At 74.4% G+C, this 47950-nt stretch carries 48 protein-coding genes and 3 pseudogenes; 31 read left to right on the forward strand and 20 right to left on the reverse strand.

All coding sequences use genetic code 11. The annotated features are described in order from the left end of the window. A pseudogene (locus tag AB7F12_RS28415) lies at positions 1-518 on the reverse strand (hypothetical protein); the annotation flags it as partial. A 1447-nt stretch (positions 519-1965) separates the two neighbouring features. On the opposite strand from AB7F12_RS28415, the gene AB7F12_RS28420 reads away from it, so the two are divergent. Further along, positions 1966-4227, forward strand: a complete 2262-nt coding sequence (locus tag AB7F12_RS28420; protein WP_428498340.1) for a transglycosylase domain-containing protein — start codon at positions 1966-1968, stop codon at positions 4225-4227. Between the two features lie 74 nt (positions 4228-4301). Next, positions 4302-4562 (forward strand): hypothetical protein, encoded by a 261-nt coding sequence (locus tag AB7F12_RS28425; RefSeq protein WP_428498339.1) that lies wholly within the window; start codon positions 4302-4304, stop codon positions 4560-4562. Here the strand turns inward: AB7F12_RS28425 and AB7F12_RS28430 are convergent. After that, the gene (locus AB7F12_RS28430) at positions 4550-5233 is read right to left on the reverse strand and encodes a nucleoside/nucleotide kinase family protein (RefSeq protein ID WP_428498338.1); all 684 of its coding nucleotides are present in this window, start codon (positions 5231-5233) and stop codon (positions 4550-4552) included. The genes AB7F12_RS28425 and AB7F12_RS28430 overlap by 13 nt on opposite strands. 43 nt (positions 5234-5276) lie before the next feature. Between AB7F12_RS28430 and AB7F12_RS28435 the strand changes: the two genes are divergently transcribed. Both AB7F12_RS28435 and AB7F12_RS28440 read left to right on the forward strand, forming a co-directional pair. Continuing rightward, positions 5277-6413 (forward strand): DUF3500 domain-containing protein, encoded by a 1137-nt coding sequence (locus AB7F12_RS28435; protein ID WP_428498337.1) that lies wholly within the window; start codon positions 5277-5279, stop codon positions 6411-6413. 68 nt (positions 6414-6481) lie between these two features. Then, positions 6482-7222, forward strand: a complete 741-nt coding sequence (locus tag AB7F12_RS28440; protein ID WP_428516239.1) for a MerR family transcriptional regulator — start codon at positions 6482-6484, stop codon at positions 7220-7222. On the opposite strand, the gene AB7F12_RS28445 is transcribed toward AB7F12_RS28440, so the two are convergent. Further along, positions 7198-9612, reverse strand: coding sequence for a SpoIIE family protein phosphatase (locus tag AB7F12_RS28445; protein WP_428498335.1), 2415 nt, complete (start codon positions 9610-9612; stop codon positions 7198-7200). The genes AB7F12_RS28440 and AB7F12_RS28445 overlap by 25 nt on opposite strands. Positions 9613-9762: 150 nt before the next feature. Between AB7F12_RS28445 and AB7F12_RS28450 the strand changes: the two genes are divergently transcribed. Together AB7F12_RS28450 and AB7F12_RS28455 are read left to right on the forward strand one after the other, a co-directional pair. Then, positions 9763-10119, forward strand: coding sequence for an MmcQ/YjbR family DNA-binding protein (locus AB7F12_RS28450; RefSeq protein ID WP_428498334.1), 357 nt, complete (start codon positions 9763-9765; stop codon positions 10117-10119). Between the two features lie 10 nt (positions 10120-10129). Beyond that, a complete protein-coding gene (locus AB7F12_RS28455; protein ID WP_428498333.1) occupies positions 10130-10915 on the forward strand; it encodes an alpha/beta fold hydrolase in 786 nt (261 codons plus the stop codon). On the opposite strand, the gene AB7F12_RS28460 is transcribed toward AB7F12_RS28455, so the two are convergent. Further along, positions 10878-11297, reverse strand: a complete 420-nt coding sequence (locus AB7F12_RS28460; protein ID WP_428498332.1) for a TIGR03668 family PPOX class F420-dependent oxidoreductase — start codon at positions 11295-11297, stop codon at positions 10878-10880. The two genes, AB7F12_RS28455 and AB7F12_RS28460, sit on opposite strands and share 38 nt — an antisense overlap. Positions 11298-11326: 29 nt before the next feature. Between AB7F12_RS28460 and AB7F12_RS28465 the strand changes: the two genes are divergently transcribed. The 6 genes from AB7F12_RS28465 to AB7F12_RS28490 all read left to right on the forward strand — a co-directional run bounded on the left by AB7F12_RS28465 (position 11327) and on the right by AB7F12_RS28490 (position 20908). Further along, positions 11327-12019: an MBL fold metallo-hydrolase gene (locus AB7F12_RS28465; RefSeq protein ID WP_428498331.1), complete on the forward strand. Its 693-nt coding sequence runs from the start codon at positions 11327-11329 to the stop codon at positions 12017-12019. 83 nt (positions 12020-12102) lie between these two features. Further along, positions 12103-13089: a pirin family protein gene (locus AB7F12_RS28470; protein WP_428498330.1), complete on the forward strand. Its 987-nt coding sequence runs from the start codon at positions 12103-12105 to the stop codon at positions 13087-13089. Further along, complete coding sequence (locus tag AB7F12_RS28475; protein ID WP_428498329.1) at positions 13086-13364, forward strand: GNAT family N-acetyltransferase; 279 nt, start codon at positions 13086-13088, stop codon at positions 13362-13364. The genes AB7F12_RS28470 and AB7F12_RS28475 overlap by 4 nt, the downstream gene beginning before the upstream one ends. A 59-nt stretch (positions 13365-13423) precedes the next feature. After that, on the forward strand, positions 13424-16573 hold the full coding sequence (locus AB7F12_RS28480) for an SNF2-related protein (RefSeq protein WP_428498328.1): 3150 nt from the start codon (positions 13424-13426) through the stop codon (positions 16571-16573). Beyond that, positions 16563-17444 (forward strand): SWIM zinc finger family protein, encoded by an 882-nt coding sequence (locus AB7F12_RS28485; RefSeq protein WP_428498327.1) that lies wholly within the window; start codon positions 16563-16565, stop codon positions 17442-17444. Before AB7F12_RS28480 ends, AB7F12_RS28485 begins: the two co-directional genes overlap by 11 nt. A gap of 224 nt (positions 17445-17668) precedes the next feature. Continuing rightward, on the forward strand, positions 17669-20908 hold the full coding sequence (locus tag AB7F12_RS28490; RefSeq protein ID WP_428498326.1) for a hypothetical protein: 3240 nt from the start codon (positions 17669-17671) through the stop codon (positions 20906-20908). Positions 20909-20921: 13 nt separating this feature from the next. Here AB7F12_RS28490 and AB7F12_RS28495 read toward each other — a convergent pair whose 3' ends face one another. The 4 genes and pseudogenes from AB7F12_RS28495 to folE all read right to left on the reverse strand — a co-directional run bounded on the left by AB7F12_RS28495 (position 20922) and on the right by folE (position 23632). Continuing rightward, positions 20922-21272: a DUF3817 domain-containing protein gene (locus AB7F12_RS28495; protein WP_428498356.1), complete on the reverse strand. Its 351-nt coding sequence runs from the start codon at positions 21270-21272 to the stop codon at positions 20922-20924. 252 nt (positions 21273-21524) lie between these two features. After that, positions 21525-21740: pseudogene (locus AB7F12_RS28500) on the reverse strand (DUF1992 domain-containing protein); the annotation flags it as partial. Positions 21741-21792: 52 nt separating this feature from the next. After that, positions 21793-23025 carry an NAD(P)/FAD-dependent oxidoreductase gene (locus AB7F12_RS28505; protein WP_428498325.1) on the reverse strand — a complete coding sequence of 411 codons (1233 nt, stop codon included), beginning with the start codon at positions 23023-23025 and terminating at the stop codon, positions 21793-21795. Next, a complete protein-coding gene (gene folE / locus AB7F12_RS28510; protein ID WP_428498355.1) occupies positions 23018-23632 on the reverse strand; it encodes a GTP cyclohydrolase I FolE in 615 nt (204 codons plus the stop codon). The genes AB7F12_RS28505 and folE overlap by 8 nt, the downstream gene beginning before the upstream one ends. Before the next feature lie 130 nt (positions 23633-23762). Between folE and AB7F12_RS28515 the strand changes: the two genes are divergently transcribed. Next, positions 23763-24494: a helix-turn-helix transcriptional regulator gene (locus AB7F12_RS28515; RefSeq protein ID WP_428498324.1), complete on the forward strand. Its 732-nt coding sequence runs from the start codon at positions 23763-23765 to the stop codon at positions 24492-24494. Here the strand turns inward: AB7F12_RS28515 and AB7F12_RS28520 are convergent. Beyond that, complete coding sequence (locus AB7F12_RS28520; RefSeq protein ID WP_428518040.1) at positions 24470-26536, reverse strand: transglycosylase domain-containing protein; 2067 nt, start codon at positions 26534-26536, stop codon at positions 24470-24472. The two genes, AB7F12_RS28515 and AB7F12_RS28520, sit on opposite strands and share 25 nt — an antisense overlap. A 233-nt stretch (positions 26537-26769) precedes the next feature. Between AB7F12_RS28520 and tatA the strand changes: the two genes are divergently transcribed. Then, complete coding sequence (gene tatA, locus AB7F12_RS28525; RefSeq protein ID WP_428498322.1) at positions 26770-27003, forward strand: Sec-independent protein translocase subunit TatA; 234 nt, start codon at positions 26770-26772, stop codon at positions 27001-27003. A 207-nt stretch (positions 27004-27210) separates the two neighbouring features. Here tatA and AB7F12_RS28530 read toward each other — a convergent pair whose 3' ends face one another. After that, positions 27211-27939, reverse strand: a complete 729-nt coding sequence (locus AB7F12_RS28530; RefSeq protein WP_428498354.1) for an SDR family NAD(P)-dependent oxidoreductase — start codon at positions 27937-27939, stop codon at positions 27211-27213. Between the two features lie 138 nt (positions 27940-28077). Between AB7F12_RS28530 and AB7F12_RS28535 the strand changes: the two genes are divergently transcribed. Genes AB7F12_RS28535 through AB7F12_RS28545 form a run of 3 tightly spaced genes read left to right on the forward strand, consistent with a single transcriptional unit; the run spans position 28078 to position 30123 of the window. Next, positions 28078-28410 carry an MSMEG_0570 family nitrogen starvation response protein gene (locus tag AB7F12_RS28535; protein ID WP_428498321.1) on the forward strand — a complete coding sequence of 111 codons (333 nt, stop codon included), beginning with the start codon at positions 28078-28080 and terminating at the stop codon, positions 28408-28410. Between the two features lie 35 nt (positions 28411-28445). Beyond that, positions 28446-29321, forward strand: a complete 876-nt coding sequence (locus tag AB7F12_RS28540; RefSeq protein ID WP_428498320.1) for a shikimate dehydrogenase — start codon at positions 28446-28448, stop codon at positions 29319-29321. Beyond that, positions 29314-30123, forward strand: a complete 810-nt coding sequence (locus tag AB7F12_RS28545; RefSeq protein WP_428498319.1) for a methyltransferase domain-containing protein — start codon at positions 29314-29316, stop codon at positions 30121-30123. Before AB7F12_RS28540 ends, AB7F12_RS28545 begins: the two co-directional genes overlap by 8 nt. A 19-nt stretch (positions 30124-30142) precedes the next feature. Here AB7F12_RS28545 and AB7F12_RS28550 read toward each other — a convergent pair whose 3' ends face one another. Beyond that, positions 30143-30439 (reverse strand): transcriptional regulator, encoded by a 297-nt coding sequence (locus tag AB7F12_RS28550; RefSeq protein ID WP_428498318.1) that lies wholly within the window; start codon positions 30437-30439, stop codon positions 30143-30145. Further along, complete coding sequence (locus tag AB7F12_RS28555; RefSeq protein ID WP_428498317.1) at positions 30436-30924, reverse strand: hypothetical protein; 489 nt, start codon at positions 30922-30924, stop codon at positions 30436-30438. The genes AB7F12_RS28550 and AB7F12_RS28555 overlap by 4 nt, the downstream gene beginning before the upstream one ends. A gap of 192 nt (positions 30925-31116) precedes the next feature. Here AB7F12_RS28555 and AB7F12_RS28560 point away from each other — a divergent pair, with 192 nt between their 5' ends. The 6 genes from AB7F12_RS28560 to ppgK all read left to right on the forward strand — a co-directional run bounded on the left by AB7F12_RS28560 (position 31117) and on the right by ppgK (position 35988). Continuing rightward, on the forward strand, positions 31117-31392 hold the full coding sequence (locus tag AB7F12_RS28560) for a hypothetical protein (RefSeq protein ID WP_428498316.1): 276 nt from the start codon (positions 31117-31119) through the stop codon (positions 31390-31392). Between the two features lie 68 nt (positions 31393-31460). Next, positions 31461-31940: a MarR family winged helix-turn-helix transcriptional regulator gene (locus tag AB7F12_RS28565; protein WP_428498315.1), complete on the forward strand. Its 480-nt coding sequence runs from the start codon at positions 31461-31463 to the stop codon at positions 31938-31940. Beyond that, positions 31937-32746 (forward strand): ABC transporter ATP-binding protein, encoded by an 810-nt coding sequence (locus AB7F12_RS28570; protein WP_428498314.1) that lies wholly within the window; start codon positions 31937-31939, stop codon positions 32744-32746. The genes AB7F12_RS28565 and AB7F12_RS28570 overlap by 4 nt, the downstream gene beginning before the upstream one ends. Then, on the forward strand, positions 32706-33533 hold the full coding sequence (locus AB7F12_RS28575) for an ABC transporter permease (protein WP_428498313.1): 828 nt from the start codon (positions 32706-32708) through the stop codon (positions 33531-33533). The genes AB7F12_RS28570 and AB7F12_RS28575 overlap by 41 nt, the downstream gene beginning before the upstream one ends. Before the next feature lie 39 nt (positions 33534-33572). Continuing rightward, positions 33573-35225 carry a phosphoglucomutase (alpha-D-glucose-1,6-bisphosphate-dependent) gene (pgm, locus tag AB7F12_RS28580; protein ID WP_428498353.1) on the forward strand — a complete coding sequence of 551 codons (1653 nt, stop codon included), beginning with the start codon at positions 33573-33575 and terminating at the stop codon, positions 35223-35225. 1 nt (position 35226) lies between these two features. Continuing rightward, on the forward strand, positions 35227-35988 hold the full coding sequence (ppgK, locus tag AB7F12_RS28585; RefSeq protein WP_428498312.1) for a polyphosphate--glucose phosphotransferase: 762 nt from the start codon (positions 35227-35229) through the stop codon (positions 35986-35988). A gap of 57 nt (positions 35989-36045) precedes the next feature. Here the strand turns inward: ppgK and AB7F12_RS28590 are convergent, their stop codons facing one another. Both AB7F12_RS28590 and AB7F12_RS28595 read right to left on the reverse strand, forming a co-directional pair. After that, on the reverse strand, positions 36046-36489 hold the full coding sequence (locus tag AB7F12_RS28590; protein WP_428498311.1) for a hypothetical protein: 444 nt from the start codon (positions 36487-36489) through the stop codon (positions 36046-36048). 268 nt (positions 36490-36757) lie between these two features. Further along, complete coding sequence (locus AB7F12_RS28595) at positions 36758-37147, reverse strand: STAS domain-containing protein (RefSeq protein ID WP_428498310.1); 390 nt, start codon at positions 37145-37147, stop codon at positions 36758-36760. A 320-nt stretch (positions 37148-37467) separates the two neighbouring features. On the opposite strand from AB7F12_RS28595, the gene AB7F12_RS28600 reads away from it, so the two are divergent. Beyond that, positions 37468-37737: a hypothetical protein gene (locus AB7F12_RS28600; protein WP_428498309.1), complete on the forward strand. Its 270-nt coding sequence runs from the start codon at positions 37468-37470 to the stop codon at positions 37735-37737. A 14-nt stretch (positions 37738-37751) separates the two neighbouring features. Here AB7F12_RS28600 and AB7F12_RS28605 read toward each other — a convergent pair whose 3' ends face one another. Further along, positions 37752-37919, reverse strand: coding sequence for a hypothetical protein (locus AB7F12_RS28605; protein ID WP_428498308.1), 168 nt, complete (start codon positions 37917-37919; stop codon positions 37752-37754). A gap of 281 nt (positions 37920-38200) precedes the next feature. Here AB7F12_RS28605 and AB7F12_RS28610 point away from each other — a divergent pair, with 281 nt between their 5' ends. From AB7F12_RS28610 to AB7F12_RS28625, 4 genes are all read left to right on the forward strand, one after another. After that, positions 38201-38740, forward strand: coding sequence for a mycothiol transferase (locus AB7F12_RS28610; protein ID WP_428498307.1), 540 nt, complete (start codon positions 38201-38203; stop codon positions 38738-38740). A 61-nt stretch (positions 38741-38801) separates the two neighbouring features. After that, positions 38802-39206: an ATP-binding protein gene (locus AB7F12_RS28615; protein ID WP_428498306.1), complete on the forward strand. Its 405-nt coding sequence runs from the start codon at positions 38802-38804 to the stop codon at positions 39204-39206. Between the two features lie 152 nt (positions 39207-39358). Further along, on the forward strand, positions 39359-40396 hold the full coding sequence (locus tag AB7F12_RS28620) for a sigma-70 family RNA polymerase sigma factor (protein WP_428498305.1): 1038 nt from the start codon (positions 39359-39361) through the stop codon (positions 40394-40396). 113 nt (positions 40397-40509) lie between these two features. Continuing rightward, positions 40510-41340: an SAM-dependent methyltransferase gene (locus tag AB7F12_RS28625; RefSeq protein ID WP_428498304.1), complete on the forward strand. Its 831-nt coding sequence runs from the start codon at positions 40510-40512 to the stop codon at positions 41338-41340. Between the two features lie 19 nt (positions 41341-41359). Here the strand turns inward: AB7F12_RS28625 and AB7F12_RS28630 are convergent, their stop codons facing one another. Together AB7F12_RS28630 and AB7F12_RS28635 are read right to left on the reverse strand one after the other, a co-directional pair. Next, entirely contained in the window at positions 41360-42250 is an 891-nt protein-coding gene (locus tag AB7F12_RS28630; RefSeq protein WP_428498303.1) for a helix-turn-helix domain-containing protein, read from the reverse strand. A 137-nt stretch (positions 42251-42387) separates the two neighbouring features. Next, a complete protein-coding gene (locus AB7F12_RS28635) occupies positions 42388-42654 on the reverse strand; it encodes a DUF397 domain-containing protein (protein WP_428498302.1) in 267 nt (88 codons plus the stop codon). Between the two features lie 232 nt (positions 42655-42886). On the opposite strand from AB7F12_RS28635, the gene AB7F12_RS28640 reads away from it, so the two are divergent. Together AB7F12_RS28640 and AB7F12_RS28645 are read left to right on the forward strand one after the other, a co-directional pair. Then, on the forward strand, positions 42887-43111 hold the full coding sequence (locus AB7F12_RS28640) for a hypothetical protein (protein WP_428498301.1): 225 nt from the start codon (positions 42887-42889) through the stop codon (positions 43109-43111). 120 nt (positions 43112-43231) lie between these two features. Further along, positions 43232-44410, forward strand: coding sequence for a glycosyltransferase family 4 protein (locus tag AB7F12_RS28645; RefSeq protein WP_428498300.1), 1179 nt, complete (start codon positions 43232-43234; stop codon positions 44408-44410). Here the strand turns inward: AB7F12_RS28645 and galK are convergent. Genes galK through AB7F12_RS28660 form a run of 3 tightly spaced genes read right to left on the reverse strand, consistent with a single transcriptional unit; the run spans position 44397 to position 47481 of the window. Then, complete coding sequence (gene galK, locus AB7F12_RS28650; RefSeq protein ID WP_428498299.1) at positions 44397-45611, reverse strand: galactokinase; 1215 nt, start codon at positions 45609-45611, stop codon at positions 44397-44399. The two genes, AB7F12_RS28645 and galK, sit on opposite strands and share 14 nt — an antisense overlap. Next, on the reverse strand, positions 45608-46684 hold the full coding sequence (gene galT / locus AB7F12_RS28655; RefSeq protein ID WP_428498298.1) for a galactose-1-phosphate uridylyltransferase: 1077 nt from the start codon (positions 46682-46684) through the stop codon (positions 45608-45610). Before galT ends, galK begins: the two co-directional genes overlap by 4 nt. Continuing rightward, on the reverse strand, positions 46681-47481 hold the full coding sequence (locus tag AB7F12_RS28660) for a DeoR/GlpR family DNA-binding transcription regulator (RefSeq protein WP_428498352.1): 801 nt from the start codon (positions 47479-47481) through the stop codon (positions 46681-46683). Before AB7F12_RS28660 ends, galT begins: the two co-directional genes overlap by 4 nt. Positions 47482-47764: 283 nt before the next feature. Here AB7F12_RS28660 and AB7F12_RS28665 point away from each other — a divergent pair. Then, positions 47765-47950 (forward strand): annotated as a pseudogene (locus AB7F12_RS28665) (Na+/galactose cotransporter); the annotation flags it as partial.

The raw sequence follows: 47950 nt of genomic DNA on the forward strand, positions 1-47950 counted from the left end.
GCCGTCGCGCCCGCCCTGGCGGCGGGCGGAGCGGGGCGCGCGGCCGGGCCTGACCGGGGGTCGTGCGCGTAGCCGTTGGACTGCAACGGGCCGTTGGACTGCACCGGGCCGTTGGACTGCAACGGGCCGTTGGACTGCAACGGGATCGCGGGCGCCCCTCGCGCGTTCTGGGGCGGCTGGGCGCGGTCGGCGACCCGCGTGTGGACCTGCTCGGCCCTGGACTGCGGCATGCCGATCTGCGCGCTGGCGCCCGGCCGCGCGCCAGGAGAGAGGAACTCGGTGACCGCAGCCGTCACCTCGGCCGCGGCGAGGTGACGGCGGGCGGCGGCGAGGTTGGAGCGGCCCCGCTGCAGGCGCAGGTACACGATCGCGGTGCGGCCGGCGACGGCGATCGGCCGCAGTACGTGGAAGTTGCGCCGAGAGGTGACGGTGACGTCGTCGACGGGGTCGTCGGCACCGTGTGCCGCGACGCCCGAGAGCTGCGTCCCGGCGGCCGCGAGCATGCCGACGGCACTCATGTCGCCATCCTCGTCGACGCCGTGAGAAATTGCGGTGAGTACCTCTCCGGAATCGCCGTCGAGCACGCACACGAAAGTTGCGCCCGGAATATCGATGAGGGCGCGGACGGCGCTCGCGAAAGCGATCACGGCGTATTTTCGCACAGCCATTTCACGGCCTGTCGATCAGCCCTTCCAGCGCAATTACGGTCTGCTTACGGACGATTACGCTGGACTATTCGGTTGTATTGTCGATGGACTGTTCGGTGGATCCGGTCGGCCCCGGGCTGCCGGGTCGGCGGCAGCGGGTCGGCGACGGGCTCTTCGGGACGGGCGCCGGGGCCCCGGTCGGCAGCGCCCGGGAACCGCTCGCGGTGCTCCGGCGCGTGCGGCCGGCCGGGTCCCGGCGGCCACGTCTACCCGCTCGGGCGAGTGCCTCGCGCGGGCCCGAACGGCGGTCTCGACCGCGTGCCGGGGTGGGGCCCCCGGCATCCGGGACCCTGGCAGCACGCGTCCGGTCGGGCGGCGGCGACTACACCCCGTCGTCGAATCCCGAGGTCATCGACGGTGTGCTGCCGAATCGGTGACTGCATTCGGGTGATCTATGCCTACTCGGCGCACCGTCACCTCGAAGGGTCACGTTGACGTCACGACCAGTTCGCGACCGGGCTCCGACCCGGCCCGTCGTGGACCACCGCGACGCCGAGAGGAGTACCCGCGGGTGCCGACCGCCTCGACCCCTCCTCCGTCACGAGGTTCCCGCACGGCAGGCCGCGGGCAGACCGACGACGACGGCCCCCGCCGGGCGCGCCCCGCCCGCGACGGTCGGCGCGACCCGCAGCACCCCCGGCCGCAGGGGGACCGGACCGATCGGCCCGACGCGGGCCGCCGCCGGTCCGCACGCCCCGCCGAGCACCCTCGCGGGGCCGAAAAAGCCCACGGAGCCGAGCAGCCGCACGGAGCCGAGCAGCCGCGCACCACCGGGCCCCGAAGCCGCGACGAGCAACCCCGCAACGCCGCGGACTCCGGCAACGGGGCAGCACCCCGCGACCGCGCCCGCCGCGTCCCCGACGACCGCCGCGCCCCCGACGAGGGCCGCGCCGACCCGCAGGCCGGACGCACAGGCGACCGCCGCGCCGACCCGCAGGCCAGACGCACGGGCGACCGGCACGACGACCGGCGGGCTGCCCGCACCGGCGACGGGCGCACCGATCCCCGCGACAACCCCGGCGGTGACCGGGCACGACGCCGGCCCCGCCGCGACGACGCCGGGGACGGCCCTCCCGGCACTGCCCGCACCCGGGGTGACCGACCTCGCCGACCGGCCGGGACCCGCCCCGCGGACCGTGACCGCCCGACCCGCGGGCCCCGGCCCGCCCGCACGCCCGGAGCCGACGAGGCGCCGACCCGCCGGAGCCCGGCGCCCGCGGGCCGCCGGTCGGGTCCCGGCTGGTGGCAGCCCCCGTCGATGCGGACCCGCGCCGGTGACACGGGGCCGCGCCGGATCGCACCGGAGTCGTCCGACGGTGCCGACACGCCCGCCGCGCGGGCCGGCAAGCGGCGGGCGTCGCGCCGGCGCGGGATCGTGGAGACGCTGCGCGGCGGGTTCCGCCGCTCGAGCTCGCAGCACCTGCGTCCGCTGAGCACCGACGAGCGACGGGCGCTGCGCCGCCGCCGGATCAAGTGGTCGATCATCGGCGGTGTCGCGACGCTGGCGCTCGCCCCTGTGCTGCTGTTCGTCGTCGGCTATCTGATCTTCTCCGTGCCGACCCCGGACGAGGCGGTGAACAACCAGGTCGCGCTGGTCTCCTACGACGACGGGAGCCAGCTGGCGCGGCTCGTCCCGGAGCAGGGGAACCGGGTGAAGGTGCCGGTCGACCGCATCCCGGTGCAGGTCCGGCAGGCGGTGCTCGCGGCGGAGGACCGCACGTTCTACTCGAACCCGGGCTTCGACCTGACGGGCATCCTGCGGGCGGCGTGGAACCAGATGCGCGGGGGCGTGGGCGGCGGGTCGACGATCAGCCAGCAGTACGTCAAGACGACCCTGGTCGGGGACGAGGCGACCCTGTTCCGGAAGTGGAAGGAGATGATCGTCTCGGTCAAGATCAACCAGGAGCGGTCGAAGGACGAGATTCTGGGCGACTACCTCAACGCCATCTACTTCGGGCGCGGCGCCTACGGCATCCAGGCGGCGAGCCAGGCGTACTTCGGCAGGAACGTCGAGCAGCTGACGGTGTCCGACGGTGCGCTGCTGGCGGGGCTCATCCAGTCGCCGTCGCGCTGGGACCCGGCGATCGACCCGGCGAAGTCGTTGCAGCGCTGGCAGTTCGTGATCGACGGGATGGCGTCGCAGGGCTGGATCACGGCGGCGGACAAGGCTCAGGTGCGGTTCCCGGAGACGGTGGCGCGCAAGGTGGTCGGTGGGGGCGCGCCCGGCGACAGCCGCGGGCACGTGGTCAACTCGGTGCGCGACGAGCTGGGGGCGCTGGGCATCACCGACCAGGAGTTCAGCCAGGAGGGCCTGCGCATCACCACGACGATCGACCCGCGGCGTCAGCAGCAGGCGGTCGACGCCGCGCATGCGGGGCTGGCGGGGCAGCCGGACAACCTGCGGTCGGCGGTGGTGGCGATCGACCCGTCGACGGGTGGGATCACCGCCTACTACGGCGGGGACAACGGTGTGGGGCTCGACTACGCGAGGGTCCGCAAGCAGGCGGGGTCGACGTTCAAGCCGTTCGTGGTGCTGGCGGCGTTGATGCAGGATCCGCCGATCGGGCTGGGCGAGGTGTTCGACGGCAAGCCGGTCCGGGGTCTGCGCAACTCAGACGGGGCCGACTGCGACCGCTGCGACCTCAAGCAGGCCATGACGATCTCGAACAACGTCGTGTTCAACTCGCTGTCGAAGAAGGTCGGGCCGCAGAAGGTGGCCGACGCCGCGCGGGCGGCGGGGATCACCTCGCCCCTGACCGACCCGGACGAGCGGATCGCGCTGGGCAACAAGGAGGTCACGCCGCTGGAGCTGGCGTCGGCGTACGCGACGATCGCCGACGGCGGGGTGTACCGGGTGCCGCACCTGATCTCCAAGGTGGTGACGTCGGACGGGCGGGTGCTCTACGAGGCGCAGCCCTCGGACGGTGAGCGGCGGTTCCCCGAGCGGGTGGCGCGCAACGTCACGGAGGCGATGCTCGACGTGGCGGGCAACGACGGGCTGAGCCTGCCGGGGGTGCGCCAGGTCGCGGCGAAGACGGGCACGGTGCAGTCGCATTTCGACGGGCAGAACAACGACGCCTGGATGAGCGGGTTCACCCCGGAGGTGGCGGCGACGGTGTGGATCGGCACCGACATGAACACGCCGATCCGGACGGCCGACGGCACCCCGATCTCGGGTGGCTCCGTGCCGGGCGCGGTGTGGCGCGACTTCATGACGGACGCGGCGAGGCAGGACCCGCCGCCGGCGTTCGCGCCGTACCACGCGATCGGTGAGCCGCCGTCGGACAAGCCGCCGGGTGTCGACCCGGAGACCCCGGTGACGTCGGCCCCTGCGACATCTGCGGCCCCCACGACCGCACCGACCGACGTGTCGGGGGTGCCGACGACGGGGCCACCGGACCCGCGGGCAGCGGACCCGCGGGCGGGCGACCCGGCGCCGCCCGGCACGGCGGGGCCGTCGACGCCGCCGGCCACGACGACGACGCGCAGCACCTGCACGCTCGCCGATCCGTGCGGCTGAGCCGGTCGTCCGGCGCACTCGCCGGGCGCCGGTCGGGTGTGCCCGGCGGGCCCGCGGACGGCTACCGTGGCGACGTGGGTCCGCAGGGTGGCGAGGAGCGCCGGTTCGAGGTGGTGGCCTGGATGGCCGACCGTCGGATGGTCCTCTACGTCCCCGCCATCGAGGCGGCGACGAGCGTGCGGGACATGACCGATGCCGACGAGGCGGCGCGGGGGCTGATCGCCGACCTCACGGGTCTGGAGCCGGTCGCGATCCGCTGCGACATCCGGGTAGGCCGCGCGGGGGGCATGGGCGGGGTCGGTGGCGGTGGCGGCCCGGCGGGCTACGCCGACTGACCGCGGCCGGGGTCTACCGGTCCGTCGCCGGTGACGACGAGGTCGGCCCGGCCCGCGGTGGCGGCGACGCGGGCGGCGTTGGGGCCGTCGACCTCACGCACCCAGGCGGCCGCGTGCTCCGGGGTCTTGCCGAACTCGACGTGGCGCGCGACGAGGCGGTCGAGGCGTCGCCGTTCGTCGGGCGCGCAGAACCACACCTCGTCGAGGGTGGCGGCGACGGGGCGCCACGCGGGGTCGTCGAGGAGCAGGTAGTTCCCCTCGGTGACGACGAGGCGTGCGGTGGGTGCCACCGCGATCGCGCCGGCGAGGGGTTGTTCGAGGTCGCGTTCGAACTGGGGTGCCCACACGGTCACCGCGGGGTCGTCGGCCCGTAGCCGGGCGAGGAGCGCGGCGTAGCCGGCGGCGTCGAAGGTGTCGGGGGCGCCTTTGCGGCCGGCGCGGCCGAGCCTGTGCAGGGCGGCGTCGGCGAGGTGGAAGCCGTCCATGGGGACGTGGGCGACCCACTCCCCCGGTGTCGCGCCGGGCGGCGGGACGTCGGCGAGCGCGGCGACGAGGGCGCGGGCCAGCGTCGTCTTGCCGGCGCCGGGTGCTCCGGCGATGCCGAGCAGGGTGCGCCGGCTGCCGTCGCCTGCGAGGGTCAGTGCCCGCGCGGCGAGCTCGGCGAGTCTCATCGGGACGCGACTCTACGGGGGCGCACGTCGTAGGCTCGCCGCCATGGTCGTCACCGCTGACCCCACCGCGCAGGACGTCGCCACCACGATGGCCGAGGCCGCCGAGGCCTGGCTGGCCTCGCTCGGGACGGGGCAGCGTGCCGTCGCCACCGGGGGCACCCCGGGCGCGGACGCCGAGGCCGACGCGGAGCGGCTGCGCTGGTACTACACCCCGACCGACCACGGGGGGCTCACGCTCGGCGAGATGCGCCCGGCGCAGCAGTCGCTGGCGATGCAGCTCGTCGCGTCGGGGCTGTCGACGGCGGGGTACGTGACGGTGTCGACGATCCTCGGCCTGGAGAACGTCCTCGACCACGTCGAGGGCTGGGGGGTCGACTGGGGCCGGGAACGCGGCCGCGACCCGCAGTGCTACTACCTGCGGGTCTTCGGCCGGCCGGGCCCGTCGGGGGCGTGGGCGTGGCGCTTCGGTGGGCACCACGTCTCGCTGAACAACCTGGTCGTCGACGGCCGGGTCGTGTCGACGACGCCGTGTTTCCTGGGTGCGGATCCGGCGACGGCGCCGCTGCTGGGTCCGGTGCCGCTGCGCCCGCTCGCGGGGGCGGAGGAGCTCGCCCGGGAGCTGGTCCGGTCGCTGCCCGCGGACCTGGCCGCGGAGGCGGTGCTGCTCGACCGGGCCCCGTCGGACATCATCGGCGGGAACCGGTCGCGGGTCGGGGCGGGTGACCGGATGATCCTGCTGACCGACATCTGGCGCGGCCGCTTCGACGAGCCGCGGCTGGCCGACCGGCTCGCCATGATGAGCGAGGGTGCCGAGCGGGCCAGCGGATTCGACGACACCGACCACGCCACCCTGGCGCTCGGTGGGCCCCGCGGGGTGCCGGGCGCGGCGCTGGACCCGGCGGGGCGCGAGCTGATGACGGCCCTGCTGTCGACGTACCTGGACCGGGTGCCGGCGGGGCTCGCGGTGTGGCCCGACGTCGACGACGTGCACATCGCGTGGGCGGGGCCGCTGCAGCGGGGGGCGCCGCACTACTACCGGCTGCAGGCTCCCCGGTTCCTCGTCGAGTACGACAACACCCAGCGCCACGCCAACCACGCGCACGCGGTGTGGCGCGACCCCGAGTCGGACTTCGGCCACGACGTGCTGGCCTCGCACCGGGCGGCGCACCACCCGGCCTGACCTCGTCCCGGCGTCCTCGTCCGGAAAGGCTTGCGGTTGACGCTGCGTCAACTCCTACGGTGGGTCGCATGCGATGGTCGACGGCCGAGGTGGCGCGGATGGCCCGGGTCAGCTCACGGACGCTGCGGCACTACGACCACACCGGTCTGCTGCGGCCCGCCGGCACCGGCCACGGTGGCGTCCGGCTCTACGGACGGCCCGAGCTGAGGCGGCTGCAGCACATCCTGCTGTTGCGGGAGCTGGGCCTGGGGCTGCCCGACATCGGCGCGGTCCTCGACGGCGGGACCGACGAGACCGCGGCGCTGCGGCGCCACCACGCGCGGCTGCTGTCGGAGTCGCGGCGGCTGCGCAGGCTGGCCGCCACCGTCGCACGGACCATCGAGGAGCGGGAGGGAGGTGAGGAGATGGCAGCCGAGGAGCTGTTCGAGGGTTTCGGCGACGGCCCGTACGCCGCCGAGGCGCGCGAGCGCTGGGGTGACACGGCCGCGCGCTCGCAGCGCACGGTCGCCGGCTGGGACGCCGACCACCGGCAGGCGGTCATGGCCGAGGGCGCGGACGTCAACGCGCAGGTCGCGGAGCTGATGCGGGCGGGTACGCCCGTCGGCGACGCGGCCGTGCAGGAGGCGGTGGCCCGCCACCACGCGTGGGTCCGGCGCTTCTGGGAGCCCGACCGGCAGGCCTACATCGGGCTGGGCGAGCTCTATGTCGACGATCCGCGGTTCACCGCGTCGATCGACAGGACCGCACCGGGGCTCGCGGTGTTCCTGCGTGACGCGATGCGCGTCTACGCGGAGCGCGAGCTCGACTGACCGGCCTGGTCGACGTCGTCGTGTACGCCGGTCCGGACGGCGAGCACGACGATGTCGTCACCGGTGTCGGCGGCGGTGCGGCGCACCAGCTCGTTGCAGAACCGGTCCAGCGGCAGGTCGGCGACGGACGCGACGAGCCCGGCCAGCTCGGTGGTCGCGGTGTCGTCCGGGTCGCGGCGGCGCTCGAAGAGGCCGTCGGTGTAGAGCAGCAGCGTCGATCCCGGCGGCAGCGCGACCTCGTGGTCGTGCCGGTCGAGCCCGGCGTCGATGCCGAGGACGACGTCGACCGGGTCGTCCAGCAGCCGGGGCACGCCGTCGGCCCCGACGAGGATCGGTGTCGGGTGGCCGGCGCTCGACCACCGGAACACCGGCCCAGCCGGCGTCCACAGGACGCGGCCGTAGACGAGCGTCGTGAACCCGGTGACCTCCAGGCGGGAGGCGACCCGGTCGAGCCGGCCGAGGACGTCGGACGGCTCGCGTTCGGTGTCGTAGGCCAGGGCGCGCAGCATGCTGCGCATCTGGCCCATGGTCGCGGCGGCGGAGAGGTCGTGGCCGGACACGTCGCCGACCGCGAGCGCGAGGTCGCCGCCGGGCAGCCGGAACGCGTCGTACCAGTCGCCGCCGACCTGCAGCTCGGCGGCGGCGGGCAGGTAGCGGGCCTGGACCTCCAGGCCGGCGATGCCGATGTCGGCCGAGCTGGGCGGTTCGGTGAGCATCGCCGTCTGCAGCGCGAGGGACACCTCGCGGGTGCGCTGCACGGTGCGGGTGTGCTCGACGGCGGCCGACACCCGGGCGGCGAGCTCGACGACGAGGGCGCGGTCGTCGTCGGTGTAGGCGGGCCGGTCCCCGCAGGCCAGGAACATGACGGCGGCGACGACCTCGCCCGCGGACACCACCGGCGCGGCGAGTGTCGAGTGCATGCCGGCACGGTTGTCCCAGTCCCACATCTCGGTGGTACCCGCCCACTCGTCGCGGGGTGGCCGCGGCCCGGCGTCGAGGACCGCGGTGCGGCTGCGGACGGCCCGCGACACCGGGTGGCCTGCGCCGAAGACGAACCGCTCCGCCGCCGGGGGCGGCGGTTCGAGGCCGGGCGCGGTGCGTGTCACCGACCGCGCGCCGGTGACGACCCCGCCCGTCCCGGCCGTGGTGTCGACGAGGTACACCCGGCACAGGTCGGCGAACTCGGGGACGACCGTCTCTGCGAGCGCGGTCAGCTCGCCCTCCGGGTCGTGGGCGGCGTTGACGGCGAGCGTGGCGCGGGCGAGCACCTCGAGGCGCTGGCGGGCGCGGAACCCGGCGTCGATGTCGCTCTCGGTGCCGACCCACTCGACGACCCGGCCGTTCTCGTCGCGCACCGCGACGGCGCGGGCCCGGTGCCACTTCCAGCCGCCGTGGGCGCTGCGCAGCCGCGCGGTGTGGGCGAACCCGTGGCCCGTGGCCACGGCGTCGAGCCAGGCCGCGCGCTTGGACGCGCGGTCATCGGGGTGGATGGCGTCGAGGAACCCCCACCCCAGGTACTCCTCGCGGGACTGGCCGGTGATCGCCCGCATGCTCGGGGAGTCCTCGGCGGCGCTGCCGTCGGCGGCCCGGATCCACACGGCGGCGCTGGTGGCCTCGACGAGGCTCTGGTAGCGGGTGAGCAGGCGCTGGCGTTCCGCTGCGACGGCGGCGAGCTGGTCGCGGGTCTGTTCGGCCTCGGTGACGTCGACGACGACGAGGCCGACCCCGACGACCGCGCCGGACTCGTCGCGCACCGGGTAGGCGTCCATCGTCCACGACTGGTCGTGGCTGCTGCCGTGCCACAGCCGCCCGCGGACCCGGTGGCGGGTGCGGGGCCTGCCGTCGGCGAGGACCTCGCGCAGGAAGGCGACGACGCGGGCGCCGGTCTCGCCGTGCGCCTCGTCGGGGGTCAGACCGAGCCGGTCCTCGACGGTGCCGCCGTCGATGGCGGCGATGTGGCCGTTGGCGCGGCGGAACCGCAGGTCGGTGTCGAAGTAGGCGAGGCCGACGGGTGCGGTCTCCCACAGCGCGTCGAGCAGCGCGAAGGCCTCGTCGCCGGGGCGGGTCTCCGACAGGTCGCGCAGCACCCCCACGACGGCGGGCCCGGGCCCGGGCCGCGGCACCGCGCGGAACCACAGCACCCGCCCCGACGGGACGGCGGCGGGAAACCGGCCCTCGACCCGGCGCCCGGCGCGCAGGTCGGCCAGTACGGCGGCGGCCGAGACGGCGTCGACGGTCGCGCCCCCCGGGGACGAGGGGGTACCGAAGCCGTTGCGCCCCAGGACCCGCTCGGCGGGCAGACCGGTCAGCTCGGCGGCGACGGGGTTCCAGAGGAGGACGCAGCCCTGCTCGTCGAGGGCGAACAGCCCGACGGGAGCGGCGTCGATCATCGCGGCGGTCAGCGCGTCTGTCGCCTGCAGCGTCGCCTCCCTCCGACGAGACGCGCCGAGGCGCGTCGGGCGCCCATCGTAAGGGGCGCGACCGTCGCCCACGAGTCGTCGGGGGTTGGCGCGGCACCCGGCACGCGCCAGGGTGGTGGGATGGAGCCGACCGCCGATCCCCTCCCCCGGCTGCGCGCGCTGTGCATGGCGTTGCCCGAGGTCACCGAGAAGGTCAGCCACGGCGAGCCGACGTGGTTCGTGCGCCGGGTGTTCGTCTCCTACGCCGACCGCCATCACGACGACCGGCTCGGCTTCTGGTGTGCCGCACCGCCCGGCGTGCAGGAGGAGCTGGTGGCGGCCGACCCGGACCGGTTCTTCCGGCCGCCCTACGTCGGTGGGCGGGGCTGGCTCGGGGTGCGCCTCGACGTCGAGGTGGACTGGGACGAGATCGCGGAGATCGTCACCGACGCCTACCGGCAGATCGCACCGAGGAAGCTCGTCGCGCAGCTCGACTAGTATCGGGGCCGTGCACGCGCGGTTCCTCGACGTCGCCGGCGGGCGGGTCGAGTTCGAGGAGATCCCCGGCGCGGGCCCCGCGATCGTGATGTTGCACGAGGGCCTCGGTTCGGTCGGGTTGTGGCGCGGGTTCCACCACGACCTCGCCGCCGCGACCGGGCGCCGCACCATCGCGTTCTCCCGGTTCGGCCACGGCCGCTCCTCGCCGCCCGGGCAGCGGCGCACGCCCGACTTCATGCACTCCGAGGCGCGCGATGTGCTGCCCGCCGTCCTGGACGCGCTCGGCATCGGCTCCCCGGTCCTGCTGGGGCACAGCGACGGCGCCTCGATCGCGCTGCTGGCCGCCGCGTCCGGGCTGCCGCTGACGGGTGCGGTCGTCCTCGCGCCGCACGTGTTCGTCGAGGACGACGGGCTGGCCACCATCGCCGCCACCCGCGCGGCGTTCGACGGCGGCGACCTGCGCACCCGGATGGCCCGCCACCACGACGACCCGGACGTCGTGTTCGGCAACTGGGTCGGGGTGTGGCTCGACCCGGCGTTCCGGTCGTGGGACGTCACCGCCGAGCTGCCGGCCATCACCTGCCCGGTCCTGGCCGTGCAGGGCACCGCCGACCCCTACGGCACCGTCGCGCACGTCGAGGCGGTGCGCGACCGCTCGTCGGGCCCCGTGGAGCTGGTGCTGCTCGACTGCGGCCACTCCCCGCACCTGGAACGCCGCGCGGAGACCCTCGCCGCGGTGGCCCGGTTCGTCGCCGGTGTCACCGCGCGGTCCAGCCCGCCCAGCTCACCGGGGTGACCACCAGCACCGGTCCCGGCGGCCGGGCGTCGCGGTAGCGCGGGTACTTCGTGACGAGCGCGTCGAGCGCCGCCGGGCAGTCCGCCGCGTCGCGCACCTCGGCGGTGCCGTCGATGCGCACCCACCACAGCCGGTCCCAGTCGTCGTCGTAGCGGTCGACGAGCACGCCCACCCGCGGGTCCCGGTCGACGTCGGCGAGCCGGGCGAGTGTGCGGCCGCTCTTGGGCTTGACGTCGTCGACCGCGCTCCAGAGGAGGCCGTCGAGCAGGACGAAGGTGAAGGGGACCAGGCGGGGGGTGCCGTCGGCGCGCAGGGTCGCGAGCCGGGCCACCGGGGACGCCTCGACGTGGGCGCGCTGCTCGTCCTCGCTCAGGGTGGGCACGGCGCCCAGTGTGGCTAGGCTCCGGCGACATGGCACAACAGGCCGCCGTCCCGCTGGCCGACGGGGCCTGGCGGATCCCCACGGTCCCCGGTCCCTGGCTCAACACCTTCGTGTTCGCCCACGCCGACGGCACGGGGGTGACGCTCGTCGACACCGGGCTGCCGGGCGCGCCGGCGCGGGTGCTCGCGGGGCTCGCGTCGATCGGCCGCCGGCCCGCGGACGTGCGGCGCATCGTCGTCACCCATGCCCATCCCGACCATGCGGGCGGGGCGGCCGCACTCGCCGCGGCGACCGGCGCCCCGGTCGCGCTGCACGGGGACGACGTGTCGTTCGCGCTGGCCGGGGCGGGTCCCCGGCCCGACCCGTCGACCCGGGGCGGGCGGATCATGGCGCGGCTGGGCAAGGCGAGGTTCCCGCCGGTCGCGGTCGACCAGGAGCTCTCCGACGGCGAGGTGCTCGACGGCGGGCTGCACGTGCTGGCGTCGGCCGGGCACACGCCGGGGCATGTCGCGCTGCTGCACGAGCCGAGCGGGGTGCTGGTGGTCGGGGACGCACTGATGAACGTCGGCCGGATGCGGGTCTCGCCGGCCGCGTTGTGCGTCGACGCGCGGCGCTGCCGGGAGTCGGTCCGGCGCCTCGCCGCCGTCGACCACTCGGTGCTGGCGTTCAGCCACGGCCCGCCGATCGTGGACGGCACCGCGCTGGCGGCGTTGCCGGGGTGAGCCGGGGTGAGGGTGCGGGAATGTCCGGGCCCCACGGCCCGTTCCACAAGATAGTTGCACGCTCAATCGTGTAGGAGGTCACCATGCCGGCCATCACCGTCGCCGACGTCACCACCCTGGCGCGCGTTCCCGAACCGGGCCCGACCGACCTGGACCGCGGCGTCCGCTCGGTCACCACCGCACCCGTCGGGTACGAGGGCGAGGGCTTCCCGGTCCGGCGCGCCTTCGCCGGGGTCGACCTGCGCGACCTCGACCCGTTCCTGCACATGGACCAGATGGGCGAGGTCGAGTACGCGCCCGGCGAGCCCAAGGGCACCCCCTGGCACCCGCACCGCGGCTTCGAGACCGTCACCTACATCATCGACGGCACCTTCGAGCACATGGACTCCCACGGCGGCGGCGGCACGATCGCCGACGGCGACACCCAGTGGATGACCGCCGGCAGCGGCCTGCTGCACATCGAACGGCCACCGGAGGCGCTCGTCGCGAGCGGCGGGCTGTTCCACGGCCTGCAGCTGTGGGTGAACCTGCCGAAGGCCGAGAAGTGGGTCGAGCCCAAGTACCAGGACCTGCGCGCTGCCGAGGCGGCCCTGCTGACCACCGGTGACGGCGGCGCCCTGATCCGCGTCATCGCCGGCGAGCTGGCCGGGCACGCCGGCCCCGGGTCCACCCGGACCCCGATGGCGATGATGCACGCGACGATCAGCCCCGGCGCGCAGCTGCGGCTGCCGTGGCGGCGTGACTTCAACGCGCTCGTCTACGTCCTCTCCGGCGCGGGCAGCATCGGACCCGACGGCCGGCCGATCGAGACCGGGCAGCTCGTCGTACTCGGACCGGGCGACGTCATCACCGTCAACGGGGCGAACCACCAGGAGTCGCGGCTCGCGGGCCTCGACGTCGTCGTCCTGGGCGGGCTGCCGATCCAGGAGCCCGTCGCCTGGGCCGGCCCGTTCGTGATGAACACGAAGGCGGAGGTCATGGCCGCCTACGAGGACTACCAGAAGGGCAAGCTCGGCGTGATCCCCGCGACCTACGTGCCCCACGGCGGGCTGGGCGGGGCGTCCTCGTGAGCGAGCCCGTCGTCGTCGACCGGCCCGAGCGCTCGCGCTTCGAGATCCTGGTCGACGACGAGGTCGCCGGGCGGGCGCACTACCGGCTGCGCGACGGCGTGCTGGCCTTCACCCACACCGAGGTCGAGGACCGCTTCGGTGGCCGGGGCATCGGCGGGGCGCTGGCCCGCGGCGCCCTCGACGCAGCCCGGTCGCGGGGCCTGCGTGTCCGGCCCGACTGTCCGTTCGTCAAGGGCTGGATCGACAAGCACCCGGAGTACCAGGACCTGCTGTGAGCCACTCACGACCCCGGTTCGCGCCGGAGATCGTCGGTGGGCAGCCGTAGCCTGTCGGGGTGTTCGTCGTCCATGCCCTGTGGTCCCCCGGCCGGGGTGTGCTGCTGTGGGCCGAGGACGGCGAACGCCCGGCCACCACCAGCGCCCGGTCGTTGCGCACCGCGCGCCCGCACCCGTTCGCGGCGACGTCCGGCGAGCTGGCCGCGCTGCACCCCGGCAAGGCGGCGTCGCTGGTGCTGCTGCTGCCGGGTCGGCCGTCGGGGCCGCTGGCCTCGCCCGAGCTGGTCCGCGCCGGGCCGGTGCGGCGTCCCCGGTCGGCGCCCGAGCTGCTGGCCTGGACGGTCCCGGCCCTGCTGGTCGACGCGGCGGAGCTGCGCGACCCCGACCCGGCGGTGCGCTACGGCTCGTCGGTCGTGCACCTGCGCGCGGTGCTCGACCTCGCCGAAGGTCTCGCCGCCCGCGGTCGCGTGCTGCCGGCCCTCGACCGCACCGGCTCCCCCCGGGCGCGGTGGCGACCGGTCGTCCAGGGTCTCGACGCCGTGGTGTTCGACAGCCTGGTCGCGGCGGTCCCGCCGGTGGCCCGCGCCGAACGACGCCCCCGGCCGGCACCCGGTGCCCCGCCCGACATGCACGGGCACGACCCGCGCGCCCTGCTCACCGACGCCGTGGGCGTACTGGCCGACGCCGCGGTCCGCGACCGGCTGGCCCGCGCCGACGAACCGGTCGACGTGCTGCCCCCGCGGCGCGGCCGCGCGCCCGCCACCACCCCGGCCGCCGAGGCGTGGCTCGCCGCCCTGGTCACCCCGGACGACCGGGTGGGCGGTGCCGCCGGGGTCGGCCACACGGAGCTCGACGAGCTGGCCCGCGCCGTCGCCGCCTGGGACGAGGTGGGCGCCGGGGCGAGCGGGCCGGCGCGGGCGTCGTTCCGGCTCGCCGAGGTCAAGGTCCTCGACGACCCGGCCGACCCGGACTCCCCCGGCACCGACCAGACCGGCGACGGCACCCGCTGGGAGCTGCAGTTCTCGTTGCGCTCCACCGAGGACCCGAGCCTGCTCGTGCCCGCCGCCCGAATCTGGGACGGCGCCGGCGCCACCTTGACGCGGCTGATCGGCGAGCCGCAGGAGCTGCTGCTGGCCGAGCTGGGCCGGGCCGCGCTGGTCTACCCGCGGCTCACCCGGGCGCTGCGCTCGGCGTGCCCGGAGCTGCTGGCCCTCGACGTCGACGGCGCGGCGGAGTTCCTCACCGACATCGCGGGCCGGCTGCTCGCCGAGGGGTTCGACGTCGAGCTGCCCGCGGGCTGGGACGGCAGCCGCCGGCTCGGCCTGCGGCTGTCGGCGAGCTCCACGGCGGCACCGGGCGTCGTCACCCGGGGCGGGCTGGGCCGGGAGGAGCTGGCCGCGTTCCGCTGGCACCTCGCGGTGGGCGACGACGTGCTCGACGAGGACGAGATCGCCGAGCTCGTCGCCACGAAGGCGCCGCTGGTGCGGCTGCGCGGGCAGTGGGTCACGATCGACCGCGAGCAGCTGCGCACCGGCCTGGAGTTCATGCGCCGCAACGCGAACCGCCGCCGCCCGACGGCCGGGGAGGTCGTCGCGATGGCCGCGGCCCCACCGGCCGAGGTGCCGCTGCCCGTCGTCGGGGTCGACGCCACGGGCTGGCTGGGCGACCTGCTCGACGGGTCGGCCGAGCACACGCTCGCCCCCGTCGAGCCCCCGTCGTGGTTCACCGCGACCCTGCGGCCCTACCAGCAGCGGGGCGTCTCGTGGCTCGCGTTCCTCGCCCGGCTGGGGCTGGGGGCGTGCCTGGCCGACGACATGGGCCTCGGCAAGACGGTGCAGCTGCTGGCGCTGGAAGCGGCCGAGCGTGCTGCGAGCACCCACGGACCGACCGTGCTGGTGTGCCCGATGTCGCTGGTCGGGACGTGGGAACGGGAGGCCGCGCGGTTCGCGCCGCGGCTGCGGGTCCTCGTCCACCACGGCCCCGACCGGGCGGCGGGTGCGCAGTTCACCGCGGCCGCCGCGGGCGCGGACCTCGTCGTCACCACCTACGGCACCGTGGTCCGCGACGCCGACCTGCTCGAACCGTTCGAATGGCACCGCGTCGTGCTCGACGAGGCGCAGCTGGTGAAGAACAGCCTGGCCGCGTCGGCGCGGGCGGTGCGGCGGCTGCGCGCCGGGCACCGGATCGCGCTCACCGGCACCCCGATGGAGAACCGGCTGGCCGAGCTGTGGTCGGTCATGGACTTCCTCAACCCCGGCATGCTCGGCAGCCCCGAACGCTTCCGGCAGCGCTTCGCCATCCCTGTCGAACGCTACGGCGACGACGAGGCCGCCGCCCTGCTGCGCCGCATCGTCCGCCCGTACCTGCTGCGCCGGGTGAAGACCGACCCCGGCGTGATCGACGACCTGCCGGAGAAGATCGAGATCACCCAGCACTACCGGCTCACCCGGGAGCAGGCGTCGCTGTACCGCACGGTCGTCGACGACATGCTGGAACGGATCGAGGGCAGCGACGGGATCGCGCGGCGCGGCAACGTCCTCGCCGCGATGGCCAAGCTCAAGCAGGTGTGCAACCACCCGGCGCAGCTGCTGCACGACGGATCCCCCATCGGCCGGCGCTCGGGCAAGGTCGTGCGGCTGGAGGAGATCCTGGAGACGATCCTCGCCGAGGGCGACAAGGTGCTGTGCTTCACCCAGTACGCCGAGTTCGCCTCGATGCTGGTGCCGCACCTGTCGGCCCGGTTCGACCAGGAGATCCTCTACCTGCACGGCGGCACCCCGAAGACGCGGCGCGACGAGATGGTCGAGCGGTTCCAGTCCGCCGACGGGCCGTCGATCTTCCTGCTCTCGCTCAGGGCGGGCGGCACCGGGCTGACACTCACGGCGGCCTCACACGTCGTGCACCTCGACCGCTGGTGGAACCCGGCCGTGGAGAACCAGGCCACCGACCGGGCGTTCCGCATCGGGCAGCGGCGCAACGTGCAGGTCCGCACCCTGGTGTGCCGGGGCACCGTCGAGGAACGCATCGACGAGCTCATCACGTCGAAGAAGGCGTTGTCGGGCAGGGTGATCGGCAACGGCGAGAACTGGGTGGGCGACCTCGCCGACCTGTCGACCGCGCAGCTGCGCGAGGTGTTCGCGCTCGGCGGTGAAGCCCTCGCCGAGGACGGCCCCGACGGCTCGGACCCGGAGGTGCCCCGTGGCGCGTGAACCCGACCCGTTCTGGTGGCGCGACGCCGAGGCCGGCGGCAGGCCGCGCAAGGTCACCGGCGGCATCCAGATCCACGCCGGCCGCGGGGCCGTCGCCCGCAGCTGGTGGTCGGCCCGGTTCCTCGAGGTGGTGGAGGAGGTCGTCGCCGGGGGCCGGCTGGCGCGCGGACGCACCTACGCCCGCGCCGGGCAGACCCTGGAGCTGCGGCTGGCCCCGGGCTCGGTCACGGCGAGCGTGCAGGGCAGCCGGGAGCAGCCGTACCGGGTCCGGATCGGCGTCACCACCTACGGCAAGCCCGAGTGGTCACGCGTCGAGGAGGCCCTGGCCGGCGACGCCTGGTACGCGGCCGCCCTGCTGGCCGGGTCGATGCCGCCCGAGATCGAGGGCCTGTTCGCCTCGCTCGGCCTCGCGTTGTTCCCGGCCGACGCCCGCGACCTGGTGATGGACTGCTCGTGCCCCGACCACGCCGTGCCCTGCAAGCACCTGGCGGCGGTGTTCTACCTGCTCGCCGAACGTTTCGACGCCGATCCCTTCGAGGTCCTCGCGCTGCGCGGCCGCGACCGGGAGACGCTGCTGGCCAACCTGCGGTCCCGCCGCGCGGCCGCGGCCGCGGCCGAGGACCGGCCGGCCGCGCGCCCGGCCGAGCCCGCCGAGCCCGCGGCTCCCCCGCTCGCCGACGTCCTCGACGCGTTCTTCAGCGCGGGCCCCGGTCTCGACGACGCACGCCGGGTGGTCCCGGTGCCGACGGCACCCGACGCCCTGCTCGACCAGGTTCCGCCGTTCGCGATCACCGTCCGCGGCACGCCGGTCGTCGACCTGCTGCGCCCGGTCTACGAGGTGCTCGCCGCCCCGACGGATCGCCGGCCCTGAGCTGCCTGTCCTCGCGTCCGGCGCCGCTGCAATATGTCGCGGCGCGGGCCACGGTGGCGGCGACGGCCCGGACCAGACGTGCCCGGTCAGCAGATCGGGCGGGCAGATGCGGCCGCGTCCCGGCAACGACGTCCTGAATGCCGTTAACGGGTCGATGATCCGGTTCGAGTCAGCGAGCGGACCGTTCCGCGCGGTCCCCGACGCCCGACCCGAGCGAGGTGCTGATGACCACTCCGGACGCGACGTTCAGCGAACGCCCCTCTGCGCCGCCGGAGCTCCTGCCCGGCCTCATCGGTGCGGTCACGAGCAGCGTGCGGTTCACGAGCTTCGTCCGGGACGTGGAGCTGCGCGGGCTCGTGATCGACGTCGACGCCGATTGCGCGGTCGACCTGCCGATCGGGACGCTCGCGAAGCAGCCCAGCTCGTTGTCGGAGATCTTCACCGGGCTGCGGTGCCCGGTGGTGCGCCTCGGCTTCCTCACCGGCCACCGGCAGAGCTGGGAGAACCGCGGTACCCACCTGGGCGAGGTCGTACACAGCATCGCGCTCGGCCCCGGGGAGTCCCGCAGCATCGCGTTCGTCAACTGGCGGCGCCGGCAGCTGACCGCGCTGGAGGAGCGGACGACCGTCGACGAGCGGGTGACCGCCGTCTTCGTGCAGAACCGTGCCCTGGAGGAGATCACCACCGCGGTCGCGACCGAGCACCAGGGGGGCGAGACGCAGACAGAGGCAGGCACCGCGGTGACCGCGGGCAGCTTCGTCGGCGCGGGCGCGGCCGTCGGTAGCGTCGCCGGCGCGGTGATCGGGACCATCGCCGAGCCCGGTGGCGGCACGATCCTGGGTGCGCTCGTCGGTGGCGCGGTGGGGACGATCGCGGGCGGGGTCGTCTACAGCGGCTCGAAGGCGCTGGGGATGATCGAGTCGCAGACCGACGGCGATCGCGACATCGTCGCCGACGTCAACCAGCGCATCGCGCTGAGCACCAGCCAGACAGCCTCGGCCGTGCGCTCACTGTGGTCGACGGCCGTCGTCGAGGACGCACAGGGCGAGAGTGTGTCGGCGACGACGTCGAACATCACCAACTACAACCACATGCATGCGCTCAACATCGAGTACTTCGAGGTGTTGCAGCACTACCAGGCACGGCTGCATGCCGAGAGGCTGCAGCCGCTGCTGTACCTGCCGTTCACGTTCCTCGACTTCACCGGCTTCCGGTTCGTCCGCGACTACTGGGAGATCGTCCGCGTGCACATCGACGACGCGGCGCTACGCGAGCAGGGCGACAGCTATTTCGTCACCGAGGACGTCCCCGACGCACCCGACCTCCTGCCGGTCCCGATCGAGCCGCAGGAGCCACCACCCGCCGAGCCGCTGCGGATCACCGCCCTCGTCATCGACGTGCTGTTCGACGGCATCCCGTTCAACCTCGACGTGGGTCTGACCGTCGTGCGCGACGGCCAGGAGATCTTCGGGCAGGAGCAGACGAACGGCGTCCCCTCCCAAGCGCTCGCCGGCTTCGACTTCGGCAACCGCTACACGTTCGACGCCGACCTCGACGACGCCGAGCGGATCACCGCTGTCGTGCTGTCGCGCAACCAGGTCCTCGACATCGAGGACACCCGCTTCCGCATCCGCGTCTCCCGCGGTGCCGTGCGGCGGGGCGCGGCATCGGTGCGCAATCTGGCCGGCACGACGATCCTGGGGCAGGGTCTGATCGAGTCGGACGGGCCGCGCAACACGACCGTGGCGTGGCTACCGGCTGGGGGCGTGGCCGCCGCGGACGTGGCGGCGCGTGAGGAGTACGAGGCCGCACTGTTCGAACGGGACCAGATCCTGGCCGAGAACGAGCGGCGGCGGGCGGCGTTCGAGGCACTCACCCAGGACATCGAACGGTTCCGCAACCGTCTGCAGAAGCTGGTCCTCCGCCGCCGGCACTTCTTCACCCGCGTGATCCTCGACGCGGTCGAGCCCGAGGAGATCACCCAGCTCCTGGAGTCGGTCACCATCGGGCACGCGGACAGCGGCGCGGAGCGGCTGCGGCTGAGCGACCTCGCGCACACGATCCCGCTCGGGACCACGGCGGGCGCCTTCGTGCTCAAGCTCAAGCGACTCGATCCGGCGGCCGTGAAGGGGCTGTTCGGCGCCCTCGGGCTCACCGACGTGCCGGCCGAGCTCGACATCCTCGCCGGCTTCGCCGACACCACCCTGCGCTCGTTCGAGAAGCGTCACGACCAGCTCAGCCGTGTCGACGACATCTACGTACCCACGGGTGGGCTGTTCGCCGAGGCGGTGCTGGGCCGCTCCAACAGCGCCGAGTACCTCGACATGCAGCGCTACTTCAACTGGCAGGACTCGCCGATCCCGCACCAGCCGCCGGCGATCGACCCGGTGAGTACCGCGAGCCGGTTCCAGCGCGGGGACGTCAGCGTCACGGTGCCGGAGGGCGATCTGCAGGTGATCAACCCGGTGACCTTCCCCGACCCGACCGGGCTGTCCGGAGTCCTGGCAGCCGTGCAGAACCCCGCGATCTTCCGCGACATGTCCGGCGCGAGCCAGCTCGCCGGAGTCCTGGGCAGCCTCTCCACCCTCGCCGGTCAGATCGGGCAGGTTGCCACGACGATGACCGGCCAGGCGGCCCAGGACGCGTTGCGCGCCGCGACCGACGTGAGCCAGGCCGCGGCCGGGCTCGCCCAGGCGATGGTGGACGCCCCGGTGACGTCCGGCCCGCCGTCCACCATCACCAACGACGGCGCCGCACTCAATGCCTCACGCGATCTCGACGCCCAGACCGTCGCCGCGCTCGCCCCGCCAGGCGGCGCACCGCCGCCCGTCGAGCCGTCGGACACGACACGCGACATCCCTCGCAACGTCGCCGGGCTGCCGACGACCGCGCCTCGACGTCCTCGTCAGGGGCGCAGCCCGGCGCTGACCACGAGCCTGGTCGTCCGGGACCCGAACGGCCGGCCGATCCTGTTCGACCGACTCGCCGACGTCCGCAAGGTGTTCCGCCTGTACCACCCGCAGCTGGAGCCGCAGCTGCACGAGTTCACGTCCGCGACCGAGGCAGCCAACCCGTTCTACACGCTGCCGGTCGAGTGGCCGCGGCCGAACGGGATGATCACCATGGCGCTGGAGGTCGCCGGCTTCGCGTTCACGAACTCGGCACAGTTCACGATCCCGGACGGCGGGGACCAGATGCTCATCACCGCGACGTTCGCGACGAAGCCGGTCACGATCACCCGTCAGGAGAACGAGAGCCACTCCGACGCCGTCACGCGCACGATCCAGGGCAAGCTGGGCGTCTCGATCGACGCCGCCGAGACTGTCAAGGTCCTGCTCGAGGGCGGCGGCGGGGTGAGCGGCACCGGCACCGACACCGACGGGTCGAGCGACTCGCGGAGCGAGATCGTGCGTGTGCCGATCGACGGGCTGATCGACCTGGCCCTCGGCTTCACGTCGGGGTGAGCGCGCCCCCGGCTCAGGCCGTGGCGTTGCGCGTGGTGCCCGCGCCGGCGCCGTGCAGCTTGCCGGTGCGCAGTGCCCAACGCTCGAACCACAGCGTGAACAGCGGCGGGATGCTCGCGGCGAGCGCGAGCAGCGTCGTGGGCAGCGACCAGCCGAGGCGGCGGGCGGCGACGAGCGTGATCGCCACGTAGGCGACGAACAGCGCGCCGTGGATCGGGCCGAAGATCGTCACCCCGATGTCGTCGAAGACGACGACGTACTTGAAGAACATGCCGATGAGCAGACCCGTCCAGGAGCAGGCCTCGGCGACGGCGATCACGCGGAAGGCGCGCGCGGGTCCGGACAGCGCGGTCGGGGAGGTCATCGCAACGGCTCCAGGCTCGGGGTCGGTTGTGGCTGTCTCCACTGTGCCCGACCCGCCCCCGAAACCTTCTACCGGGTGTCGAACTTTCCGCCGTGATTCCCGCCATGCGGCCACGACGTCGTCGGCGCGGACCGGCGCGAGCGGCACCTGCGGCGGGGTCGGAGCGAGCAGCCAGGCCGCGATCCGCATGTTCAGATGCGACACCGCGGCCCGGACCGCGGCCTCGTCCGGCAGCGGCGCCACCGTCTGCGGCAGCCGCTGGACCTCCTTGCGCAGCGCGAGCGACGTCGGCAGCAGCGCATCGCCCGACAGGCCTTCGCGCTCGACCCAGCCGCGCACCCACCAGTTGTCGTCGTCGGGTCCGTCCAGGCGCAACGGCTGCCCCTTGCCGGGCAGGTCGTCGAACTCGCCGCGCTCGGCGGCCAGCCGGATCTGCTCCTCGACGACGGACTCGTGCCGCTCGCGCACCGCTCCCCCTCCGTGTCGCGCCCGAGGGTAGGCCCGCTCGGGGCAGGCGGGCTCAGCCCAGGTCGGCGAGGCTGACGTCCGGGTCGGCCAGGTGTGCGGGCTCGGGCGTGGCGGCGGCGCGGACGAGCCGGGTCAGGTGCTCGGTCACGTCCCACACGTTGACGTTCATCGCCGCCGCGACGCGGTCCTCGACCAGCCAGAACGCGACGAACTCGCGGGCGGCGAGATCACCGCGGACGACGACCTCGTAGGGCTGCGACGGGTCGAACCAGCCGGTGAACTCCATGCCCAGGTCGTACTGGTCGGTGTAGAAGTACGGCGGCCGGTCGTAGGAGGCGTCGATCCCGAGCGCGGTGCGGGCCGCGACCACCGGCTGGTTGAGCGCGTTGGCCCAGTGCTCGACGCGGATCCGCCGGCCCAGCGCCGGGTGCCACGCGTGCGCGATGTCCCCGACGGCGAGCACGTCGGGGTGCGAGCTGCGCAGGTGCTCGTCGACGAGGACGCCGTTGTCGACGTCCAGCCCGGCGGCGACCGCCGCGTCGACGTTCGGCTGCGCCCCGATGCCGACGACGACCACGTCCGCGGGCAGCGCGGTGCCGTCGTCGACGTGCACGGTGTTGCGGCCCCCACCTGCCGCGTCGGCGACCACCTCGCGCACCTGCCGGCCGCAGCGCAGGTCGACGCCGTTGGCCCGGTGCAGGTCGGCGAACACCTGGGCGATCTCGGGGCCGAGGACCCGCACGAGCGGCAGCTCGGCGACCTCGACGACGGTGACCTGCGCGCCCGCGGCCACGGCCGCCGCGGCGGTCTCCAGCCCGATCCAGCCGCCGCCGACGACCACGACGCGCGCGCCGGGGCGCAGCGCGGCGCGCAACCGGTCGCTGTCGGCGAGGTCGCGCAGGTGGTGCAGCCCGGCCGGGTCGGCGCGGGGCAGGTCGAGGCGGCGGGCCCGGGAGCCGGTCGCGAGGACGAGGGTGTCGTAGCGGAACCGGTCGCCGCCGGCGGTGCCGATCTCGTGGGCGGCGGCGTCGATGGCGGCGACGGGTGAGCCGGGCCGCAGGTCGACGGCGTTGTCGGCGTACCACTGCCGGGGGTGGACCTCGACGGAGTCCCGCGCGTCGTCCCCCTTGAGGTAGCCCTTCGACAGGGCGGGCCGCTCGTAGGGCACCTCGGTCTCGGCACCGACCAGCACGATCGCGCCGTCGAACCCCTCGGCGCGCAGCGCCTCGGCCGTCTTCGCCGCCGCGAGCCCGCCCCCGGCGACGACGATCGTCGACTCAGCCATGGACGCCTCCCGGTCGCGGCATGGTCAGCGCCAGGAACTCCGAGCGGGAGCGCGGGTCCTCGCGCAGGGTCCCCAGCAGCGTCGAGGTGATCGTGCTGGTGCCCTCGCTGCGGACCCCGCGCAGCGACATGCACATGTGTTCGGCCTCCACGACGACCCCGACGCCGCGCGGCGAGAGGTGCTCGTCGAGCCAGTCGGCCACCTGCTTGGTGAGCCGTTCCTGCACCTGCGGGCGGCGGGCGAACAGCTCGACGACGCGGGCGAGCTTCGACAGGCCCAGGATCCGCTCCCCGGGCAGGTAGCCGACGTGGGCGACGCCGACGAACGGCAGCATGTGGTGTTCGCACACCGACGCGACGGGGATGCGGCGGGCGAGGACGAGCTCGTCGTAGCCTTCGTCGTTGTCGAAGGTCGTGAGGTCGAAGGGGCGTGGGGCCAGCATCTCGGCGTAGGCGCGGGCCATCCGGCCGGGGGTGCCCGCGGTGGCCTCGCCGTCGGTGGGGACGCCGAGTGCGGTGAGGAAGTCGCGGGCCGCGCGCTCGGCCCCGGCGAGGTCGACGCCGGCCTCGGGTGCGGTGACCCGCAGCGGCCGGACGACGGCATCCAGCCGGGTGTCGGCCAGGGCGATCTCGGGTGTCGTCACGGAATCCTCCGGGTCTATCGGACGCAGGACTGGACGTTAGAACTGTCCAGGCTCTAATGTCAATGAGACTGTCCGATAGAAGGAGGTCGCGCGGATGACCGATCCGACCACCCAGATCGAGACCGTCAGCGCCCTCGCCGAACCGCAGCGTCGCCGCCTCTACCGCTACGTCGTCGCCCAGGCCGACGCCGTCAGCCGCGACCAGGCCGCCGCCGCGACCGGCCTGCCCCGCCACACCGCGAAGTTCCACCTCGACCGCCTGGTCGACGACGAGCTGCTCGTCGCCGAGTTCCGCCGGCTCGGAACCCGGCGCGGCCCCGGCGCCGGCCGGCCCACCAAGCTCTACCGCCGCTCGAGCCGCGAGTTCGAGGTGAGCCTGCCCGCACGCCGCTACGACCTCGCCGCCGCCGTCCTCGCCGCCGCCGCGGAGGAGACCCTCACCCACGGCACCCACCTCGCCGACGCCGTCCGCGCCGCCGCCGCGGCCGCAGGCACCCGCGCCGCCCGGTCCTCCGACGGCGACGTGCTCGCGACCCTGGCCGATCTCGGCTTCGAACCCCGCACCTCCGCCGCCGTCACCACCCTGGTCAACTGCCCGTTCCACCGGCTCGCCGCCACCCACCCCGCGCTCACCTGCGGCATGAGCCTGGACCTGGTCCGCGCCGTCCTCGACGTCCGCGGCGAACCCGCCGACCACGCCGTCCTCGACCCCGGGACCGGCCGGTGCTGCGTGGTGCTGCACGACATCGCGACCGCGCCACCGTCAGCCGGGAGTCACGACGACCCGCCGCCGGCCGGGCCTCACGACGAGCCGCCCGTCAGGTAGCGGGGGTCCGGCGGCGGCAGCGGCAGCACCGGCTGCCCGGCGAGGATGTCCCCGACACCCCGGTAGAACGTCCTCGCCGGCACCTTGCCGCCGTAGATGTTGCCCGACCCGCAGCTGACCGGCGGGCTGCCGTCGCAGATGGGCCGTGGGGCGTTGCTGTCGTCGAACACGATCGACGAGCCCGCCAGCTGCGGCGTCGCCCCCACGAACGCCGCCGACTTGTACTGCTGCGTCGTCCCCGTCTTCGCCGCGACCGGCCGGTCCCAGCCCATCGCCCCCGCCGCCGCCGCCGACGTACCGCCCGGGCCGTCGTCGTGGCTGAGCGCGTTCATCATGCTGTCGGCGATCCCGGGGTCGAGGACCTGCTTGCACGCCGGCTGCGTCACCGTCACCGGCGCGCCCGACCGGTCGGTCACCGACAGCACCGGGCTGGGCGGGCACCACGTGCCGTGGCTCGCCAGCGTCGCCATCACGTTGGCCAGCTCCAGCGAGCTCGTCGGCGACACACCGAGGGTGAACGACGCCTGCCGCTGCGACTTCGCGACGTCACCGATCGACCGCGACCCCTGCGTGCGCGTCGCCGGCGTCGTCGCGAGCGAGGTCAGCCCCAGCCGCTCGGCCATGTCGACGACCGGGGGGATGCCCGTCGACTCCTCCAGCTTCACGAACGCCGTGTTCGGGGACTCGGCGAGCGCCTGGGTCAGCGAGAGCTGCGCGGCGTAGTTGCCGTCGTTGCGGACCGGGATCGGGGTCCCGCTCGGACCCCGGTAGATCGGTGAGGTGTAGCCGCTGGCGGGGACGTCGATGATCGAGTCGATGCCCAGCCGGCCCTGCTCCAGGGCGGTGGCCGCGGTGAAGATCTTGTAGACCGACCCGGCGCCCATGTTCTCCGGGACGTAGGGCAGGCCGTAGCTCGACTCGCCCGGCTTGTTGCCGTACGTGCGGTTGGCCGCCATGGCCAGCACCCGGTGCGCGTCGGCACCCGGCTCGATCACGGAGATGACGTCGGCGACGTGCGGCTGCGTCGGCGGGACCTGTTCGTCGACGGCGGCCTTGAGCTTGTCGAGCGCGCCCCGGTCCAGCGTGGTCCTGATGGTGTAGCCGCCGGTCTCCAGCTGGTCGCCGGTGATGCCCGACTGCGCCAGGTAGGACAGCACGTACGCGCAGAAGAAGCCCGCGTCGCCGGCGCCGATGCAGCCCTCCGCGGGCGCCGCGAGCGGGGACCGGACCCCCAACGGGGACTGCAGGGCCACGTTCGCCTGGTCCGGCGTGATCGAGCCCTGGTCGCGCAGCTGCCCGAGCACGACGTCGCGCCGCCCCTTCGCCGCGTCGGGGTGCAGCACCGGGTCGAAGTCCGTGGGGCTCTGCACCATCCCCGCCAGCAGCGCCGCCTGCGGGACGGTGAGCTGGTCGGCGGTCGTCCCGAAGTAGATGCGCGCCGCGGCGCCGACACCGTAGGCGCCGTTGCCGAAGTACACGACGTTGAGGTAGTCGGCGAGGATGTCGTCCTTGCTCACCTTGTGGTCGAGGCTGATCGCGAGCTCGGCCTCCTTGAGCTTGCGCGCGTAGCTCGGCGCGACCGCGGCCCGGCGCTGCGCGTCGGTGGTCGCGGCGACGTAGAGGTCGTAGTTCTTCACGTACTGCTCGGTCAGCGTCGACGCGCCCTGCGTCGCGCCACCGTTGGAGTTGTTCACCAGCGCCCGGGCGGCGCCGAGCGGGTCGAACCCGCCGTGTTCGTAGAAGCGTTTGTCCTCGATCGCGACGATCGCCGCTTTCATCGCCGGCGATATCTGTGCCGCTCTCACCGGCATCCGGTACTGGCCGAACAGATAGGCGATCGGATTTCCGGTGGAATCGGTGACGGTCGACGCGGCCGGCAGGACCCCCGACTCGAGATCGCTCGTCGAGCCGACGGCGGACTCCACGACCTGCCCCGCGAACGCCCCCGCGCCGCCGACGACCGGGAACACCGCCGCCGCGAGCACGAGGCCCGCCGCCACGACCATGACGACGAGCCTCCCCAGCAGCTTTCGTGCACTCACCGGTGCGTGTCTACCAGGCCCGGACCGGGTGCCGGCGGCGGCCCACGGCGCCCCGCACCGGCGTCCGCGACGAACTCCCGGAAACGGACTCCATCGCTCACAGCACCTTTTCCGGACCTGTCGGCACTATTCTCCGGACCATTTCCGGTACTGCGGACGAATGGCCTGAGAAGCGGCTGAGAATTGTGGAGCCGATGCCGGGTGGATTCACCGCGGGAGGCACACTGACAGGTATGGGTGAGCTGAGCTGGTGGCACTGGCTGATCGTCCTCGGGGTCGCGGTCCTGCTCTTCGGCGCGAAGCGGCTCCCCGACGCCGCCCGCAGCCTCGGCCAGTCGACGCGCATCCTGAAGGCCGAGCTGCGCGCCGACTCCCCGGCGCCCGCGACCGCCCCGCCCGCGACCCCTCCGGCCGCCACACCGCACGCCGCCGCGCCTGTCACCGACGCCCCGCCGTCCGCCGGCTGACGACACCCGCGCGCAACCTCACTGCCCCACTCCGCCGCCGGTGCGACCGTCAGGTTGCGCCCGAACACCCGCGCGCAACCTCACTGCCCCACTCCGGCCGCCCGCACGACCCTCAGGTTGCGCCCGAACAGCAGCGCGCAACCTCACCGCTGCACCCGCGCCGCCCACACGACCCTCAGGTTGCGCCCGAACAGCAGGCAGGGCAGGTCAGCGCGGGATGCGGCGCCACACCGCGCGGGGCAGCAGCCGCATCCCGAAGAACACCGGCCGCAGCACCGCCGGGACCCAGAGCTCACGACGGCCCTTGCGCAGCGCGGCGACCGTCGCGTCGGCCACCTGCTCGGGGGTGCTCGACAGGGGCGCGGGCGTCATCCCCGCGGTCATCCGGCCGACGACGAACCCGGGCCGCACCAGCAGGGTCCGCACCCCGCTGCCGTGCAGGGCGTCGGCCATCCCGCTCGCGAAGCCGTCGAGGCCCGCCTTGGCCGAGCCGTAGACGTAGTTCGCCCGGCGGACCCGCCACCCCGCGACGGAGGAGTACACGACGAGCGTGCCGTTGCCCTGCGCCCGCAGCACTTGCGCCAGATGGGTGAGCACGTGGACGTGGGCGACGTAGTCGGTGTGCACGATCTCGACGGCGTGGGCGGCGTCGGCCTCGGCGCGGTCCTGCCGGCCGAGGATGCCGAAGGCGACGATCACGGTGTCGAGGCGGCCGTGGCGGGCGACGAGGTCGTCGAGCAGCGGCCGGTGCGACGCCAGGTCGTCGGCGTCGAACTCGACCCGTTCGACCTCGGCGCCACCGGCGCGGACGCGGCGTTCCTCGTCGTCGAGGTCGTGGGCGCGGCGCGCGGCGAGCACGACCGTGCCCGCTCCGGCGGCCGACAGCCGTTCCGCGACGGCCACCCCGATCTCGCTGCGGCCACCGAGCACGAGCACCGTCGATCCCGATCTCACGGGGGCAGTGTCCCGGGCCGGGCTGCGGGCGGAACCGCCGGGGCGGGCCGGGGACTAACCTGTGCGTGATCGCCGACGTCGCCGGTCACGTCCCCGACCCCGCGCACCTCGAGGAGAGCCGTGCCCGATGTTGTGTTCGACGTCCGCTGGCCGGACGGGTCGACGCAGTCGTTCTACTCGCCGTCGCTGATCGTCAAGGACTACTTCGAGGCGGGCGCCGAGTACACGCTCGACGACTTCGTCGCGCGTACCCGCGAGGCCATGACGCTGGCCGACGAGCGGGTCCGCGCCAAGTACGGCATGGGCTGTTCGGAGTCCGCGATGACGCTCGCGGGCGTCGAGTACGGGGCGCGGCGGTTCGCGACGCGTGGGGACGCGGGCGCGGCCGACGGCGCGGCCGGCACGGTCACCGTGGAGCGGTTCCGCAGCTGGGGCCCGCCGCAGGGGTACTGATCAGGGGTGCCGGGCGCGGTGCGCATACTGCGGCCATGCCTGCGGAACCGACCCGCCCGGAACCGACCCGCCCGGGATCGAGGAGACGCGCGGCCGTGCTCGGCTCCCCGGTCGCGCACTCGCTGTCGCCGGTCCTGCACCGGGCCGCCTACGACGCGCTGGGTCTGGACGGCTGGCACTACGGCCTGCACGAGTGCGACGAGGCGGGGCTGCCCGGTTTCGTCGACGACCTGGACGGCTCGTGGGCGGGGCTGTCGCTGACGATGCCGCTCAAGCGGGTCGCGATCGACGTCGCCGACCGCGTGTCGGCGCTGGCCACGGCCACCGGGGCGGCGAACACGCTGGTGTTCGGCCCGCAGGGGCGGTTCGCCGACAACACCGACGTGGCCGGGATCGTCGAGGCGCTGCGGGAGGCGGGGGTGGCGACGGCGCGGGACGCGGTCGTCCTGGGCGCGGGCGGCACGGCCCGGGCTGCGCTCGCGGCGCTGCGCGAGCTGGGCGACCCGGCGCCGCGGGTGCTGGTGCGCGACACCGGCCGGGCCGCGGCGTTGCGCGAGGCGGCGCAGCGGCTGGGTGTCACCCCGGACGTCCGGGCCGATCTGGCCGATCCCGCCGACGCGGCCCGCGCCCTCTCCGGTGCGGGGGTGGTGATCTCGACGCTGCCCCACGGCGCGGCGGACGTGCTGGTCGGGACGCGGTGGTCGGCGTCGACGGCCGTCCTGGACGCCGTGTACGCGGGCTGGCCGACCCCGTTCGCCGCGTCGGCGGCCGCGGCGGGCTGCCGCGTGGTGAGTGGGCTGTCGATGCTGCTGCACCAGGCAGTCGAGCAGGTGACCCTGATGACGGGGCGGCCGGGCCCGGTCGGTCCGATGCGGACGGCGCTGGACCAGGAGGTGGGTGCTCGTGCCTGAGACCCCGGACGTGTACACCCACGGCCACGCCGACAGCGTCCTGCGCTCGCATCGCAACCGGACCGCGGCCAACTCGGCCGCCTACCTGCTCCCCCACCTGCGGCCGGGCCTGTCGCTGCTCGACGTCGGCAGCGGCCCGGGGACGATCACGGCCGACCTGGCGCGGCTCGTCGCGCCGGGACCGGTCGTCGGCATCGAACCGGTGGAGGACCCGCTCGCCGAGGCGCGCGCGACGGGCGCGGGTATCCCGACGCTGCGGTTCGAGGTCGCCGACGTGTACCGGCTGGACCCGGCGGCGGGCCGGTACGACGTCGTGCACGCCCACCAGGTGCTGCAGCACCTCACCGACCCGGTCGCGGCGTTGCGGGCGATGGGCTCGGTGCTGGCCGACGGCGGGGTCGTCGCGGTCCGTGACGCCGACTACGCGGCGATGACGTGGTTCCCGGCCGACGAGCGGCTCGATGCCTGGCTCGCGACCTACCGGGCGGTCGCCCGGTCCAACGGCGCCGAGCCCGACGCCGGGCGCAGGCTGTACGCGTGGGCCCGCCGGGCGGGGTTCGCCGAGGTCACGGCGTCGGCCTCGGTGTGGTGCTATGCCACGCCCGAGGAGCGGCAGTGGTGGGGCGGCGCGTGGGCCGAGCGGATCACGGGCTCGAGGGTGGCGGAGCAGGCCGTCGAGCGCGGGATCGCCGACCGGGGCGATCTGGCGGAGATGGCTGCGGGCTGGCAGGCCTGGGCATCCGATCCCGACGGTTGGTTCGCCCTGCTGCACGGCGAGGTCCTCGCACGTCGGCCCTCGTGAGCGGCCGAGCCGAGCGACCTCAGACCGTGTGGGGGCCGTCGAGCAGCGCGCGCAGTGCGTCGCGGTGCGCGGTGTAGGCGGTGCGGCCCCGCGCGGTGAGCGCGAACGTCGTGGTGGCGCCGCGGCCGCGGCCGCTCTTGTGGACGCTGACGTAGCCGGCCTGTTCCAGCGCGGACATGTGCTTGGACAGGTCCGAGTCGCTGACCTGCATGAAGTCCTTGAGGAACCGGAAGCTGACCGAGGGGGCGTTGGCCAGCACCGCCATGGCCGCGAGGCGTTTCGGCGTGTGGATCGCGGGGTCGAGGCCCTCGATCACGAGCGTCCCGCGATCCCCAGCCGGGCGCGGGTCCGCGCGGCGGCCCGCTCGTAGCGCCGGTCGTACTCGGCGAGGCCGCCGGTGACCAGCACGAACGTCGTCAGGGCTGCGGCCGCGACACCGAGCAGCCACCACAGGAGCCCGACCGCGGCCACGACGACGGCGACGCCGAGGAAGTAGCCGCGCCACACGGGCACGAGCTCCGTCGGGGGTGTGGCGCGCCCGGGCATCGGCAGGGCGCCGTGGCTGCGGGAGAGCCACGTGAGGTAGCCGGCCTCGATCGCCACGAGCGCGATCATCGCCGCCACGAACAGCAGGGCGTTCTCCCGCCACCAGGTGAACGCGCCGACCATCGCGGCGGCCCACAGGCCCATGAGCGGGAAGTGCCACCAGGGCGTGGCGGGGTGGATCACGAAGGGGGCGGCCTCGGCGCGTTCGAGCTCGTCGAGCACGTCCCGGGGGTCGCGGTGCCGGTCGTCGGTCATGCCGCGAGAATACTTTCCACTTTCGAAAGTGACAACTTCCCATACCGGCTCACCGCGGACGTGAACGCTGTCGGTACCGTGGCCACGGCACGCACCGACCGGCACGACGCACACCGACGGTCACGCTGCACACCGACGGGCACGACGCACACCGACGAGCACGACGCACACCGACGAGCAGGAGCGCAGGCGATGAGTGGGACCGGGCGAGCCAGCGAGGCCGAGCCGCAGCGTGGCATCGCGCAGTCCGACACCCTCGCCGTGGCCGGCACGATCCTCGGCATCGCGGGCGTCATCGGCGGACTGTTCATGCCGCTCGCCGCGTGGGCGCTGGGCCTGGCGGCGATCGTCCTCGGCGTCGTCGGCCGGACCCGCGGCGCGGGTGGGGCGTGGATCGCGGCCGTCGTGGTCGGCGTGCTGTCGATCGCGTGCGGTGTCGTCGTGCAGCTGGTCGTCCTCAACCAGTAGTGGGTGGTACGCGGTTCGGGATCGTGTGCTCGCGGCAATAGCTCTGTGACGGAGGTAAGGTCGCCCGCGTGACCCCTCCCCGCGGCGACGAGCTCATGGCAGCCGTCCTGGGCCTGCGCCGGGTCGTCCGCCGCCGGGTGCGCGAGACGTCGACCGATCCCGTGCTCCTGCGCGGCGCCCAGCTGGAGCTGCTGCAGCTCGTCGAGTCCGACCCCGACGTCGGCGTCGCCGCCGCGGCCCGCGGCCTGCACCTGGCGGCCAACACCGTCAGCACCCTGGTCAACCAGCTCGTCGCAGCCGACCTGCTGCGACGCACCCCCGACCCCGCCGACCGCCGCGCCGCACAGCTGCAGCTCACCGACGCGGCCCGGGCCCGGCTCGCCCGCTGGCGCGCCGCCCGCAGTGCCCTCGTCACCGCCGGCATCGCCGGGCTCGGCCCCGCCGACCAGGACGCGCTGGCGGCGGCGCTGCCCGCGCTGGCCCGGCTCACCGAGCTGCTGACCGACCAGCCCCACCCGCACGGCCCGATCGCCGAGGAGCCCCGATGACCGCGCCGCCACCCGCGGTCCGCTGCACCGGACTGCGTCAGGAGTTCGGCGACACCGTCGCCGTCGACGGACTCGACCTCACGGTGCACCCCGGTGAGGTGTTCGGCCTGCTGGGCCCCAACGGTGCCGGCAAGACCACCACCATCCGCATGATCACCACGTTGCTGCCGGCACCGCCCGGGGCGATCGAGGTCTTCGGTGTCGACGTCGCGCGCCGCCGCAGCGCCGTGCGCCGGATGCTCGGCTACGTCCCGCAGCAGCTCTCGGCCGACGGCACCCTGTCCGGCCGGGAGAACGTCGCCCTCTTCGCGCGGCTCTTCGACGTCCCGCGCCGCGACCGCGCCACCCAGGTCGACGCGGTGCTCGCCGCCGTCGACCTGCTCGACGTCGCCGACAAGCAGGTCAAGACCTACTCCGGCGGCATGGTGCGGCGCCTGGAGATCGCGCAGGCGCTGGTCAGCGCACCGCGGGTACTGGTACTCGACGAGCCGACCGTCGGGCTCGACCCCGTCGCCCGCGACGGCGTGTGGGACCGCATCACCGCGATCCGCGAGGCCACCGGGATGACCGTCCTGGTGACCACGCACGCCATGGGAGAGGCCGACGCCGAGTGCGACCGGATCGCGCTGATGCACCGCGGCCGCATCCGCGCCCTGGGCACGCCCGCCGAGCTGCGCGGCGCCATCGGACCCGACGCCACCCTCGACGACGTGTTCCGCCGCCACACCGGCGACACCCTCGCCGACCGATCCGGAGGACTGCGCGATGTCCGTGCTGCCCGTCGCACCGCCGGCCGCCTCGGCTGAGGACCCCGGCCCGTTCGGGACGCTCGCCATCGCGGTCCGCCGCGTCGCGACGATGTGCCTGGTCGAGCTGCAGCGGCTGCGCCACGACCGCTCCGAGCTGCTCACCCGTGCCGTCCAGCCCGCGCTGTGGCTGCTCGTGTTCGGGCAGGTGTTCACCCGCATCCACGCGATCCCGACCGGGGACACCCCGTACCTGGACTACCTCGCGCCCGGCATCCTCGCCCAGTCGGCGCTGTTCATCGCGATCTTCTACGGCATCCAGATCATCTGGGAACGCGACGCCGGGGTGCTGTCCAAGCTGCTGGTGACGCCGACGCCGCGGATCGCGCTCGTCGCCGCCAAGGCGTTCGCGGCAGGGATCCGGGCGGTGGCGCAGGCGGTCGTCGTCCTGGTGCTCGCGCTCGTCCTCGGGGTGTCGTTGTCGCCCGACCCGTTGCACTGGCTCGGTGTGATCGCCGCGCTGCTGCTCGGATCGGCCTTCTTCTGCTGCCTGTCCATCACCATCGCCGGGCTCGTGCTGTCGCGGGACCGGCTGATGGGCATCGGGCAGGCCATCACGATGCCGCTGTTCTTCGCCTCCAACGCGCTCTATCCCGTCGAGCTGATGCCGGGTTGGCTGCAGGTGGTCAACCACGTCAACCCGCTCAGCTACGAGGTGGAGGCGCTGCGGGGGCTGCTCGTCGGCACCCCGGCACGGCTGTGGCTCGACTTCGGGGTCCTCCTCGTCGCCGCGGCGGCGATGATCACGATCGCGTCGGCGCTGCTCCCCCGGCTGGTGCGCGGCTGATGCCGCGCACCACTTGCGCGCCAGCCGGCATGCGGCAGGCTGTGCCCCAAGGCCCCGCACCCGCGCGCCGGCACCCCCGCGCGCCCCGAGGACCTCGTCGACCTCGACGAGCTGTTCACCGCCTACCGCGACCGCCATCCCGACCCGGCGGTCGTCGCCGAACGCGTCGCGTTCGGCACCTCCGGCCATCGCGGGTCGTCGCTGCTCACCACGTTCAACGACGACCACATCGCCGCCACGAGCCAGGCGATCGTCGAGTACCGCACCGCCCAGGGCACCGACGGCCCGCTCTACCTGGGCCGCGACACCCACGCGCTGTCCGAGCCGGCGTGGACGACCGCGGTCGAGGTGTTCGCCGCCAACGATGTCGACGTGCTGGTCGACGCCGACGGCCGCTACACCCCCACCCCCGCCGTCTCGTTCGCGATCCTCACCCACAACAGCGGCCGCACCGCCGGCCTCGCCGACGGTGTCGTCGTCACCCCCTCGCACAACCCGCCCGCCGACGGCGGCTTCAAGTACAACCCGCCCCACGGCGGACCCGCCGGCACCGACGCCACCGGCTGGATCGCGAACCGCGCCAACGAGCTGCTCGAAGCAGGCCTGAAGGGCGTGGCGCGGGTCCCGCTCGAACGGGCGCGGACGCGCCCGTTCGACTTCCTCGGCACCTACGTCGACGCGCTGCCCGCCGTCGTCGACCTCGACGCCGTCCGCCAGGCCGGGGTCCGCATCGGCGCCGACCCCCTCGGCGGCGCCTCCGTCGACTACTGGGCCGCGATCGCCGACCGGCACCGCCTCGACCTGACCGTCGTCAACCCGGACGTCGACCCGCGGTTCGCGTTCATGACGCTGGACTGGGACGGCAGGATCCGGATGGACTGCTCGTCCCCGTACGCCATGGCGTCGCTGGTGTCGCGCATGGCCGAGAACCCCAAGTACCGCATCGCCACCGGCAACGACGCCGACTCCGACCGGCACGGCATCGTCACCGCCGACGGCGGGCTGATGAACCCGAACCACTACCTGTCGGTCGCCATCGGCTACCTGTTCGCGCACCGGCCCGGCTGGCCCGGGGGCGCCGCCGTCGGCAAGACCGCGGTCAGCTCGTCGATGATCGACCGGGTCACCGCCGACCTCGGCCGCACGCTGCTGGAGGTGCCGGTCGGGTTCAAGTGGTTCGTGCCCGGCCTGCTCGACGGGTCCGTCGGCTTCGGCGGCGAGGAGAGCGCGGGGGCCTCGTTCCTGCGGTTCGACGGCTCGCCGTGGTCCACCGACAAGGACGGCATCATCCTGGCGCTGCTCGCCTCGGAGATCACCGCCGTCACCGGGGCGACACCCAGCGAGCACTACCGCGAGCTGACGGGCCGCTTCGGCGACCCCGCCTACGCCCGCACCGACGTGGCGGCGACCCGCGAGCAGAAGAGCCGGCTGGGCAAGCTCGCGGCCGAGGACGTCACCGCCACCGAGCTCGCGGGCGAGCCGATCACCGCGCGGCTCACCAGCGCACCCGGCAACGGCGAGCCGATCGGCGGACTGAAGGTGACGACGGAGTCCGGGTGGTTCGCCGCGCGCCCGTCGGGCACCGAGGACGTCTACAAGATCTACGCGGAGAGCTTCCGCGGCGCGGAGCACCTGGCGCGCATCCAGGAGGAGGCCCGCGACGTGGTCTCCGCGGCACTCGGAGGAGCCTGACATGTCGAGCAAGTCCAAGCACGACAAGCACATCGGGTTCGGCATCGACATCGGCGGCTCGGGCATCAAGGGCGCCCCGGTCGACCTGCGCCAGGGCGAGCTGGCCGACGACCGGCTGCGCATCCCGACGCCGCAGCCGGCCACGCCCGACGCCGTCGCCGAGGTCGTCGCGAAGGTGCTCGACCACTTCGGCTGGGAACGCGAGTTCGGCTGCACACTCCCCGCGGTCGTGCAGCACGGCGTCGTGCGCACCGCCGCGAACATCGATCACAGCTGGATCGGCACCGACGCCCACGAGCTGATGAAGAAGGCCACCGGCCGCACCGCGCTGGTCGTCAACGACGCCGACGCCGCCGGTGTGGCCGAGGTCCGCTTCGGCGCGGCCAAGGGCAACTCCGGCGTCGTGCTGGTCAGCACCCTGGGCACCGGCATCGGGTCGGCACTGGTCATCGACGGGAAGCTGTGGCCCAACACCGAGCTGGGCCACCTGGAGATCGACGGCCACGACGCCGAGAAGCGCGCCGCCGACTCCGCCCGCGAGCGCGACGACCTCGACTGGGACGCCTGGGCCGAACGGCTGACCCGCTACTACGGCGTCGTCGAGGCGCTGCTGTGGCCGGACCTGATCGTCGTCGGCGGTGGCGTCAGCAAGAAGTCGGCGAAGTGGATGTCGAAGGTGGACATCCACACGAAGATGGTGCCCGCCGAACTGCTCAACGAGGCCGGGATCGTCGGCGCCGCGCTGCTCGCCGCCGGGAAGTGACGTGAGACGTCGTCGCGGCCGTGCCCCGGCGCCGGCCGCGTCGACGGCGTGGTCGGGTCAGCCGGCGAGGACCGAGGTGCGGCGCAGCCCCGCGCGCGGGGCCGGGACCGCCGCCGGGGTGGTCCGGGTCGCCTCGGTGTAGGCCGCGAAGACGTCGAGCAGGCTGGGCTCCTGCGGGGCCGCCGCGGCGCCTTCCACCAGCAGCCAGCCGCCGCGGGCCTGCAGCCGCGTCCGCAACGGGTCCAGCGCGCCACGCAGCGCCGCGGGTGCGTCGGGCGAGGCCACCGCGTCGACGATGACGTGCCGGGCGCCCTCGACCTCGACGACCGCGAGCAGCCGCGTCGCGCGGCGGACGGCGGCGGCGTCGAGCGGCCCCCGCACCGACACGACCACGTCGTCGTCACCGTGGAAGGCCACGGCCACGCTGCCCGCGGTGGCGGCCCCGGCGGGGGTGAGCTGCGTCGGCGCGGAACGGGTCACGGCGGGGTGGGGGGAGCGCACGGGTCCTCCTGTACGAGCTGCCGGGAACGTCCCGGGACGGGCGGCGCGCACCTGCTCCGCCGCTCCCCCACGTGAGGAACGTGCCCCCGAGCGACCAGGCGCCGCTGCCGACGGGGAGTCCATACCCGGGACCGGTCGGCCCGGTAGGGACCAACGGCCCCGGAACGCCGGGCGGCCCGGAGCGGGCGCCGTGGCGCCCGGCGAGCCGGGCGCGGCGCGTGGCCCGGTGAGCCGCACCCGACAGCGGGTGACTCGCCCGCACCTGCCGTCAGCCGCGGGCGCCGGGACGCGGGTGCGCCAGTGCGGCGACGGCCTCCTCGGTGCTGAGCCCGGTGATCGGGAGCACCGCGTCCAGGCCCGTCCGGGCGAGGACGCGGGCGACCGCGCCGTGGTCGGTGCCGGTGATCCGCAGCCGCAGCCCACGGCGCTGAGCCGCGTCGTGGACCCCGAGCAGGACCTGCAGCGCGTTCGACGTCAGCAGCTCGACGTCGCGCAGGTCGAGCACGACGTGGCGCTGCTGGTCGAGGTGGAACTCGACGCGGAGCACGAGTTCGGGGGCGGTCACCATGTCGAGCTCGCCCTCTGGACGCAGGACGGCCACCGCCGGCGCCGGGATGTGTGCCCGGACCTCGAAACCACCTGGTGCCGGACTGGTCATCGGACTCATCGTCACTCCCGGCGGACGTCATGTGGGAACGGCGCGCATGCTGCCTGCTCAACACGATGCGTCTCGCCGGGTACTTTGACCGACCGCGACCCCCTCGGCAACCGCGGACGGGTCCGGATCGGTTCAGCGGCCGCGCATCTTCCCGCGTGGCGCAGACAACAGTGCGAACTCGTCTCGAAATGAGACACTTCACCCGGCTGCGGTGTCCCGACCCGCACCGCACGGGTGGACCGACACCACCGTCGACGTCGACGCGGCACCCTCCCCGACACGTCCGCGGCGACGCGGGCCCGGCCGCTGGAGACCCTTCGATGATCCGCATCTGCGAGCGCTGCTACGGCCACGTGGCCGCCCACGAACCGCATGTCGCGCTGGCGCACATCGACCACGCCCGAAGTGACGGCAGCATCGTGTGGAACCACTCCTACGTGCACACGACGTCGTGCACGGCGGCCGGCACGGGCCGGTCGCCGGTCGAGGTCCCCGACCGCGGCAGCTGGGACGACCGCCGTCGTGGACTGTCGCCCGCCGCCGCGTCGCACATCGCCCGCCGCAGCCAGCGGGTCCCGTACCGCGCCTGAGCCCGCGCCCAGGTCTACTCGCGGCGCGGCAGGTCCGCGCCGCAGCGCCAGCATGCCGTCGCGCCGGCCTCCGGGACCGCGGCGCACTCCGGGCACAGCAGGTGCGCGAAGCACGCGGGTGAACCGCCGACGTCGTCACCCTCGTCGGCGACGGGATCGGGCTCGGGGTCGGAGTCGTCCACGACGTCAGTGTCCTCCCCCGGACAGTGTCCTCCCCCGGACAGTGTCCTCCCCGGGGCCCGGCGGGCCGAACCGGTGGCTCGGCGCCGTGTCGGGCCCGGGGGTGCGCAGCGCCTCGTGGAGGCGTCGGTGTCCGGGCGCCGCGCGGACGGCCTCCGCGCCGGCGCGTTCGCCCAGGATCGACGCCCTGCGTCCCTGGTCGCGGGCGTGCGGGCCTGCGCGCTCGGCGGAGCGTGCGTAGCGTCCGGTCCGCACCCGCGTCGTCCACACCGGAGGCTGTCCCGTGACCCCAGCCGACCTGCTCGCCGAGGCGTTCGGCCGCATCCCCGACACCGTCGGTGCCGTGCTCGACGGTATCGGTGAGACGGGCCCCGACCCCGTCCTGTTCCGGCGCGCCGACCCCACGGCCAACACCGTCGCCTGGCTGGTCTGGCACCTCGTCCGGGTCCAGGACGACCACGTCAGCGAGGTCGCCGGGACCGAGCAGGCCTGGACGGCCGACGGCTGGGCCGACCGGTTCGCCCTCCCGCTGCCCGACGCCGCGACCGCCACCGGGTACGGGCACACCCCCGACGACGTCGCGGCCGTCCGGCCCTCGGCCGAGCTGTTGCGCGGCTACCTCGCCGCCGTCACCGAGCGCACCATGGCGTACCTGCGCACCGTCGACGAGGACGACCTGGACCGGGTCGTCGACGAGCGCTGGGACCCGCCCGTCACGCTGGGCGTGCGGCTCGTGTCCGTGGTCGACGACGACGCCCAGCACGCCGGCCAGGCCGCGCTGCTGCGCGGCCTCCTGGAGCGCGCCGGCGACCCCGCGGTTTGACACCGGTCCGGCCACGGGTATCCGCGCCCCGGGACGGCGACATCGGAGGAGTGGGGGCACGATGACGGGGGCAGGGGCGGTGTCGTGGCCGGTCCCCTGCGACCCCGGTTCGCTCGAACCCGTGCGCCGCAACCTGGGCCGGTGGCTCGCGGCCGCGGGCTGGCCCGCCGAGGCGGCGGCCGACGTCGTCCTCGCCGTCAACGAGGCCGTCTCCAACGCGGTCGAGCACGGGTGCGCGCAGCGTTGCGACGGGGTCCGTCTCGACGCGCGGCTCTCCTCCGCCGCCGGCGCCCATCGCCTCGACTGCACCGTGCACGACTGCGGGAACTGGGACGGCATCCCCCGGCGCTGCGCCCACCGTGGGTTCGGGCTCTCGATGATGCGCGCGTTGTCGGGCGAGGTCCGCATCGAGCACGGCGCTGTGGGCACGACGATCCACCTGACCTCGTTCGACCCGACCTGCTGAGCGGTGCCGCCGGGCGGCCCGCACCGCCCGCCGCTCCCGGTCCCGCCGCCCGGCCGTTCGACGCGGGCGTCTTGTCGGTGTGGCTCCCTATGCTGGCCCCACGTCCGCACGGGCGGTGCTGCGCCCGTGTCCGATACCTGGGGGTTCGAGCCATGACCGACCTGGCGATGCAGCCGGCGGCATCCGACGCCGCGGCCCACGGTGGCCTCGATCCGCGCCTGGAGGAGCACCGGCGCGAGCTCACGGCCTACAGCTACCGGATGCTCGGCTCCGCGTTCGAGGCCGAGGACGCCGTCCAGGAGACCATGATCCGCGCGTGGCGCGGGCTCGACCGGTTCGACGGGCGGGCGTCGCTGAGGTCGTGGATGTACCGGATCGCCACGAACGTCTGCCTGGACATGTTGAAGGGGCGCAACCGTCGGGCGCTGCCCATGGACCTCACGGCCGCCGGTGAGCCGGTCGCCGAGGCGCTGGGCGAGCCGCTCAACGCCCGGGCGTGGGTGGAGCCCATGGCCGACTCGCGGGTGCTGGCGTCGGCGGCCGATCCGGCCGAGACGGCGGTGGCGCGCGAGTCGATCCGGCTGGCGTTCGTCGCCGCCCTGCAGTACCTGCCGCCGCGCCAGCGCGCCGTGCTGATCCTGCGCGAGGTCCTGGCGTGGTCGGCCGCGGAGACGGCGGAGCTGCTCGACACGTCGGTCGCCTCGGTGAACAGCGCCCTGCAGCGGGCGCGCGCCACGATGGGCTCGCGCGACACCACCGACGACCGGCCCGACCCGATGAACGACGCGAACCGTGCGCTGCTGGAGCGCTACGTGGCGGCGTTCGAGGCGTTCGACATGGAGGCGCTCGTCGGGCTCATCGCCGAGGACGCCGTCCAGGTCATGCCGCCGTTCGCGCTGTGGATGCGGGGCCGCGACGACATCATCATGTGGATGGCCGACGGCCGGCCCGGCGCGGAGTGCCGCGGGTCGCGGCTGCTGCCGTTCGAGGCCAACGGCCAGCCGGCGTTCGCCGCGTACCGGCCGAGTGGGCCGAACGGGCTGCACCAGCCCTTCTCCGTCCAGGTGCTGCACGTGCAGGACGACCGGATCGTCGGGTTCAGCCATTTCCTCGACACGAACCTGTTCCCGTTGTTCGGGCTGCCCCAGCACCCCGACGGTGAGATCGGGGCCGGTCCCACGACCGGCTGAGCCCGCCGACACGCCCTGCCCGCCCGGGTCGCGGCGACGCCGGCATCGCTAGGGTCGACGCCTCCGGCGGGCCGTCCGGCCCGGCATCGGTTGCAGCGCACGAGGAGCACGTGGTGAACGATCGACCGGCGGGTGGACGCGGGACGTCACAGGACGACCCGCCGGCACCCGACCTGAGCAGGCCGTCGATCGCGCGTGTCTACGACTACGTCCTGGGCGGCAAGCAGCATTTCGAGATCGACCGCCGCGCCGCGCAGGGCTTCATGGACGCCCTGCCCGACGCACCCGTCATCGCGAAGGACAACCGCAACCTGCTGCGGCGCGGTGTGCGTCATCTGGTCGAGGAGGCCGGCATCCGCCAGATCCTCGACATCGGGTCGGGGCTGCCCACCGAGGGCAACGTCCACGATCTCGCGCACGCGGTCGACCCGTCGACGCGCGTGGTCTACGTCGACAACGATCCCGGTGTCCTCGCCCACGGGCGGGCGCTGCTGGCGGGCGACCCGACCACCGCCGTGATCACGGCCGACCTGCGTGAGCCGGCGGCGATCCTCGCCGACCCGGTGGTGACCGGCCTGCTCGACCTGTCGCGGCCCTACGCGCTGCTGCTGTCGGGCATCGTGCAGCACCTGGCCGACGAGGAGGACCCGTGGGGCGTCGTCGGCACGCTGCGCGAGGCGCTGCCGGTCGGGGGCTACATGCTGCTGTCGCACTTCCTCGACGACGACGAGCCGCGTGCGGCGAAACTGGAGCGCGGCTTCCTCGACGGTGGTCTGGGCACCGGCCGGTTCCGGGGCTGGGAGGAGATCCGCCGGTTCTTCGACGGGCTGGAGATGGTCGAGCCGGGTCTGGTCTACGCCAACGACTGGCGCCCCGACGCGGCCACACCCGCCGACAGCCCGGTCCACACGCTGTACGCGGGCGGGGTCGGCCGCAAGGTCTGAGCCACCCTCGTCGGGCCCGTCAGAGGTCCTGGCGGATCCGCATCAGCATCTCGGCGCTGCGGGCCGGGGTCTCGGCCTGCACGCACACCCGTTCCATGACGGCGAGGTAGCTCTCCACCTCGGAGCGCTTCTCCAGGTAGACCGCGCTGGTGAGCTGTTCGAGGTAGACGATGTCGGGCAGGTCGGGCTCGGCGAAGCGCAGGATCGTGAAGGGCCCGCCCGCGGCGGCGTGCCCGCCGAAGCGGAACGGCAGCACCTGCACCGACACGTTGGGCATCTCGACCATCCGCATCAGGTGGTCGAGCTGGCTGCGCATGACGCGGGGCGGGCCGAAGGGCCGGCGCAGCGCCGCCTCGTCGACGACCGCCCACAGCCGCGGCGAGCCGGGCTCGGTGAGCAGCTTCTGCCGGGTCATGCGCAGCTGGACGCGGCGGTCGATGTCCTCGACGGACTCGCCCTGGTGCCCGGCGACGATGACCGAGCGGGCGTAGTCCTCGGTCTGGAGCAGGCCGGGGACGAACTGGACCTGGAAGGTGCGGATCACCGAGGCGGCCTGTTCGAGCCGCAGGTACATCTCGAACCAGCTGGGCAGCATGTCGCCGTAGTGCTGCCACCAGCCGGGCGCGTTGGCCTGGGTGACGAGGTCCATGAACTCGTCGCGCTCCCGCTGGTCGGTGACGCCGTAGAGGGTGAGCAGGTCGGCGATGTCGCGTTCCTTGAACCCGACCCGGCCGAGCTCGAGCCGGCTGATCTTGGCGTGAGAGGCCCGGATGTGGTCGCCCGCCTGTTCGCGGGTGACGCCGTTGGCCTCACGCATCCGGCGCAGCTGGGTACCCAGGACGATGCGCAGGACGGTCGGGCCGCTGTAGCCGGGATCGGGCAGCCGCGGCGGCGGTCCGGGTGTGGTCACGGGACAGGCTCCAGACGCCGGGAACGCACGGTCGGTCACGCAGCATAGCGACGCGTGCGCGCTCCGCAGCGGCCCACGGAGTGCGGGTCGGCGAACGGCACCACCGGTCCGGGGCCGCGCGCTGCGCCGGGGGCGGGTCAGGAAGCGAGGTCGTCGAACTCCCCGCCGCGCACGCCGGCGACGAACGCCGCGAGCTCGGCCCGGGTGTAGACCAGCGCGGGACCGTGCGGTGCCCGGGAGTTGCGCAGGGCGACGTCGCCGTCGGGCAAGACGGCGACCTCCACGCAGTCGCCACTGGGGTTGCTCGCGGTGGCCTTGCGCCACGCGAGGTCGGGGAGGGCGGTGGCGGGCAACCATGCCGCGCCCCCGGGAATCCCGTGCGGGTCTGTGTCCGATGTCGCCATACTCGTCCCCCGATGCGCCGGACTGCCGGATCGTGCGTGCAGATGCACGTGCAGATGACCTTGCAGACACCTGTCGAGGCGGGAACGATAGCGTGCGTCGAGCGGGCCGGAATCCGGCCGGGGCGGGAACGGACGGGACGTGGCAGTGGGTCGAGCGGGACGGCGGCAGGGCGTGGACCCGGCCGCCACGGCGGCGGTCGGCGATGCGCCGGGAAGCGTGCCGTCTGCGGTGGTGACGGTCGCGGTGACGTGCCGGCTCGACTCCCGGTCCCATGCCGTCCCCGACACCGAGCTCACCCGCACCGCGGCCGCCGACACCGGCCGCTACCAGGCGATCTGCGGCCACGTCGTGTCCCCGGCGTCACTCGTGGCGCCCGACGGGAAGCCCTGCGACGCGTGCTCGGTGGCCACTCCCGCCGCCGGCACCAGAGGCCGCCGGCGCCGCCGCCCGGCCTGACCCGGCGGCCGCTCCCCCGCCGGTCCCCGACGTCGGCGACGCCTGTTCCTGCCCCGCCGCGGCGGTCTCGGTAGGGTCCGCGACGGACATCACCCGACGGGGTGACAGCGACGTGGCACCGTGGGCGTCGCCGCCCCCGGCCCGGGTGCCGACCGGCCGGAGCAGGAGGCCCGCCCCGTGCGCGTTGCCCATGTCGTCGCGTCGCTGCATCCCGACGAACCCGAGAACGGTCTGGTCGACCTCGCCCGGGCGGCACCCGCGGCCGGAATGGAGATGGTCGTCGTCGCGATCTCGACGGCGACGCGCTCGCCCGTCGCGGCCGAGCTGCACCGCCTCGGCGTGCCCGTCGAGGATCTGGGCAGCGCCCCCTGGGACCCGCGGGCGGTGACCCGCACCATCGAGGTGCTGCGCCGCCGCCGCGTCGACATCGTGCACACCCACGTCGGCAACGCCGACGTCGTCGGGGGCGCGGCCGGGGCCCGGCTCAGGCTTCCGGTGGTGTCGACGCTGCACCGCATCGAGTCCCAGCCCGCGGACGTCGGCGACCGGGCCAGGCGGGCCGCGAAGCTCCTCGCGCGCCGCCGGTTCGTCACCCGCACGATCGCGATCTCGCAGCTGCAGCGGGACTGGTACGCGGGGGCCGCGGCCGACCTCGTCGTACTTCCCAACGGCGTCACCGACCCGGGGCCGGGTGACGCGGCCGAGCGGGAGCGGCTGCGCGACCGCCTCGGCGTCGCGCCCGGCACGGTGCTGGTGGCGTCGGTCGCGCCGATGCGCCGCGGCAAGGGCCAGGACCTGCTGCTCGACGCCGTCGCCGCGCTCCCCGACAGTGCGCCCGTCACCGTCGTGCTCGGCGGCGACGGACCTCTCCGGCCCTGGCTGGAGTCGCGCGTCGACCGCGACGACGAGCTCGCCGCGCGGATCGTCTTCCACCCCAGCCCCGCCCGGCTGCCGCTGCTGCGGGCCGCCGACGTCATGGTGCACGCCACCCGCAACGACGCGATGCCGCGCGCGCTCGTCGAGGGCCTCGCCGCGGGGGTCCCCGCCGTCGCCAGCACGAGCGGCGGCATCCCCGAGATCGTCACCCGCGACACCGGTGTCCTCGTGCCGTTGGAGGCCGCGCGGATCGCCGCGGTCGTCGCGGAGCTGGCGGCCGACCCGCAGCGCCGCGAGCGGCTCGGGGCGGCCGCGCGCCGCCGGTTCCTCGACCGGTTCGAGGCCGGGCGGTGGGCGCGCGAGCTGGCGTCGATCTACGCGGGCCTGCTCGACGCGCGGTCCTCGGCGCTCAGCCGCCGCTGATCCGGTGCGCCCCCGCCGACGGGGTGGCGGGCACCGGCCGCGGCGGCGCGAACCCGCGGGCGGCGAAGGCCGCGGCGACGGTGTCGGTGACCGCGGCGGCGTCGGCGGACCGGGCGAGGATCACGACGCTGCCACCGAACCCGCCGCCGGTCATCCGGGCGCCGAGCGCCCCCGCGCCCAGCGCGGCCTCGACCGCGGTGTCCAGCTCGGGGACGGTCACCTCGAAGTCGTCGCGCAGCGACACGTGGGAGTCGGTGAGCAGCGGCCCGATCTCGCCGGGGCGACCGGCGTCGAGGAGCCCGACGACGTCGAGCACCCGCGCGTTCTCGGTGACGACGTGGCGGACCCGGCGGCGGACGACGTCGGCGTCGGCACCGGGGCCGGTGCCGGCGGCCGCGTCGAGCCGGGCCAGCGCCTCGTCCAGCCGGGCGAGCGCCGCGTCGAGGCCGGCGGGCGGGATGTCGCGCAGCGCCGCCACCCCCAGGGCCCGGGCGGCCCTCGCGCAGGCACGCTGGCGGTCGGCGTACTCGCCGTCGACGAGCTGGTGGGGGGCGTTGGTGTCGACGAGGAGCAGCGTCAGCCCTCCGCCGTCGCCGGTGTCGAGGTCGAGGGGGACCTGGCGGGTGGCCATGCTCCGGGTGTCGAGGAACAGCACGCTGCCCTCGGCGCACATCAGCGACGCCATCTGGTCCATGACCCCGCTGGGCACGCCGACGAACTCGTTCTCCGCGCCGCGGGCGTGTGCGGCGGCCTCGGGACCGGACAGGCCGAGGCCGAGCACGTCGTCGATCGCGCGCACGACGGCGCACTCCAGCGCCGCCGACGACGACAGCCCCGCCCCGGCGGGCACGTCGCCGTCGACGACGAGGTCGAACCCCTGACCGGCGAGCAGGCCGGCCTCGCGCAGCCGCCACACGACCCCCGCCGGGTAGCCGGCCCAGCCGTCGACCGAGCCGGGTTCCAGCCCTGCGACGGCGACCTCCACGACGGCGCCGCCCGGGCCGCCGTGCTGGCGCGACACCATCCGCAGCACCCCGGAGTCGTTGCGCCGCAGGGCCGCCGTGACGCCGAGCGGGAGCGCCCACGGCAGCACGAAGCCGTCGTTGTAGTCGGTGTGCTCGCCGATCAGGTTGACCCGGCCGGGGGCGTGCCAGACGACGTCGGGTCGGCCGCCGAAGACGTCGGAGAAGCCGGGCGTCACCGCACGTCCCGCAGCCGCTGCGCCACGGACTCGGCGAGGACGTCGGACACGAACGCCCCCGCGCCCGTCTCGGACCCGGCGAGGTACTTGAGCTTGCCCGGCGCCCGGCGGATCGAGGAGATGCGCAGGTGCAGGTGGGCGAGCTCGCGGTCGCCGTCGTGCTCCGGCCGGACCGGTGCCTGCTGCCAGCCGGCGACGTAGGGCAGCGGGTCGCCGTAGAGGGCGTCGAGGCGGCCGAGGACGTCGAGGTAGACGTGCGCGAACTCGTCGCGCTCGGCGGCGGTGAGGGAGGGGATGTCGGGGACCTGCCGGTGCGGGTAGAGGTGCACCTCCACCGGGTAGCGCGCCGCCTCCGGGACGAACGCCGTCCAGTGCTGCCCCGCGGCGACGACACGTTCGCCCGCCCGTTCGGCGCGCAGCACGTCGGCGAAGAGGTTGCGGCCGGTCGCGGCCTCGTGGGCGCGGGCCCGGTCGAGCATGCGCGCCGGGATCGGCGGCACGTAGGGGTAGGCGTAGATCTGGCCGTGCGGGTGGGCGAGGGTCACCCCGATCTCGGCGCCGCGGTTCTCGAACGGGAACACCTGCGCCACACCGGGGAGCGCCCCCAGCTCGGCGGTGCGGTCGGCCCACACGTCGACGACCAGGCGCACCCGCGCGACGGTCAGCTCCCCGAACGACGACGCGTGGTCGCTGGTGAAGCAGACGACCTCGCAGCGTCCGGCCGCCGGGTCGGGCGTCGCGCCCGAGGGCGCGGCGCCGCCCCCGAACGACGGGAAGCGGTTCTCGAACACGACGACCTGGTAGTCCGGGGTCGGGATCTCGGTGTGGTGCTCGCCGTGGGTGGGGTCGAGGGGGCACTGGTCGGCGGGGGGCTGGTAGGTGCGGTCCTGGCGGTGGGAGGCCACCGCCACCCACTCGCCGGCGAGGGTGTCGTAGCGCAGCTGTGAGGCCGAGACCGTGTGCGGCAGGTCGCGGTGGTCGACCAGGGACGCCGGGTCGCGCTCGGGCGTGCCGTCCTCGTCGAACCACATGATGTGCCTGCCGTCGGCGAGCGTGCCGTCGGTGCGCCTCATGCGTCGGCTCCGCGCGCCGGGCGGCTCACGGGGGCGACGACCAGCTCGTCGACCTCCCCGGCGAGGACCGCCCGGGCGTCGTCGGCGAGTCCGTCGTCGGTGACGAGCACGTCGGCGTCGGAGAGCGCCGCGATCGTCGAGATGCCCACTGTCCCCCATTTCGTGTGGTCGGCGACGACGACGAGGCGCTGACCGGCCTCGACGAGCGCCCGGTCGGTCTCGGACTCGGTGAGGTTGGGTGTGGTGAACCCGGCGGCGGCCGACATGCCGTGCACGCCGAGGAACACCGCGTCGAGGTTGAGGCTGCGCAGCGACGCCACCGCCACCGGCCCCACCAGCGCCTCGGACGGGGTGCGGATGCCGCCGGTGAGGATGACGGTCAGGTCGGGCCGCGGGGCGGCGCGGAAGACGTCGGCGACGGCCATCGAGTTGGTGACGATCGTCAGGCCCGGGACGTCGCCCAGCAGCCGGGCCAGCGCCCACGTCGTCGTGCCGGCGGACAGGCCGATCGCCGAGCCGGGTTCGACCAGCCGGGCGGCGGCGCGGGCGACGGCCTCCTTCTCGGCGAGCTGGCGCTGGGACTTCACGACGAAGCCCGGCTCCTCGGTGCTCGGCGCCCCGACGGCGGTGGCGCCGCCGTGGACCTTGTCGACGAGCCGTTGGCGCGCAAGGACATCCAGGTCACGGCGGACGGTCATGTCGGACACGCCGAAGTGGCCGGCGAGATCGCTGACACGGACGGCGCCGCGGGCACGGACCTGTTCGAGGATCAGCTCCCGCCGCTGTTGCGCGAGCAGACCCACGATCCCTCCCCCGGAGGATGACACCGCACGAGTTCGCACAGAATGCAACGCGATCCCCCAGCCGTCAACGCCCTCGGCCCGCTGCAGGTGGCAGGGGTCACCGATCCCGCCCCACGCGGCGCATCAGTGCCGGATCGTTACGTCGACAATTGTTGGATTGTGTCCGAGGCCGCTACCTTGCACTGCACAACTGTTTCCCGGACATCGACGGACACGCGGGAGTCGCGATGATGCGAAGCGGACGGCACGGACCACGCCACTCCGCGAGGAGGGTGGCATGACGAGCCTCCTCGCCCAGGCCAGCGCCGACGTACGGCTCGACGCCAACCTCGTCGACTACCTGCTCGTCGCCTTCTACTTCCTGCTGGTGCTGGGCATCGGCTACGTGGAGCGGCGGTCGGTGTCCTCCAGCCTCGACTTCCTGCTCTCGGGCCGCTCGATGCCCGCCTGGGTCACCGGCCTC

It is taken from the genome of Pseudonocardia sp. (assembly GCF_050250275.1).
In the GTDB taxonomy this organism is placed as follows: Bacteria; Actinomycetota; Actinomycetes; order Mycobacteriales; family Pseudonocardiaceae; genus Pseudonocardia.

Coding starts and splice junctions, on each gene's coding strand:
- AB7F12_RS28490 (WP_428498326.1), top strand. CDS start 17,669: ATGACCACTCCGGACGCGACGTTCAGCGAACGCCCCTCTGCGCCGCCG.
- tatA (WP_428498322.1), top strand. CDS start 26,770: ATGGGTGAGCTGAGCTGGTGGCACTGGCTGATCGTCCTCGGGGTCGCG.
- ppgK (WP_428498312.1), top strand. CDS start 35,227: ATGTCGAGCAAGTCCAAGCACGACAAGCACATCGGGTTCGGCATCGAC.
- AB7F12_RS28445 (WP_428498335.1), bottom strand. CDS start 9,612: ATGATCGACGCCGCTCCCGTCGGGCTGTTCGCCCTCGACGAGCAGGGC.
- AB7F12_RS28540 (WP_428498320.1), top strand. CDS start 28,446: ATGCCTGCGGAACCGACCCGCCCGGAACCGACCCGCCCGGGATCGAGG.
- AB7F12_RS28470 (WP_428498330.1), top strand. CDS start 12,103: ATGCCGGCCATCACCGTCGCCGACGTCACCACCCTGGCGCGCGTTCCC.
- AB7F12_RS28595 (WP_428498310.1), bottom strand. CDS start 37,147: ATGACCAGTCCGGCACCAGGTGGTTTCGAGGTCCGGGCACACATCCCG.
- AB7F12_RS28575 (WP_428498313.1), top strand. CDS start 32,706: ATGTCCGTGCTGCCCGTCGCACCGCCGGCCGCCTCGGCTGAGGACCCC.
- AB7F12_RS28430 (WP_428498338.1), bottom strand. CDS start 5,233: ATGAGACTCGCCGAGCTCGCCGCGCGGGCACTGACCCTCGCAGGCGAC.
- AB7F12_RS28555 (WP_428498317.1), bottom strand. CDS start 30,924: ATGACCGACGACCGGCACCGCGACCCCCGGGACGTGCTCGACGAGCTC.
- AB7F12_RS28440 (WP_428516239.1), top strand. CDS start 6,482: ATGCGATGGTCGACGGCCGAGGTGGCGCGGATGGCCCGGGTCAGCTCA.
- AB7F12_RS28505 (WP_428498325.1), bottom strand. CDS start 23,025: ATGGCTGAGTCGACGATCGTCGTCGCCGGGGGCGGGCTCGCGGCGGCG.
- AB7F12_RS28600 (WP_428498309.1), top strand. CDS start 37,468: ATGATCCGCATCTGCGAGCGCTGCTACGGCCACGTGGCCGCCCACGAA.
- AB7F12_RS28560 (WP_428498316.1), top strand. CDS start 31,117: ATGAGTGGGACCGGGCGAGCCAGCGAGGCCGAGCCGCAGCGTGGCATC.
- AB7F12_RS28420 (WP_428498340.1), top strand. CDS start 1,966: ATGCGGACCCGCGCCGGTGACACGGGGCCGCGCCGGATCGCACCGGAG.
- galT (WP_428498298.1), bottom strand. CDS start 46,684: ATGAGGCGCACCGACGGCACGCTCGCCGACGGCAGGCACATCATGTGG.
- AB7F12_RS28620 (WP_428498305.1), top strand. CDS start 39,359: ATGACCGACCTGGCGATGCAGCCGGCGGCATCCGACGCCGCGGCCCAC.
- AB7F12_RS28570 (WP_428498314.1), top strand. CDS start 31,937: ATGACCGCGCCGCCACCCGCGGTCCGCTGCACCGGACTGCGTCAGGAG.
- AB7F12_RS28615 (WP_428498306.1), top strand. CDS start 38,802: ATGACGGGGGCAGGGGCGGTGTCGTGGCCGGTCCCCTGCGACCCCGGT.
- AB7F12_RS28635 (WP_428498302.1), bottom strand. CDS start 42,654: ATGGCGACATCGGACACAGACCCGCACGGGATTCCCGGGGGCGCGGCA.
- AB7F12_RS28435 (WP_428498337.1), top strand. CDS start 5,277: ATGGTCGTCACCGCTGACCCCACCGCGCAGGACGTCGCCACCACGATG.
- AB7F12_RS28515 (WP_428498324.1), top strand. CDS start 23,763: ATGACCGATCCGACCACCCAGATCGAGACCGTCAGCGCCCTCGCCGAA.
- AB7F12_RS28450 (WP_428498334.1), top strand. CDS start 9,763: ATGGAGCCGACCGCCGATCCCCTCCCCCGGCTGCGCGCGCTGTGCATG.
- AB7F12_RS28465 (WP_428498331.1), top strand. CDS start 11,327: ATGGCACAACAGGCCGCCGTCCCGCTGGCCGACGGGGCCTGGCGGATC.
- AB7F12_RS28495 (WP_428498356.1), bottom strand. CDS start 21,272: ATGACCTCCCCGACCGCGCTGTCCGGACCCGCGCGCGCCTTCCGCGTG.